This window comes from Crossiella sp. SN42, from assembly GCF_023897065.1.
In the GTDB taxonomy this organism is placed as follows: domain Bacteria; phylum Actinomycetota; class Actinomycetes; order Mycobacteriales; family Pseudonocardiaceae; genus Crossiella.
In genome coordinates, this window is the sequence record NZ_JAMHIV010000001.1 from 1 (window position 1) to 57,671 (window position 57,671).

A 57,671-nucleotide genomic window follows, 5' to 3' on the forward strand; every position below is an offset into this window, starting at 1 on the left:
CTAGGGCGTGGTCCTGCCGGCTGGCAGTCGGGTATACCTGAGCATCTCTCGCCTAATATCACAGAACGGCCGTGACGGCACTGTGAGCGCTCACTAGACTACCGTTCGTGCGCGCGGGGGATGTGGTCGACGGGCGGTACGAACTGCAGGACGCCTGTGGTTCCGGGGCCGGCGGCGTCGTCTGGGCCGCGTTCGACCGGAAGCTGAAACGGCGGGTGGCGCTCAAGCGACCCCACGCGTCGGCGGCCGACACCGATCGGGTGTGGTTCCGCCGCGAGGCCGAGGCCGCCGCACAGGTGCACCACCCGAACGCGATCTCGATCTTCGACACCATCGACGCCGACGACTGCTGGCTCGTGATGGAGTACCTGCCCGCGGAGAGCCTGGACAAGACGCTGGCGGCGAAGGGGCCGCTGCCACCGGAGCGGGTGGCGAAGATCGGTCTGCAGATCGCGGGCGCGCTGGCCGCGGTGCACGCCCGGAACATCGTGCACCGCGACGTGAAGCCGGGCAACATCCTGGTCACCGACGACGATCTGGCGAAGCTGACCGATTTCGGCATCTCCATCTGGCGGGAGGTGACCCGGACCGACGGCAGGTTCGGCGGCACGCCCGCCTACATCGCGCCCGAGGTGGCCAGCGGTTATCCGGCCGGCCGCGCCTCGGACATCTTCTCCCTCGGCGCCACGCTGTTCGCCGCAGTGGAGGGCACACCGCCGTTCGGCAAGGGCGAAGAGCACGAGGTACTGGAGCGCGCCCGGCGTGGTGAGCTCCTGCCGATGCGCCAAGCGGGCCCGCTCGTCCCCTTGCTGACTGAGATGCTGCGGCCACATCCCGGCAAGAGACCGACCGCCGATGAGGTCCGCTCACGCCTCAAGGACATCGTCGGCGATTGGGTGCCGCCAGGGTCCTCGGCCGAACCCCGCGCCCCGTACCACTACCGTCGCCTGCTTCTGCCCGCCGCGGCGGTCGCGCTGCTCGCGGCGATCAGCGCCGCGGTGTACCCCAGGCAGCACGAGGCACCCGCGACCCAACAACCCGTGCCCCTCAGCGGTCTTGTCGGCGACGAGCGCACCGCCGATCCCTGCGCGTTGATCGACCAGGAGGACCTGCGCCGGTTCGGCCCGGTACAACTGGTCACCACCTATGGCAACTTCAACCGTTGTGACGCCCTGGTCCACGTCGGCGCGACAAAACCGGTGGACGTGGAGATCCAGCTGATCACCCGGACGTCCCGTGCCGTGCAGGGACGACCGCTGGAGGTCGTGAAGGAGTCCGCGGACAGCGGTGAGTGTGACTACACAGTGGTGGTGGACTACGGGTACGCCGCCCGGGTGACGGCGAAGCTGGGGAATCCGCCACTGAACCTCTGCACCGTGGCCGAGGCCGCGACGGGCAGTGTGCAGAAGGTGCTCCGCAACGGTCCGATCCCGCGGCGAGCCATCCCGTTCCCCGCCGGCTCGCTCGCCCACGTCGACGCCTGCGCGCTGCTCGATGCCAAGATGCTCGCCACCCTGACCGCGGTCAACCCCGACTCGGCCGTGGACGTGTTCGGGAAGTGGGGGTGCAAATGGTTCAACACGGTCGGCGGGGCTGCCCTCAACCTGCGCTACGACCAGCACGCGGCCCAGGAGATACTCAAGGGCGAACTGGTCGAGCTGGACGGTCATGCGGCCTACGTCCAACTGGACTCGGGCACGGGCTGCACCGTCAGCGTTCCACACCGGCCACCGAACCTGCCGCCGCGGGCGTACATCGACGTACTGGTGCTGACGGTGCAGGGCGATCGACCGGGCATCGAGTACTGCCCCCAGGCGAAGAGCCTGGCCGCGACGGCCGCCGGGAAGCTGCCCTCCTGACGGCGGCACCGCGACGCTAGTGCTGTGACCAGCAAACCTCCCCGGTCACAGCACTAGCCAGCCGCCGACCACACCGACTCCCCTGGAAGCACCGCGCAACGGTGCACGGGTGTATGCCAGCTCGCCAACCGCACACCCGGAACCGGGTCGGCGCTGTGGAGGTCGTCCACGGCGTAGACGCCGCCCCAGATTGAACGGCGTCCTCGTCAGGAAAACTCGGATGCGATCGGTAATGCTGGTCCTGAACAGACGTGGAGTGCGTGCGCCACGGAACTGACGGAGCGCGCACGTCGGTCCGGTGATCAGCTGATCACGTCATGAGGACCCCAGCCCCTGCCTATCAGTTGCGGGGCACCCCAGGTCGTCGTGCCGCTGATGCCACGGCTGTGTGGGTAGGCGCGCAGTTCGCCCGTGCTCTTGACTTTGCCGACGAGGTCGAGCCAGCCGTCGAGGTTGACATCGTTGAGGAAGATGACGTCCATCATGTTCCACCCGGCCCCGACCTTCACCGGTCCGGCGGCGCGCCTCCGCTCCAGCGCCTCGCGGTCGAAACGCGGGCCACCGGCGGCGCGGGTGATCCCGTCGTCGCCCGGGTACGGCGTGAGCGTGCCGTTGTCCACGGCCGGGTCACTGGCGATGATGTCGATGATCCCGTCGCCGGTGAGATCGGCCAGGGTCAGCCAACTCACCCCGCCCCAGCCGTGCCCAGCAGTACGCGGGGCTTGAACGTGTTGAAGCCGTCGAAGCGGCCGGAGTGGTAGTAAACGTACAGGTTCCCGGTGGCAGCCTCGCGGGCGATCTGGTCGTCCCAGCCGTCGTTGTTGAGGTCCTGGAACTGCAGCATGTTGTGGATGTTGGCGCCGAGGCCGACCGAGATCGGGGCCTGGAAGGTGCGGGTGCCGTCGAACTGCCCGGAGTGCGGGTAGACCTTCAGGTTGCCACCGTCGACGGTGTGCCAGCGTCCGATGAGGTCCGGCATGGTCCGGCTGCTGATCCGGGCGAGGCCGAACCAGTTCAAGCCGCTCGCGTTGATGCCGACGATCGTGCCGGGACGAAAGGTTTGCTGGCCGTTGAACTTGCCGCTGTGGGTGTAGACCATGGTGACCTGGTCGCTGGTGCGCCGGGTGAAGATGTCGTTGCGCCCGTCCAGGGTGATGTCCCGGGACACCGCACCGGTGCCCGCGGCTGCCGGTCCCCCGGTGACGAGGACGCCTGCTGCGGCGAGGGCGGCCGTGCACAGCAATGCGGTGAGTCGGCGCATCACGCACCTCCGATGTAGTAGCCGTGGATGTAGCTGCGCAGGTGCGCGATTCCCTTGCTGTGCGACAGGTTCAGCGTTCCCGACGGCGGCAGGCCGGTGAGCACGCCGTTGTTGCGGGCGGGGCGGCCGGAAACACTCATCGGCAGGAGCTGTTCGGTGGCCGCGCTCGCCCAGCCGGTGTTGCCGTGCTCGCGTTGCCACACCTCGACCGTGGTGGCCTCGCTGGCCAGTCGTGCCGACACGGTCAGCATCGCGCCCAGCGCGCCGGCCGGCACCCCGTCGCGTCCGGTCACGGTGATGTCCACCGCCCGGCCCGCGGGCAGTCCGCTGTCGAAAGCGGTGGCGCCGGTTCCGTTGCCGGAGCTGTAGTTGTGGTTGATGTGTCGCAGCGGCACGTAACGGCCACCACCGGAGCGCACGTCGAAGTAGCCGGTGACGTCGACCGCGACGGTTACCTTGCCCCGCGCGTTGTACACCTTCATGCCGTTGTCCGGTCCGATCGGCACGATGAGGCTGCTCGTGGTCACGGTGCCGGGGTAGGGCGTGGCGGTCCACGAGGCGGTTCGCCGCTCGCTGAACACCTCGACCTCGGTGGCTTCACTCGCCGACAGGGTGGTCACGTTGACGGCCACGGCGGTCGCGGTGGCGGAGATGCCCTGCACCCCGCGCAGGGCAAGGGCGAACTGGCCACCGGCCTCCAGCGGGAATCCCTGGTGCAGCCGGGTGGTCTTCGGCATCGGGAAGAACGTGGACACGCCGCCGGAGCTGTAGTAGCCGAGCAGGTCGATGGACAGGTTGACCCGGGCGCTGGAGTTGTGCACGCGGATCACCTTGTCCACCGGGTGCAGCAGGACCGTCACGGTCTCGGATCTGTTCTGTCCTTTTCGGACGTCCACAGTGGATACCGGAGAGACCAGGACAACCACCGCGACGCATACCGGCACGCCCTGTGGAGCGCGCTTCTCACGGAACGCCTGTGCTTTGCCAAGGCCGCTGAGCTGACCACCCGACATGAGGAGTGGCCCGACGGCACCGACCCGTTGAACCAGGTGCGTGAGGCGATGGACATGCACAACAACAAGCTCGACCGGGATATCGCCGAGCAAGCCCCACCGGGCACCTCACTCGGTCACTTGATCGAGCAGGCCGCGCGCGACGGCAAGCTCGTGGTGATCGACGACAACGGCCGCCTGGTGCCCAGCAACTACGACTTTGCGCTCCCGCCCCAGCGTTCCGACGACACCGGGCGGTATGGAGGAGGGGGGTGAGCCCCAGCGGTCGGGTGAACCGATGCGGGTGATCATCGCCAGGTTGGGACGGTCGACCTCGGTGGCAGGGCCGCCATGACACAGTCGGCGCACCGGGTCCCGGGCGAGCACAGCAGCGCGCCCTCGCGGATCTAGGTTGGTAGCGCAGCTGCACGTGAGTGATCAGTACTGGTCAGCGTGATCCGGACGTGCGTCTGCCTCTGCTGGGCGAGTTGTGCCTGAGCGCGTAGCGCTGCGGCGCGAAGGACTGGGTTGCTGGACGTGGCTTCGGCGGCCACGGCGGGATCGCCACCGCCTACTCCCCCGCGCTCCAGGTCGGCGCCGCGGTCGGCAATGCGGCAGCCATCTTCGGAAAGGACCGCCTTGCTCCGGACGACCCGGAACTCGGGATGGAACACGCCACCGTCGCAACCGAGAACGCCGGGATCCGCGTGCTCTTCCGCGACCATGCCGGAAAAGTTCACCGCCAGGATCGCCGCATGACGATGACGGCGAGCGATCTCCTGTTGCGGCGGTTCCGGTGGGTCGGTGGTCATGGCGACATGTGGCCTGTGTTCCGTGATGGCGTCGCCAGTCGTCGAGTCGGAATACACGGCTCCGCACGTGGCCGCACGGTGGTGTCGACGGTCGCGTTGCCGGGCGGTGCCCTGTCACCGCCCGCGGCAGCGGGCCAGACCGCGCAGTCACAGGCGGCGGGTGGTGTCCGCGCGGAGCAGGCGGACGGTGTCGCGGGCAGGTGACGCTGCTGTCGGGAGACAAGGTCACCGTGGTGGAACAGAAGGCCGGTGTGCCGACCGCGCTCGTGCGGCCCGCCAAGGGGCGGGAGCGGATGCGGTTCGACATCCGGCGCACGCGCACGCAGCTGCTCGTGGTCCCGCAGGACGCGGTGGCCGACGTCGGTTCCGGCAAGCTCGATCGTCGCCTGTTCGACGTGCAGCTGTTGCTGGAGCACGGTTATGACGACGCGCGCCGCGGTGACCTGCCGTTGATCGTGCAGGGTGCCGGTGCGCGGGTGGGGGCGCGCGGGCGGGCATGGGCAAGATCTGGTTGGACGGCCTGCGCAAGCCCACCCTCGACGTGAGCGTGCCGCAGATCGGCGCGCCGGCGGCGTGGGAGGCCGGGCACACCGGCAAGGGCGTGCAGGTCGCCGTCGTGGACACCGGCGTGGACACCAAGCACCCCGACCTGGCGGGCAAGGTGGTCGACCAGCGGGACTTCACCGGCGGCGGCGACCCCGGCGACACCATCGGGCACGGCACCCACGTGGCCTCCACCATCGCGGGCACCGGCGCGAAGTCGGGCGGCAAGCACAAGGGTGTCGCCCCGGACGCCTCGCTGCTCAACGCCAAGGTGTGCATGGACCGCGGGTGCCCGGAATCGGCGATCCTGGCTGGGATGCAGTGGGCCACGGAGTCCGGCGCGAAGGTCGTCAACATGAGCCTCGGCGGCCCGGACACGGCGGAGATCAGCCGCTGGAGGAGGCGGTCAACAAGCTCAGCGCACAGCACAACGTGCTGTGCGTGATCTCCGCGGGCAACAGCGGCCCCGGTGACGAGACGGTCGGCTCGCCGGCAAGGGCGGACGCCGCCCTCGCCGTGGGCGCGGTGGACAAGAAGGACCAGATCGCCCCGTTCTCCAGCCGCGGCCCGCGGGTCGGGGACCGGGCGGTCAAGCCGGAGATCACCGCGCCCGGTGTGGCCATCACGGCGGCCAAGGCGGGCGGCGGAGGTGACCCCGCCCCGGGCGGGTACGTGGCGTTCTCGGGCACCTCGATGGCCGCGCCGCACGTTGCGGGCGCGGCGGCGATCCTGGTCGGGCAGCAGCCGGGCCTGTCCGCCGCGCAGTCGAAGGCGGTGTTGATGGGTTCGGCCAAGCCGAACCCGGCGCTGGCCGTGCCGGCCCAGGGCGCGGGACGGGTCGACGTCCAGCGCGCCACCGGCCAGTCGGTGCACTCCGACCCGCCCTCACTGTCACTGGGCACCGCGCTGTGGCCACACGAGGACGACCCGAAGATCACCAAGAAGCTCACCTACCGCAACCGCGGCTCGCAGCCGATGACCTTCACGCTCGCGGTGACCGCGAGCGGGCCGGACGGCAAGGCGGCCCCGGAGCGGATGTTCGGCCTGAGCACCGACCGGGTCACCGTGCCGGCGGGCGCGGAAGCCACCGCCGAGCTGACCGCCGACACCACGCTGAACACCCCCGACGGCAACTACAGCGGCCTTGTCACCGCGACCGCGGAAGGCCAGGCCGTGGTCACACCGTTCGCGGTGCACAAGGAGGTGGAGAGCTACGACCTGTCGTTCACGGCCGTCGGCCGTGACGGCGCACCCTCGCAGTTCCAGGCACTGCTGATCGACGCGGCGACCGGTGAGCCCGTCAACGTCTGGAGCCCCGACGGCAAGGGCACCCGGCGGTTGCCCAAGGGCGACTACCACCTGACGGCTGCCACCTCGAGCGGCTGGCAGGCGGGCGATCCGCTGAGCGTGCACTTCCGGCCCTCGGCGCTGTCGCTGACGAAGAACGAGTCGGTGACGTTGGACGCCCGGCAGGCCAAGCCGATCTCGGTGAAGATCGACAAACCGGGGCTGGTTCAAACCACGGCCCAGGTCACCGGCATGTGGACCACCGACGGCCGAACTGTCGGCGCTCTCCTGGTGGCCCCGGCCTTCGACAACGTGTTCACCGCGCAGTTGGGGCCGGACGTGCCCGTCACCGCGTTCACCGCCGGCATCGCCGCCCAGTACGATGCCGGGGCCGAACCGCACAACGTGGCCTGGGGCCAGTCTGGCCGCATGTTCGACGGCCTGGAAAAGGTGATCTCCGATCGTGGGTTCGCCTCGGTGCGCAACGACTACCACCTCACCAGGGCGGGCAGCACGGGCCTGAAGGTGACGATGCCGTTGCTGCGGCAGGTACCGGTGGCGTCCGGGATGATCAGCGTGATCGACCAGCCGGGCGCGCGCACCGAGCACTACCACAGCGGCGGCGACCTGACATGGTCGAGCGGATACCAGCACACAACGGAGCCGGGAAGTTTCCCGAGTTTCCTTCTGCAGAACGCGGGGGTCCGGTACGAACCGGGCAGGAACTACCACGAGAACTGGAACGCCGCGGTGTTCGGCCCGTCCCTGCCGGGCCCCTGTCGTCGCTGGTTCGCGACCAGGACCGGATCACCAGCACCCTGTCCCTGCTCAGCGACGCACCGGACCGCACGAACTGGGTGGACCACGATTCCGGGCGGACCACGCTGTTCCGCGACGGCGTCAAGGTCGGCGACGGCAACTGGCCGGGCTGGGGCAGCTGGGAGGTGCCCGCGGGTGAGGCGACCTACCGGCTGGAGTCGGAGGTCAAGCAGAGCGTCTCCGACTTCTCCACCCACCTCCAGTTGGCGCAGACCTTCCGCTCCCGGCGCACCGGCACCGCGACCGACCTGCCGGTCTCGGTGATCCGCTTCACCCCGCCCGTGGACGTGGACAACCGCGTCAAGGCGGGGCAACAGATCCGGTTGCCGATCCAGGTGCAGACCCAAGGTGCTTCCCCGGCCTGGACGCTCCGCCTGGAGTTGTCGGTCTCCTACGACGACGGCAAGACCTGGCAGAAGGCCACCGCCGTCCCCGCCGGGCCTCGAAGTGGAGCGCCTACCTACGGCACCCCGCCGGTTCGGGCTTCGTGTCCCTCAAGGCCAAGGCGACCGACCACCGCGGCGGCACCACCGAACAAACCATCATCAGGGCCTACGGCCTGAAGTAGTCCTCGACCCAATCAGACACGGTGGCCACCGTCGCACGGCGGAGGCCACCGTGTCGCTGCGTGGCGGGCGGGGTTCCGTGACCTGGTCGGGCGCAACGGGCGCGAAAGTGCCATGCTTGCTGTCATGCCACGACGTACCGGATGGATCTGGGCCGGTCGGGCAGTCTCGGCCGTGATCATCGTCAGCCTGGCGGTCTATCTCGGCCTGGCCGGGCTGGAGCGGGCGGACAAGCTCGCCAGTGTGATCGGCGCGCTGGCCGCGCTGACCGCGTTGGTAGCGCCTTACCTCCTCCGCGCCCGGCCGCCCGCGCAGGCGGACTCGGCTGCGGCGCAAGGGGTGCAGATCAACCACGGCGGCGCCAACAGCCAGGTCAACCACTTCCGCGAGAAGCCATGACCGAACAGATCCGCGGCGTCCAGGTCAACCAGGGCGGGGAGAACACCCAGGTCAACCACTACCACGAGCCGCCGCGGCCGGATGTCTGGCCGAAGCGGATCGGCGCGGTGCCGGTGCTGGCCTCGGCGTTCCAGGACCGCGCTGCGGTGCGGGCCCGGATCGCGGGCCCGGCGGTGGTGCTGAGCGGCGGCGGCGGAGTCGGCAAGTCCCAGCTGGCCGCCAGCTACGCGATCCAGGCGATCCGCGACGGAGTCGAGCTCGTGGTCTGGGTGCCCGCAGCCCGGGCGGAGTCGGTGATCGCGAGCTATTCCGGTGCCGCGAACCAGGTGCGCGCCGCCGGTGCGGACGGCGCCGACGCCGAGCGGGACGCCCGGGCGTTCCTGGACTGGCTCAGCACCACCGAACGGAGCTGGCTGGTGGTGCTGGACGACCTGCACCCCGATCACCTCGGCGACTGGTGGCCCGTCAGCCACACCGGGACCGGGCGAGTACTGGCCACTACCCGCCGGCGGGACGCGCCGCTCTCCGGCGGCGGGCGGGCCGTGGTCGACATGGACGTGTACACGCCGGAGGAGTCGGCCACGTACCTGACCGAGCGACTGGGCACATTCGACGGCACCGGGGCGGAACTGGCGGAAGCATTGGGGCACCTGCCGTTGGCGCTCTCGCACGCCGGTGCGTACCTGATCAACGAAGAGGTCAGCTGCGCGACGTATCTGAGGCTGTTCCGGGACCGGCGATCGCGGCTGGGCGATCTGATGTCCTCGGGGACCGACACCGACCAATACGGCACGCAGGTCGCGGTGACCCTGTTGCTGGCGGTGGACGCGGCGCAGGCCGTGACGCCGATGGCATTGCCCGCCTTGCGGTTCGCCGCGGTGCTGGACCCGGCGGGGCATCCGGAGTCGTTGTGGTCCTCGGCCGCGGTCAGCCAGTACCTGGGCGGGGACGGCCGGTCAGCAATGCGGTTGCTGCACCGGTACAGCCTGCTCACCCACACCCGGGAAACGGTGCGGATGCACGCGCTCACCGGCCGCGCGGCGCGGGAGGCGACCCCGGATCTGGACCCGGCCGTAGGCGCGGCGGTGGAGTCGCTGTTGGCGGAGTGGCCGGAGGTCGACACGGACCAGCCAGAGCTGGCGCGGGTGCTGCGGGCCAACGTCGACGCCCTGGAAACGCAGGTCGGCGACCTGTTGTGGCGGGACAACCGGGATCGAGTGCTGCACATCGCGGCGGAGAGCCTGGGCAACGTCGGTCTCTACGCGGCGGCGCTGACCACCTCGCGGCGGTTGGCCGACGCCAGCACCAGCCACCTCGGGGCCGACCACGAGCGCAGTCTCAGCGCCCGCGGTTCGCTCGCTGTCGCCTGCCACGCAGCTGGACTGAGCACGGAGGCGGTGCGGCGCGGCGAGCAGGCCGTAGCCGACTGTGCGAGGGTGCTGGGCGACCGGCACCGGGACACCCTGAGCGCACGGGTGAACCTGGGCTTTCTGTGCCGGGCGGTGGGCCGCTCCGCTGAGGGCACCGCGCTGCTTGAGCAGGCGGTCGCCGACTGCGCGGAACTACTGGACCCGGACGACCCGATCGGGGTGGCCGCCCGGATGAACCTGGCCTACCTGTACTGGGAATCAGGCCAGGTTGGAAAGTCGATCGCGCTGGAGGAACAGCGGGTCGCCGACCAGGAGCGGCTGGCCGGCTCGCGGCATCCGAACACCTTCGCGGCCTGGACCAACCTGGCCTCCTCCTACCGACAGGTGGGACGGCTGGACGAAGCGCTGGAACTGGGCGAGAAGGCGGTCAGAACGGCCCTGGCGGTGCTGCGCGAGGACCACCCGGAAACGCTGAACTGCCGCAGCGGCCTCGCCGTGACGTACTTCGAGCTGCGCCGGTTCGCCGAGGCGATCGCCATCGAGGAGGACGTCGCCGCCCGCCGCAGGCTTGTGCTGGGACCCGCGCACCCCGATACGCTGCAGGCGGAGAAGAACCTCGGCATGTCCTACCACGGCGTGGGAGAGACGGAGCGGGCGATCGAGGTGCTGGAACGGGTGGTCGCCACGGCCGGCGAGGTGCTCGGTCCGGACAACGTGGAGGCCCTGCAAGCCCGTGCCGTTCTGGGCGACGCCTATCTGCTCGCCAGGCGGCCAGAGTCGGCACTGCCCGTTCTGGAGCGGGTGCTCGCTGATTGCACCAGCACCAAGGGCGCGGGCCACCTGGACACGGTGCAGGCCCAGGTCAGCCTCGCGCTGTGCCTGCACCGGCTGGGGCGGTCCGGCGAGGCCGTCCTGCTGGCGACTAAGGTGCTGACGACCGCGCGGCAGGTACTCGGCGACGAACACCCAGCCACCGAGTTCGCCCGGCAGGTACTGGCACTGTGCCAGCCATCGCCGTGACGTGCCCTGGCACCTCCCCACGCCGCTCGCCCGAGTTCACCGGCACCGTCGGCTTCGAACACCACAACGGCCTTTCGCTCCCCCTGCAACGAGATCCCGCCTTCGTCATCCGCACCGTCATCGAGCGGCTCGCGGCGGTGTGATCCGAGATCCGTTGGTTCACAACAGCATCCCGGAGTTGCCGGGGGCCAGGCCGACTGATCTCTGGCCGCGGTGTCGTGCACGGCCTTTCGGCAACGGCCGGTCTCTGACGTCTTCTCAGGCCGCCAAGCGCGGAAGTCGTCCCTGCGGGAGCGGGGGTGGTCCGGCGTGCCGGATCGCCGCCAATTTCGCTGGCCTGATGCGGAACAATGACCACCGATGTCCGTTCAGCTCGCATTCGGCCTGACCGCCGGAGCTGGGTCGCGCTGCTGGCTGCCCACCTCCGGCGGCCGGAGCACGCCCAGGCCCGTCGAGGACCGGGCGGGCGCGCACCCGCCCGGCGCTGCCGTCGCCGTCGGACCGGCCGAGGCAAGTCCCGAGGCGGTCCGGGAAGCGTGCGCGCGGCTAGTCCTGTTGGCGGGCAAGGAGATCGCGGCGGCCGCGGCGGGCGTTGACCTCGGTGGCGGCTTCGTCTCGGCGCGACTGGCCGGGGCGCACGGTGACCGGCGGGACGCGGTGCTGGCCGCCCTGCGGGTCCTCGGCGCCGACGGCGCGTACCGGCTGGGCGACCGGGCTGCCGTCCTGGTGGCGCTGTTCGGGCCGTCGGCGACCAAGCGGGTCGGCGCGGCCGCGCACACCGCGGTCGCCGAGGAGCGCTGGGCGGCGCTGGGACTGGCTTCCGCGGCCTCGGACCTGCTCGGGCCGGAGCAGCTGGAGCAGCTCCTCCAACTGCGCGCGCCGGAGGGGATCGACCCGTTCCCGCGCGGCGCGGCCTCCACCCTGGCCGGGCACCTGGCCAGGGTGCTGGCGGGCTATCCCCGGCCGCGGCGGCTGGCGCTGATCCTCAGCCTGTGGCAGGAGGTGTGCGCGCGGCTGGTCCAGCGGCAGCGCCTGGCCCGCCTGCCCGCGACGCAGACCAAGGCCGATCGGATCGACAAGCTCCGCGAACGCCACCGCGACCACCACGACGAGGCGGTCCTGTGGCACCTCAAACGGGACCTGTGGGCCGGCGAGGTGACGCTGGCCGCGGCGGCTCGCTGGCAGCCACCCCGGTGGTGGGCCACCTGGGAACTGAGCCGGTTGGCGCGCGATGCCATCGCGGCCACCGCGCTGCTGCGGTTCGCCAGGACCGTCTCCGACGAAGGTCTCGCGCTCGCCGCCGAGAAGCACCGCGACGAGCTGCTCGCGGCCGACGCCTGCCTCACCGAGGAGGCGCGCTCCTCGGCCGCCCGCCGCCGGCAGGGCGCCTACAGTCACCCGGCCCGCCCGGGGTGCTACCTGCACTACGTGGTCCAGGCGCTGGAGCCGGGGCGCGCGATCTCCGACCGGACCGAGAACGCGGTGCGGACCCGGATCGCCATGGCCCGCAACTACGGCGTGGTCGTCTTCGACGCGGTGGCCCGGCAGCTCAGCGTGTTCGAGACGGAGTACCTGCGCCACTGCTGGGACACCTGCAGGCAGTGGCAGGTCAAGGATCTGAGGCGGTGGCGCGCCGCGGCGGGGTTCTTCAGGTCGCCCGACAGCTGGCAGCAGCCGCCAGTGGAGGACGTGCACGCCAAGGAGCTGACCCAGCCGCTGGCGCAGCGGCTGGCCGCCGCTCCCGGCGCGGATCCGGCCGCGGTGGAGGAGCCGCACGACCTGCTGTGGTTCGCCGACCTCGCCGACGCGCTGGCGCCCTTCCACGGCAACGCCTCCGCCGACGCGCTGCCCGGTGAGCTGATGCCCGAGCTGAACTACACCGCGCCCCCGCCCGATCAGGAGTGGCCGCGCGCCGACTCCGTGCCGCTGGCCGCCGCCGAGGTCGCCCAGCTGGTCGCCTTCGGCGCCTCGCCGCCGCCCCGCTGCCGGAGCTGGGCGGAGCTGGCCGAGGGGGTCAGCGCGGACGCGGTGGTCGCCGAGGCCAGTGTGGGCGCCTTCCCCGTCCCCGCCGAAGTGTCCACTGTGGACAAACAAAGCATCCCGGGCGCCGGGCTGGTGGTGGAGCTGGGGCGCGAGCCGAGACAGCTGGCCGACTGGTCCGCTTACATGGGCAACTGCCTCGGCGAGTCCTGGTACGCCGAGCAGGCCCGCCGCGGCCAGTGCGTGCTGATGGCGTTGCGGGACCCGGCCGATGACCACATCGTGGCCAACCTGGACATCCGGCGGCACACGGGCAGCTGGCACGTCCACGAGCTGCGCGCGCGGTTCAACGACGACCTCGACCCGGCACTGGAGGAGCAGGTCAAACGCTGGGTGGCCGGCCTTCGCGTGCCCGCGCCGCCCGCGGCCGAGCCCCTGGTGCCGGTGCCGCCGGTGCGGGCACGGGGCGGCGGCGCCCGGCGTTCCGCGGCGGCCCGCCTGCCCGCCGAGCTCTTCCGCGCGTTGACCGCCGAGGTGGAGCGGGAACTGGCCACCGCGCCGGTCGCCTCGGCCCGGCTGGTTTATGCCGCGCTGGCGCGGGGAATCGGCAGACCCGGGCAACCGGCCGACTTCGAACCGGCGGCGGCGGTGATCGCGCTGAAACGCCTCGGCCCGGCCGAGCACGTCGATCTGCTGCGCGCCGCGCTGGAGGCCGGACTCGGCGCGGCCGCGCTGTGGCAGGCCACCCGGGTCCGGCCGCTGGCCGCCGCGGTGAACCGGCTTGACCCGGCGCTGCGCGAGTACGACCGCGTCGCCACGCTCACCGGCGCGGAGCCGCTGCCGCGCTCGCTGCGCGCGATGGTGCGCCGCGTGGGGATCACCCCGGCGCACGCCATGGACGTGGTGGCGCGGGCGGTCCGCGCGGCGGTGGGTGAACTGGCCTGCGACCCGGTGCTGGGCCGGTCGGTGGCGCGCAGGCCCGCGCCGGAGCTGGTGTGCGCGCTGGCGATCGCGGCCACCTGCGCAACACGGTCCACAATGGACGGTGTGGTACGGGTGAGCGAGCCGCGGGAGGTGACGGTGCCGGGCTTTCCGGTCAGCGACCTGTTCGACGGGGGCGGGCCGTGGCAGCGGGCGCTGGCCGCGGCGGCCGAGCTCGGCGCGCCGGTGGAGGTCTTCGCCGAGCGGATCGCCGAGCACGGGTTGCTGGTCCCTGCGGTGTTGCTGGACAAGGGCGGCTGGCCTGCCCTGTGGCGGCGCGCGCACCGCTGACCGACCGGGACACCGCGCGAAACCGGCCAACTTCCGCACCGAGGACAGCTTCCGCCTGGCCTGCGTGTTCGCCTCACTCCCCGTCGTACTCCGGCGGGAGTGTTCCCACCGCTGGTGCTGGCAACCGGGTTCATCACCTGGTTCCTGTTCACCGGCGTCCAATGGTGACCGGCATGTCCGAGGCACACATGAACATCGCCGCGGTCCGCACTGATGGCCGGACTGGACGCGCTGGCCCAGCAGACCGGTCAGCGGTGGCAGCAGCAGCGGTCGGTTCGCTGGAGGCATTGCCGCTGGACGACGGTTGCCTGGCGCGAGTGCCGGCTCCGGGCGGACGCCTCATGGCCGACGACGAACTCCAAGCCGAACGCGACGTCAGGATGCCAGCCAAGGCTTATATAAGTGGGGACTGGTACGATCCGTGTCGTGCACGCGTTCGACATCCTTGGCGACCCGGTACGCCGGCGCATTCTGGAGCTGCTTGCTGACGGTGAGCAGACCTCTGGCGCGATCACGGATGTGATCCGGGCCGAGTTCGGACTCTCCCAGCCGGCCGTCTCCCAGCATCTGCGCGTGCTGCGGGACAGCGGGTTCGCGTCGGTGCGGCCTGAGGGCGCTCGCCGGTTCTACGCCGTCGAGCCCGCGCCGCTGAGCGAGGTTGACGCGTGGTTGGACCGGTTTCGCCGGTTGTGGGAACAACGCCTCGACGCGCTGGGAACCGAACTGGCCCGGGGCAGGCGCGCGGCTCGGACTCCGGCTGGTGGGAAGTCCACCCCGGCCGGGTCCGGCACCGATGCGGGCAAGACCGATCCATCAACGAAGGGAACATGACATGAAAGACGTACTGGACGAACTGGCCGCCGCGCGCCGAGTGATGGGCAAGGGCAGCCTGCCCGCCGGCGAGGCTTACACCATCGAGGTGCGGCGTCGGTACGACGCGCAGATCGAGGACGTCTGGGACGCCATCACCAGCCCCGAGCGGCTGCGTCGCTGGTTGAAACCGGTCACCGGGGATTTGCGACTTGGCGGGAAGTTCGAGTTGGACGGTGGTGAGCACGGCGAGATCCTCCGGTGCGAGCCGCCGCGTCTGCTCAAGGTGTCCTGGCTCTACGGGCCGGACGCCGACGCTTGGCCAGGCACGAGCGAGGTGGAAGTGCGCCTGGTCCCGGGCCCGGCCGGCGACACCGAATTCGAGCTGATCCACGCAGCGGTCGTCGAGGAGCCCCTCTTCCCGATCTACGGCCCCGGTGCCGGCGGCGTTGGCTGGGACCTGTATCTCCTCGCCCTGGCCCGGTTGTTGGCCGGTGGCGAGACCGCCGACCACGAGGGGGTCCAGAAGTCGCCCGAAGGGCGCGAGTTCATCCGGCGCAGCGCCGCGGCCTGGGGCGAGGCTCACCTGGCCGCCGGTGGCGAACCGGGCCACGTCGCGGCCGCGGTCGAGGCCACCACCAAGTTCTACGCACCCGACCCGACCTGACATCACCGCGCCGCGTCCCGGCGCCAGGCGCGCGACTGTCCATTGAGGACTTGGGCCTCGGGTCAGCCGCCTTCGGCGACCTCGGCTTGCACCGGGGCGGACGCGGCTGGGTAGCGAGTCACCGCGAACAGCAGGTTGTCCACCTCCTCGGCGGTGGCCGCCAGGGCCGCTTCGAGGTCTTCCGCGCGCGCGAGCAGCATCCCCGCCTCGCACAGCGCGCTGAACAGCAGCCGGTAGCGGATGCCGAGCTCGTCGGCCGGAATCCAGCCGTCAGCGACTGCCGCCTGCAGGCGTTCCCTGAGCAGTTTCAGGGTGTGCTGGTCCTCGATCTCCCGGACGGTGTCCCAGCCGAGCACGGAGGGACCGTCGAGCAGGAGGATCTGCCGGACGTTCTGGTCCAGGCAGTTCTCCAGGAACGCGCGGCAGCCACCCCGCAGGGCCGACCAGCTGTCGTTCGCACTCGCCCGGGCGCGGACCAGGGCCGCCGCGAGTTCGATCTCCTGGTGCACGAACACCGCGCGGAACAAGCCGATCTTGCCACCGAAGTGGTGGTACGCGGCGCCCTTGGTCACGTTGGCCGCGGCGGCGACGGCCTCGATCGAGGTGGCCGCGTAGCCGTCGCGCCCGAACAACCGCTGCCCGGCCTCGATCAACGCGGACATCGTCTCGTTCGAGCGTTCGACCTGGGTTCGCCTGGCCACGTGCACCCCCTTGGTTGACAAACATACCAGAGGTACGTAACTTCCGTACCCGAAGTACGTAAGTTGCGGAATCACCGCGTCTACCAGCGAAGAGACACCCAGGGGGGTTGTTCGTTGAGCGAGCAAACAGAGCGTGGCGTGAGCCCTGGCAAGCTGATGACCGTCGCGGTCGTCAGCGCGTTCCTGATCGGCTTCGACGCCATGGTGGTGGTGCCGCTGATTCCGGAAATCGCCCAGTCCACCGGGACCGAGGCCCGGCTCGGTGGCCTCCTCGTGACGATGTACGCCCTGCTGTTCGCCCTGGGGGCGCCCTTCTTCGGGGCGATGTCCGACCGGATCGGCCGGCGGGCGGTCCTCGTGATCGGCCTCGCCGTGTTCGCCGTGGGCAACGCTCTCACCGGTGCCGGGACCAGCTTCACGTTCCTGCTGGTCGTCCGCGCCGTCTCTGGGCTCGGCGCGGCGATGATCATGCCGAGCGTGTACGCGATGATCTCCGACACCTACCCGTTCGAGAAGCGCGGCAAGGCCATCGGGGTGGTGGTCGCGGGCCTGCTCAGTGCCTCGGTGCTGGGCGCTCCCCTCGGCTCGTACCTGGCGCACCTCACCGACTGGCGGTCCACCTTCTACCTGATCGCCGGCGTGTCAGCGGTGGCGCTGGTGACCGCGCTGGTGCTGCTGCCGGCGATGACCTCGCCCCACCAGGAGCAGCGGATCAAGACCGGTGTCCTCGGCGCGTACCTCGGCTTGGTCAAGACGGCGATGAAGACGCCCGCGCTGCGCTTCCTGCTGGTCGCCTCGCTGCTGTGGAGCGCCGCGCTCTACGGCATGTTCTCCAACATCGGCGTGTTCTACTCCGAGACCTTCGGCTTCAACGAGGCGCAGACCGGTCTGACGATCATGGGCTCCGGCGCGGGCAGCATGGCGGGCGCCCTGCTCGGCGGCCGGATCGCGGACCGCTTCGGCAAGGGCAAGGTGATGGTGATCGCCGCGCTCGTCGCCGCCGCGGGTGTCATCTCGGTGCCGCTGATCGGCGACCACGTGGTGCCGGTGATCATCGCGTTCGTCATCTGGGGCACCGCGGTCGGCGTCGGCCAGCCCTGCCTGACGGCGCTGGTCAGCGAACTTCGACCGGAGGCTCGTGGTACCGCGCTCGCCTTGAACAGCTCGGCGCAGTACGGCGGCATGATGATCGCCACCGCGCTGGCCGCGGTGCTGCTCGAACAGGGCGTCGACTGGCCGGTGATCGGCCTGATCTGCGGCAGCTGCGCGCTGCTGGTGCTGCCGATGCTCAGGGGCGTGTCCGTCCTATCGGCACGATCCTGACTCCCGTTCCCGATCGGCACGCGGCGGCGGGCAGGCGCACGGCTCGGTGCGCCTGCCCGCCGCGTGCTGTTCAGGCCGCTACTTCCGCACGCCGGTCGCGCTGAACTCCTGCACGCCGACACTCCCGTCTTGGTTGCTGTTGCGCACGTAGAGCCGGATGTTGGCGGTGGCGACGTCGGCAGGCGGCCGGTAGACGACCGGCGCCGTCGTGCTGATCGCCTGGTAGGGCATGATGTCGAGCCAGGCGTTCTGGCCGGCACTCCACCGCTGCACCTTCCAGTCGGTGGCCATCCAGGTGCAGCAGTTGTCCTGCTGGATGGTGAAGGACAACCGCTCGTAGTCGGCGCCGAGGTCGAACTGCACCCAGGACTCGTTCGCCGTGGAGGCGGCCTCGCCGGTCTCGGTGACGCCGTCCCACAGCTTGCCGAGGCCGCTGTCCCAGTCACTGCGCTGCGACAGGGTGGAGTGGTCGGCCAGGTTCTCCCTGGGCACCTTCCACCGCAGTGGGGCGTACTTCGGTTCCAGGCCCGCCTGGTTCATGATGGTCCGCGCCTCGGCAGGCCACGCGCCACCGGTCACCACGTGCGGTCGCCCGTCGCCGTCGTAGATGGCCCCGCTGAGCCAGTTGTCGGCGAAGTCGGTGTAGTTGTGCGAGGCGTACACCGACAGGGGCTTGCGGTAACGCGGGGAGAAGTCGAACCGCCCGCCCTGCCCGACGTTGTAGTCCCAGCGGGTCTGGTGACTCTGGTTGTCGCTGTAGTAGTTCGCGGTCGACGTCCCGTGGTGCACGTAGTTGTGGCTGATCACGCTGCCCGGCCACGATCCGAACGAGTAGACGGCGCCCGAGTCGCGCACCCCCCAGGACGCCTTGGACGTGGCGTTGTAGACCTCGTTGTGGCTGAACGTCGTCTTGCCGATCCCGTCCACCCCGTCGAGGAGGCTCAGCTCCTCCGCCTTGCGCTGGTGGAAGCCCATGAACGCGGTGTCGTAGACGAGGTTGTGGGTGACCGCCACGTTGTAGGTGTTCATCAGGCTGATCCCGGTCGCCGGGAAGAAGTCGTCACCGATGTCGGTCACGACGTTGTTGCTGATCTTCACGTTCCTGGTGCGCCGGGCGCCGTCGACGTGCACGTCCATCCACCGGCCTGCGATGACCCCGGCGGCGGTCAGGTTATGGAAGGTGTTGCCGGTGACGGTGACGTCCTCGGCTCCGGTCAGCAGCTGCAGTCCGCCGTTGCCCATCTTGCGCACGGTGTTGTTGCTGAAGGTGATGCCCCGGGTGTTGGTCAGCTTGATCTGACCGGGCACCTCGCCGCCGTAGCCGTCGTGGTTCGGATCCTTGAAGGGATCGTCCGCGTACTGCGCCTCCGCTTGCGTGCCGCCGATGAACCGGTCGCGGGGCAGCAGCCAGTTTCCGTGCTCGAAGGTGATGCCGTCGAAGGCGATCGCACTCGCCTTCGCGGACGGGCTGGACCCGGCCACGTTCACCAGCGTCTCCACCACCGGCACGTACGCCCCGGCGCGGTTGACGTCCTCTCCGGCCCGCGGGTAGTAGTACACCTTGTTCGTCGCCCGGTTCAGGTACCACTCGCCGGGCGAGTCCAGCTCCTCGAACGCGTTGAGCACGTAGAAGGTGTCGTCGTAGTCCAGCGAGAAGCCGTCGTCGCGGTTCAGCCGCGCCTGGAAGTGCGGCTGCGCCAGGCGCACCCGCTTGTTGGCGCCGCTCGTGCTGATGTCCACGACCGGGAAGTAGTCGATCTTGAAGCCGATCGCGATGTGCAGCAGCCGGATGTCGCGGACGTTGGTGTACGCCGGAACGCTGGCCGCCGGGAACTGCACGCCGTCGTAGGAGCGGGTCGGCCGCTCCGGGTTGGCCGGCGGGTTGGGGATCGATGCCTCATCGAAGAAGCCGTTACCCACGATGCCCTTGCCCATCGCCAGCTGAGCCCGCTGGCCGCCGACGTAGAGCTGCCGGAAGTAGTCGGCGTAGCCTGCCGGCTCCGGCACATCGGCCACGAAGTAGGGCCGGTCGGCCACCCGGTTCCAGCCCGTGACGGCCTTACCACCGTCGATGATGGGCGTCTCCCCCGGAGCCGCCCGGTAGACGACCTTGAACCCGTTGGAACCCGAGTCCGCCTCGGCCAGGTTGAAGGTGGCCGTCCGGGTATGCCTGCCGCCGCGCAGACAGACGCCGAGGTCGGCCCGCATGTTCTTGTTGAGCCCGCGCTGCCGGATGTGGTCCCGCGCCCGTTCCAAGCTCGCCCAGGGGCGATCCGGTGAGGTTCCGGCGTTACCGTCACTGCCCGACGCGGAGACGTAGAAGGTGCAGGCCGGCGCCGCCTGCGCGGGCCCGGTGGACACCAGGCCGGTGGCCAGTACCACTCCGGCGACGGTCGCCACGGCCGCTCGCCTACTTGTGTTCATACCGTTCCACTCCTTGCTCGGTGGTTGCGGAAGGGTGGTGATGTGGACAGCCGGTCATGGGGCGCACACGTACTCCCCCAGCGCGGCGGGATAGGCCGGCCCGGGTGCGAGGCCGATCCCGTGGTCGCGGGGTGCCAAGACCGAGCCGTCCGGTTCGATGCCCGGTTCCTTGCGTACGGGGTTGGCGGTCACCAGGGACTCGTAGTAAGTGGTGTTGGCGATCGCCATGCACAGGTGCCGGGCCGACAGGGTGTTGCCGTGCACCTCGGCGCGCAGCCGGTAGGCGTCCGCCAGATGCGCGATCCGCATCGCACCGGTCATTCCCCCGCGCAGGGCCGCACTCGTCCGGACGTAGGTCGCGCAACCGGAAGCAAGGAAATCGGCCGCGCTCAGATGCGCGCCGGGGATCGTCTCGGCCACGTTGAGCGGCACGCCGACCCGCTCGGCGAGCCACCGGTATGCGGTGATGCTGTACTCCCGGATCGGTTCCTCGTACCAGAGGTAGCCGCACTCGGTCAGGGCGTGGCCGACGTGCACGGCGTCCGCGAGGTCGAACCCCGCGGAGCCGTCGTACATCAACGGGACGTCCGGACCGACGTGCGCCCGCAGCGCCTGGATCAGCCGGGTATCGCGATCGCGGTCGCCCCAGGCGTGCAGCTTGATGGCCGGATAGCCGAGCGCCAGACACTGGTCCGCGACGTCGAGGTACTCCTCGATCGAATCGAAGGTCACGGTCGAGGCGTACGCGGGGATGCTCGTGCGGTAGCCGCCGAGCAGTTGCCAGCACGGGGCGCCGTGCACCCGCCCGGCCAGGTCCCACAGCGCCGTGTCGACGACGCCGAGCAGGTGGATGGGCAGGTACTCGTTGCGGTCGACGTTCCAGAGGCGCTCCCACAGCCACTCGCGCTGCAACGGGTCGGCGCCGACCAGTTCCGGGCGCAGCACGCGGTCGACGAGGTCCCGCAGAACGACGGCGGAGCCCGGCTTGTGCGCGGTCGCCACACCGGTGGCACCCGTGTCGGTGCCGATGCGGATGATGCCGACCTGTCCCCCGGACCCGCCGCGCAACCCGTCACGCCATCGGAAGGGCGGATCCGGAGCGGCGACGTCGGCAGAGAAGGCTTCTACGTGGGTGATGCGCACGGTGACTCCGTCCGGGCGGGGCGGGGCGGCATCTGCGATGAATGAAGCTGGTACATCTTGCGTCCGGCGCACAACCTACCAGGCATTTATCACAATGAATAGGATCTATTTTGGACGCGATCACGGCAATGGGAGCACCAGGAAGACGCATATCAAGCCTTTCGGCCCTTGTGGAACCGAGGTGGGGCCATCACGTCGGCAAGCGCTGGACCACAGCGAGTTATTAACCAGCTTCATTTGACGCAGCTGGAGCACATCCAGGGAGAGGCGGGAACGGTCAGGAGGACCGGAAGACTCGCCGCCTGATCTCCGCCTGGTAGCTCAGGCGGGTGCGCTCGACGTGCGCCAGGGCCGCAGCGCCTGCCTGTTCGGCGTCTCCGCGCCGGACGGCCTCGAGGATCTGACGGTGTTCCGCCAAAGCGGTGGCCACTGGACCCCCGCTGAATCCGCCGAACACCTCCGCCACCACCCGCCGTTGCAGACTCTGAACGGTCGCGATCGAGTCGAGCAAGAACACGTTGTGGGCAGCCCTGGCGACGGCACAGTGGAAGGACTCGTCCGCGGCCGCCATCACCCTCGGATCCGCGGCTTCCAGCGACCGGGCATACGCCTCGAGGGCGTCGTCCATGGCAACCAGCTCGCCCGGCGTAGCCCGCTTCGCGGCCAGGCCGGCCGCAGCCTGTTCCTGCACCCCACGAAACTCGAACATGCCCATGATGTGGGCGATGTCAGTCGGCACGAACCCGGCCACCGGCGACACCGGCGCGTCCGCCGGATCGGCGACAAAGATGCCCCGCCCGCGCTGCGTGCTGATCCGGCCGGTGGCCGCGAGGGTCTTCAGCGCGTCCCGGGTGATCGTGCGGCTGACCCCGAGGATCTCGGCGAACCCCGCCTCGGTGGGCAACCGGTCACCCGGCACGAAGCCCTGCTCGGTGATGAACTGCAGGATCCGCTCCGCCGCCCGGGAGTAACCCGGCCGGTAGGCGGCATCCCCGTCCCCCTCCGGCACGAACGTCTCGACCTTGCCGTGACCCGTTGCACCCACCGGATGAGTATGGCTCATCACCCGGCCCGCCCTCCATCGCGCCACATCGTCGGCCTCGTGCGGCACTCCGCAGCATCCGGTGGCGGACAAGGCGTACTCGCATCCGTCGACCTGGAAGGCGACACGGGCTCGCCGGGTCGTGTTCAGCGTCGAGGTCTTGTCGAGGGTGCGCGTGCAGGCAGACAGCCAGGTTTTCCTTGGTGGCATCCAGGGCGGTGATGTTGACCGCGACCCCGGTAGCCGCGGCCGGAATCCCGTGCACGCCGCGCACGCGCAGGTCGGGCACCGGAATCACCAGGACCTCCTTGGGGTTGAAGGGCCGGGGCAGGCCGAGGATGCGTTTCGGGTCCGCGAGCGAGATGCTGACCCGTGAGTATCCGGCCAGGTCGGGGCTTGAGCCTGCCATCCACGGTGGGGCCTTGGCTGGAGCAGCGCTCCACCGACCCCGGGCTCCTCGCCTGTCTTCAGGCCCCGCGAGCTGATCTGCGCGGATCCCGGGACCACCGGCACCGCTGTCGCCGGTACTGCGATGGCACCCGCCCCTACCGCCATCCCCACGGCCGTCACGACCGCACGTCGCAACAATCTCGTCTAAACCCCTACCCACTCGAAGACGGCCAACCGGCCAATCATCTGGATTGTGACGGCAGCGAAATCCACCCGACCCCATGTCGGTCGATCAGAGCCGGACAGCTGTCGTCACAAACCTAACCGCGAGCATCGCCCGCAATATTGTGCGCCGACATCATCCCTATCCCCCCTCCGGGGCGGACAGCATGGAGATTTCTCCGGACTCGCGGCGAAGGTAGCCCAGCAGCACCTCGGACATGGATCGCGAGAATACCTTCATTGAACCGAACTCGAACGGAACCGCGATCACCGGCCATCGATCCGGGTCGTCACCCACCGGAGCCCAAGCAAGGATCCACTCGCCACCATCGCCCGCGAAGGAACCCCAGGTTAGCAGCCCTCGAGCGTCCGGAAAGACAGGCAGTCTGAACAGACGAGACTCGGCACGTGCCCGGACCACGGAGTCGTGGACCCGAGAGATATTGTCATACAGGTTGAACACACGATTCGAAGTCGTTGGCGAAAAAATTCTGATTCCCGACAACTCACCGGCGCCAACAGACTCGACGAACCGCTTGTAGTCCGTTGGCAACACTACCGAAAGGCGATCTTCGACTTCTGTCCAGTCAATCTGCCGAGCGTTCCCCGCGCCCTGCAGATAGGAAACGATATCGACAGACCGAACATGGTCTTCCCACGGCAGTTCCCGCACCAGTGAGGAACGATCCCAGTAATCCGGATCTGGAGAGGTGGCGAGCTCCCGCCGCGGTACGTCTGCGGAAAACTCAACGCCGGTAGCCTCAAACAATGGACCAGCGACACCGTCAGAAAACCGGATCAGGTCAGTGTGAAAGTCACCCGAAACAAGGCCGAGAACGAACTCGGACATAGTTCCGTGGTACTCGCCCCACCGCTCGAAGTCCGCAGTGGAGAACACCACACTCCACTCATCCGGATTTTCGGACCGGGGAAGCCAAAAGAATTCATGATTAGCATTCGTGTCACCCCACGGGATCACTCCACCCGACTCAGGGAAGATCGGGTACGGCACCCTTTCAGGTTCGTGGTCTCGCCATCCTCTGACTCGATCCAAGGTATCAAAGAACTCCCAATGAAAGCTAACCCATGCCGGCTCACTCTCGATCGGATTGTTGATACCGATCAACCCACGAAACGTACCCGAGGGGAAATTCGCCATGAACCTCTTGTAGTCGTCAGGAAGCCTGACAGCCAGCGCCTGCTCCACAGCTTGCCAGCTCTGGAAGGTCCCGAAAGTCCGCTGCCACGACACCAGCCTGGCCAGTTCACAGCTAGCATCCGCCACGTTGACCCGCAACCCTTCCATAATTCGCAAGCACAATGAACCAGTTTACACCACTCTTCGCGCCAGCCTCGATTTCAACCTACTCCGGGATATAGTGGTCAATACCCTAGATCGGTTTGACCCTGCGGTGGACCGGCCCATCTTTCAGCATCTTCTTGACCTTGTTTTCGACCTCGTCCAGCATCAGCGGGCTGTTGACCTTGCCATACAGCGGAACGATATCGAGGCACCACGGCCAACGATCAACTACCCCCGGGGGAAGCGCCGTCAACAGCGGTCAACTACCGCGGAAGCCGTGGGAAGAAGCCGTCAAGGCGGAGGCGGCTTCGCGGGCGGCTGACGCCGGCCCAGAAGACAAGACTGTTTCTTCCCGTTTTCTCGCCCTAGTTTTCCCACCGCTACTCCACCGATTCCAAGCAGGGGAGAAATACGGTGACGCAACTGTGGGCGATGAGTGCCCGCGAGCTGGCCCGGCTGGTCCAGGCCCGAGAGGCATCTGCGCATGAGGTCATCCGCGCGCATCTTGAGCGGATTGACCAGGTCAACCCGGTGCTCAACGCGGTCACCCTGGTACTGACCGAGCAGGCGCTGCGGGCCGCGGACGCGGCTGACGCCGCGGTGCGACGGGGTGAGCCGGCGGGGCCGTTGTGCGGTGTCCCGATGACGGTCAAGGAGAACATCGATGTGGCCGGCTCTGCGACGACCCTGGGCATCGCCGGACTGCGGGACGCGGTGGCTCATGGTGACGCGACACCTGTCGGGGAGCTCCGCGCCGCGGGCGCGATTCCGGTCGGCCGGACGAACATGCCCGAGTTCGGAATGCGCTGGCACACCGCCAACACCCTCTGGGGGGCCACCCGCAACCCGTGGTCGGCCCAGCACACTCCCGGCGGTTCCAGCGGCGGCGACGCCGCCGCGGTCGCCTCCGGCATGACACCGCTGGGCCTGGGCAACGACGGCGCCGGGTCACTGCGCTGGCCCGCGGCCTGCTGTGGAGTGGCAGCGCTGAAACCATCCCTGGGCCGGGTGTCGCACAGCGGCGGCCATGGCCAACCACAGCCGGCTCCGTTCGCATTCCAACTGCTGGCCGTGCACGGACCGCTCGCCCGGCACGTGGCGGACCTGAGGCTGGCCTTCGCCCACATGTGCGGCCGATCAGGCGGCGACCCGTGGCACGCACCGGTGCCACTGGCAGGGCCTCCTGCCCCGGCACCGGTGCGGGTCTCGGTCGTCACCGATCCCGGAGGCCGGGTTGACCCCGTGGTGGCCGCCGCGCTGCGCCAGGCGGCGGGCGTGCTCGCCGGCGCCGGCTACCTCGTCGAGGAGCGCCAGCCCCCCATGCTGGAGCGAGCCGGCGAGATCTACCACCAGATCATGTCCGCCTGGGGCCGGGTGCACGAGCACCAACCTCCCGTAGCCACAGTCGCTCCGGGTGAGTTCGCCCGCTTCTGGGAGACATTCGAACCCGCCTGGACCGCGGCCGCGGGCACTCCGGCCTTCGACCCGATGATGGAACGGGCAACCATCGCACGGGCCTGGCACACCTGGATGCGGCAGGCTCCGCTAATCCTCGCCCCGGTCTGCACCCGGCCGGCATTCGAGACCGGAGCCGACCTCGACCCGCGCTGGCAGGCGGGCTGGCCGGACTGCATCCGCATCAGTGTGACCGTCAACCTTCTGGGGCTGCCCGCCGTCACCGTTCCTGTCGGCGTCGAGGGTGGACTGCCGCAGGCAGTGCAGATCATCGGACCGCGCTTCCGCGAAGACCTCTGCCTGGACGCCGCGGCAGCGATCGAGGCCGGCACCGGACCGCTCACCCCCGTCGATCCGCGCCCGCAACCGCGAGCCTGACCAGACCACCATCTCCCGGTCGAAGGCGGCGAAGAAGGCTGCCGTCGACGGTCACCTCGTGCCGGACCAGCAGATCCGGCAGGTCGGCCGCGCCGGCCACGTACTCCGCGAGTGCGGCCGAGCCGAGCACCACGGTGGCCGGGAAAGAGCCGTGCGGTCTTCGGGTCGCCGTGCTCGAGGGCGAGGTGGATGTCCGCGGAGCCGCCAAGGGATGTACGGATCTCCACAGGTAGCCGGACCGGCCGGCCGCGCGGTTTGTCCGCTTTGCCAACCAGGTCGCTTGGCTGGCGCACACTTGTATCCCGTTGTCCAGAGGTGAAGTCACGTTGCCCGCACCTCAAGTCCAAAGGGGACTCCCAGGCTGAATACCGTTGACGCACAAGGAGAACAGCGTGACGCCAGGACGATCCTTCTACCCGATCGCGATCCGATTTACTCCACCGGAGGTCCGCGTACCGCTGATCGGCGATCTGCCGGGTTATCCAGTCGGGACAGTGGCGATCGTCGGTGCGGCCTGCCGGCTCCCGGGCGGAATCTGGGCCCTGGAAGGGCTCAAGGAGGTTGACAGCGACCCGGTGACCGGGCGGGTGATGTGTCTGAACCCGATGGCGATGCCGGCGGGGCAGAAAGCGGCGATCCACGGATCGCGCCCGGCGCGGACTGGGCGGGTCATCGGCCCGAGGCGGGGGTCACCGGTCGTAGAGCGCGCGCTGGGCCTTGGGCAGGTTGTTGACGAAGATGTCGCCGTACTTCTGCGCGCCGGTGCCCTGCCAGTACGGGCCGCCGTTGTACCGGGCGGCGATCTCCCGGTAGTTGTCCGGGGTCAGGTGTTCCCCGAAGCCGGCTTCCCGCCGCAGGTCGGCCAGGTGGGAGGCGGCGATGAAGATGTTCTGCTTGGTGTCCTTGAGGGAGGAGACGATCTGGTCCTCCTGTGCGTTGGTCAGGGTCGCCAGGTCGTAGCCCAGGGTTTCCGCGGCTCGGCGGATCTGGATGGACATCGGGCCGAAGGAAGTCGCGTTCGATCCGCGATCGCCGTTCTGGTCGATGGGCGGTTGCCCGAAGACCGGTGTGCTCTGGCTGCGTGCCTCGTGGTTGCGGCGGAAGTTCAGCGCGAGGTCGTCGACCCAGCCGGGTTTGCCCGCCACTTCCTGCCAGGCGATGCCGGCCACCAGGTCCGGCGGCAGGCCGTACTTGCTGGCGGCGGCGAGGATGACGTTGCGGTTGTCCCGGATCCAGGCCTCCCGGTAGGAGTCCTCCGTGGTGCCGAACAGGGGGATGGTGACGTTGCCACCGGGCAGGTGGCCGGCCAGGTTCCGGATGTCCTGGAGTTCCGGGGAGATCGGTGCGGTGCCGTCCATTCGCTGGGCGGCCAGCAGCGCGGCGTTGCGGTCCAGCATGCCGTTCATGTTGTTGGCGATCATCCCGGCGAACAGCAGCTGCATGCCTGCCGCGGCGGCGCCGGGGAAGGCGGACATCAAGCCGTAGTACGGGGCGTAGGTCTCGATCATGTCGACCATGGACTGCTTGCTGGTCCTGACCACCTCGCCGAAGTGCTCGGCGTGACCGGCCATGCGGGCCATGCCGGAGCCGAGGCCCTCGATCTTCTGGGTGCCGGTCAGCTTCGCGGCGTACTTCTGCCCACCGTCGTCGCGCCACGCCGCCAGCGATCGGGCGCCCGCGGTCCGGATTTCGGTGACGGTGGTGTCCAGCGCCGTCTGCGCGCCCTTCCAGCCCTCGGCCAGTTCGCCGACGGTGTCCTCGTTGGTGTCCGGCCACTCGGTGAACGGCTTGACCCGCCGCCACAGGCCGAACTCGTCCGCTGGTTCCAGGACCGCCATGGCTGCTCCCCCTTCACCTGATGTCGAACCGGCGGGCGGCCTGCTGGTCCGCGCCGGTGTAGTCCTCGGCGGAGAGGTCGCCGATGTCGGCGCAGCGCTGGCAGATACCCGGCACCGCGTCGGCGGAGCGTTTGAGCGGCGCTTCCGCCGGCCGGTAGTTGCCGAGGAAGGCCTGGGCCAGCCGGCCCGAGCCGATGCCCGCCTCGCCGGCGGCGATGGCGTTGCGGTGCCGGCTCCAGGTGGCCTCGAAGGTCTGGCCGGTGGCGGTCAGCATGGCCATCGCCGTGCGATCGGAAACCGTGAAATCCGCGCCCTCACCCATGCGGCCAGTATCGGGTCGCCGGCTGGGGCCGCGGCGCGGGCGGCAGCTTCCGGTCAGCCGCGCGTCCTGGCCTCAGCGCTCCTTCGGGTTGTCCGGGTTCACCGCTTCCTCGTCTGCGCGGGTGCCGTGTGCGGCCAGCTCCGACGGCGCGGTCGGCGCGTCCGGCTGCCGGTGCCTGCCGCCCACGTGCGCCTCGGCGCGCAGCCGTTCGACCATGTGCGGGTAGTGCAGCTCGAAGGCCGGGCGTTCGGAGCGGATGCGGGGCAGCTCGGTGAAGTTGTGCCGGGGCGGTGGGCAGGAGGTCGCCCACTCCAGGGAGTTGCCGTGGCCCCAGGGGTCGTCGACGGTGACCACCTCGCCGTAGCGGTGGCTGCGCATGGCGTTCCACAGGAAGGGCAGCACCGAGGCGCCCAGCAGGAAGGCGCCGATGGTGGAGATCGCGTGCATCCAGGTGAAATCGTCCGCCGGCAGGTAGTCGGCGTAGCGGCGGGGCATGCCTGCCGAGCCGAGCCAGTGCTGGATCAGGAAGGTCAGGTGGAAGCCGAGGAAGGTGGTCCAGAAGTGCAGTTTGCCCAGGCGTTCCTCGAGCAGCCTGCCGGTCATCTTGGGGAACCAGAAGTAGATCCCGGCGAAGGTGGCGAAGACGATCGTGCCGAAGAGGACGTAGTGGAAGTGCGCGACCACGAAGTACGTGTCGTGCACGTGGAAGTCGATGGCCGGGGCGGCCAGCAGGATGCCGGTGAGGCCGCCCAGCAGGAAGGTCACCAGGAACCCGATGGAGAACAGCATCGGGGTCTCGAAGCTGAGCTGGCCGCGCCACATGGTGCCGATCCAGTTGAAGAACTTGATGCCGGTGGGAATGGCGATGAGGAAGGTGGTGATGGCGAAGAACGGCAGCAGCACCGCGCCGGTGGCGTACATGTGGTGCGCCCAGACCACCACCGACAGCCCGGTGATGCCGACGGTGGCCCACACCAGCGCCTTGTAGCCGAAGAGCGGTTTGCGGGAGAAGACCGGGATGACCTCGCTGACGATGCCGAAGAACGGCAGCGCCACGATGTAGACCTCGGGGTGGCCGAAGAACCAGAACAGGTGCTGCCAGAGGATCGAGCCGCCGTTGGCGGGGTCGAAGACGTGGGAGCCGAGCAGCCGGTCGGACAGCAGGCCGAACAGGGCGGCGGTGAAGATCGGGAAGGCCATCAGCACCAGGATGCTGGTGAACAGGATGTTCCAGGTGAAGATCGGCATCCGCCACATGGTCATCCCGGGCGCGCGCAGGCACAGCACGGTGGTGATCATGTTGACCGCGCCCAGGATGGTGCCCAGGCCACTGATGATCAGGCCCACCGCCCACAGGTTGCCGCCGACCCCGGGTGAGTAGGTGGCCAGCGACAGTGGGGTGTAGGCGAACCAGCCGAAGTCGGCCGCCCCGCCGGGGGTGAGGAACCCGCCGATGGTGATCAGCCCGCCGGTGAGGAACAGCCAGAAGGACAGGGCGTTCAGCCTCGGGAAGGCCACATCCGGCGAGCCGATCTGCAGCGGCAGCACGTAGTTGGCGAAGCCGAACACCGTCGGAGTGGCGTAGAGCAGCATCATCACCGTGCCGTGCATGGTGAACAGCTGGTTGTACTGCTCGCTGGAGAGGAACTGCATGCCGGGCAGGCCCAGCTCGGCGCGCATGAGCAGCGCCATCACCCCGCCGATGAGGAAGAACCCGAACGAGGCGACCAGGTAGAGGATGCCGATCTGCTTGTGGTCGGTGGTGCGCAGCAGGCTCAACAGCGCCGAACCCGGGGGCCGGCGGTGCACGGGCCGGACCGGCACGGGAGCAGGCGCGGCGGGCGGGCGGTCGGTCGCCGTCATGGCACAGCCCTTCCACAGACGGGGTTTCTGGACGAGACCTACCCACCCGCCGCCTCTTGAACCTCGAAGTCCGATCGCCGCCGCCGGGCCCGCGCCGGCTACTGCTGCGGCAGCTGCAACGGCCTGCCCGCAGCGAGTCCGCCGTCGACCGGCACGGACGCGCCGGTCAGGTAACCGAGCTCGTCACCGGCCATCGCGAGCACGGCCTGCGCGATCATGTCGGGTGTGGCGACCTTCTTCAGGCCGTCCACGTTCAGCTGGCCCAGGATCGTCAGCATCCGTTGCCAGGTCTCGTCGTCGTAGCCGGGGGGACGGATCATCGGGGTGTCGGTGATGCCCGGCAGGATCGCGTTGACCCGGATCCCGTGCGTGCCGTACTCCAGCGCCGCCGACTTCACCAGTGCCTGCACCGCCTGCTTGGTGGCCTGGTAGGTCGACAGGTTGGGGCGGCCGACGATCGCGCCCACGGAGGAGTTGACGATGATATGCCCGCTCTTCTGGTTGAGCATGTGCGGGAGCTGGTACTTCATCGCGAGGAAGACGCCCCGCGCGTTGGTGTCGAACACCTCGTCCCACTGCTCGAGCGTGACCTGGTGCAGCGGTGAGCTGATCTGCACGCCCGCGTTGTTGAACGCGATGTCCACCCGTCCGTACTTCCGCACGGCGGCGTCCACGAACTGACGCACCGACTCGGCCACCCGCACGTCCGCCGCGGTGTAGGTGGCCTCTCCCCCGGCCGCGCGGATGCCGCGCTCCACCTGCCTGCCCAGGTTCGCGCGCCGGCCGCAGAAGGCGACCTTCGCCCCGGCGGCGGCGAAGGCGTGCGCCGTCGCGGCACCGATCCCCGAGGTCGCGCCGGTGATCAGCACGACCTTCCCGCTGAACTTCCCGTTGCCCTTCCCTCGTCCATCCGCCGCGGCCGGACCGGCCAGGGCACTGAGCCCGGCCGCGGCCGCGACGCCACCCAGCACGGTCCGGCGAGAAACTGCGCTCATCCACACTCCCTAAAAGCAACTATTGGTTGCGTTTAGAGTGCCGGGGATCACGGGTTAAGGTCAACCGGTGCCTGAGAGTTCTGTCAGCTCCCGACGCACCCGGCCGGGCGGCCGCAGCGCCCAGGTCCGGGCCTCGGTGCTCAACGCCGGACTCGCCGAGCTGGCCGAGGTCGGCTTCCACGGGCTGAGCCTGGAGGGCATCGCCAGACGGGCCGGGGTGAACAAGACGACGCTGTACCGGCGCTGGGGCAGCAAGGAAGCGCTCATGCTGGAGGCGATCCGCGAGCGCGCCTCGGCCAACGTGCCCATCCCCGAGACGGGTTCGCTGCGAGAGGACCTGCTGACCCTGGTGACCGCCGCGATCCGCAACCTGTCCACCGCGGAGGTCCAGGCGATGGTCCGGGTCGGCATCACGCTGAGCCCGTACGAGCCCTCCCTGGCCGAGATGGCCCGGGCGTTCTGGACCGAGCGGCTGGCCGTGGACGGCGTGATCGTCGAACGGGCCGTCCAGCGCGGCGACATCGCCCCGGTCGACCCGGGGTTCGTGATCGAGGCCGTGCTCGGCCCGCCGTACTTCCGGTTCCTGGTCACCGGCCGGCCCGTGACCGACGAGTTCCTCGCCGCGACCGTGGACCTCGTGGTCAGCGGACTGCCGAAAGCGGTCTGAGACGCTCACTGGTCGACCGAGTCCTGGAACACCCAGGTCATCCCGGTGAGCGCCAGCGCCCGCTCCAGCGCAGGGCTCGGCGTGCTGAGCCGCACCCGGGACTCCGCCTCCGCGGCCTTGGCCCTGGCGCGCAGCAGGGCGCTGATGCCGCTGGAGTCGCAGAAGGTCACCCCGGCCAGGTTGAGCACCAGGTGCCGGCAGCCGCCGTCGATCAGCCGCCGGACCCGCTCCAGCAGGCGGGCCGAGCCGTCGGGGTCGAGCACGCCGGAGAGGGTGAGCACGGTCGGTCCCTCGGTGGCGGATCGAGTCATGGTGATCGACAGCATCGGCCTCGCCTCCGCGACCGTGGTACGGGACTGGAGGATTGCCCGGCTGGCCGGGAACTACCGTCCGCGCGGCACTGAACCGTGCCAGCCGGTCCGGGACCGGTCCCCGCCCGGACCCGTGACCCTTACCGCGATGAACCGACCATCGGTGGCGCGTGACGGGAGCGAGGTTTGATGAGACGGGTTGTGCTGGGGTTGCCGGCCGCGGTGCTGGTGGCGGGGCTGGCCAGTCCGGTGGCGGCGGCCGAGGGGGCGCCGTTGCCGGTCGCGGGGGTGGTGGCGAGCGCCGATGACGGCAACGTCGCGGCCAACACCCTGGACAAGGACCTGAACACCCGGTGGTCGGCCGAGGGCGACGGGGTGTGGATCCGCTACGACCTGGGCTCGGCGCGGACGGTGGGCTCGGTGTCGCTGGCCTGGCACAAGGGCGACACCAGGAAGGACACCTTCGAGGTCCAGCTCTCCGACGACGGCTCGGCCTGGACCACGGTGCTCCCCCGCCGCACCACCAGCGGCAGCACCCTCCAGCCGCAGAACCACGACTTCCCGGACCGGTCCGCGCGGTACGTCCGCGTGGTCGGCCACGGCAACACCGTCAACGACTGGACCAGCATCACCGAGGCCACCGTCAACGGGCCCGACGGCGGCGGTGGTGAGTGCCGCCACCCGGCCGACGTGCTGGACCTGCGGAACTGGCAGCTCGGGCTGCCGATCGGGGAACCCGGGAAGCCGCTCGACGTCGAGCAGCCCGCGCTGGCCACCTACTCGGCCGACCCGTGGTTCCGCGCCACCGAGGACTGCCAGGCGGTGCAGTTCCGGGCCGCGGTCAACGGGGTCACCACCAGCGGCTCGAACCACCCGCGCGCCGAGCTGCGCGAGACGACCGGCCCTGGCACCAAGGCCAGCTGGTCCTCGACCTCGGGCACGCACACGATGGTGCTCGACCAGGCCATCACCGCGCTGCCCAAGGACATTCCCCACCTGGTCGCCGGGCAGATCCACGACGCCAACGACGCGGTCTCGGCCTTCCGGTTGGAGGGCAGCAAGCTCTACCTCACCGACGGCAACAACAAGCACACGCTGATCACCGACAACTACCAGCTGGGCACCAGGTTCCAGGCCAAGTTCGTGGTCGGCGGCGACCAGATCAAGGCCTACTACAACGGCGAGCTGAAGGCCACGCTGGCCAAGGCGTTCACCGGCGGCCACTTCAAGGCAGGCGCGTCCACCCAGGCCAACTGCGAGAACTCCGCGCCCTGCGAGGACGGCAACTTCGGCGAGGTGAAGGTCTACGGCCTGACCGTCGCCCACGACGGGACCGGGGATCCCGGACCCGTCCGGACCGTGCCGGTGGCCAACTCGGCCCAGTTGCAGAGCGCTTTCGGCGCGGCGCGGGCCGGGGACCGGATCGTGCTCGCGGACGGCCAGTACAGCATCGGCAAGCTGTCCGGCAAGCACGGCACCGCGGCCCAGCCGATCACCGTGGTGGCGGCCAACCGCGGCAAGGCGGTGATCAACGCCGGTCAGCTGGAGGTGGCGAACTCCTCCTACGTGACGGTGGAAGGCCTGCGCTGGACCAACAGCGCCACGCTGAAGCTCACCGGCTCCAACAACGTGCGGCTGACCCGCAACCACTTCCGGCTCACCGAGAGCTCCTCGCTGAAGTGGGTGCTCATCCAGGGAGTGGACAGCCACCACAACCGGATCGACCACAACCTGTTCGAGGAGAAGCACCAGCAGGGCAACTTCATCACCATCGACGGCACGGAAACCCAGCAGTCGCAACACGATCGGATCGACCACAACCACTTCCGCAACATCGGCCCGCGCGCCGAGAACGAGATGGAGGCGATCCGGGTCGGCTGGAGCAAGATCTCCCAGTCCAGCGGCTTCACCGTGGTCGAGTCGAACCTGTTCGAGAACTGCGACGGCGACCCGGAGATCATCTCGGTCAAGAGCAACGACAACATCGTGCGCCACAACACCTTCCGCACCTCGCAGGGCACGTTGTCGCACCGGCACGGCAACCGCGGCGCCTTCTACGGCAACTTCTTCTTCGGCGGCGGGAAGGCGGGCACCGGCGGCATCCGGATCTACGGCCAGGACCACAAGATCTACAACAACTACTTCGAGGGCCTGACCGGCACCGGCTACGACGCCGCGCTGCAACTCGACGGCGGTGACGTGGACACCTCCGGCGCGCTGAACGCGCACTGGCGGGTCTACCGGGCGACGGTGGCGCACAACACCTTCGTCGGCAACGTATCCAACATCGAGGTCGGCGCCAACTACAAGCTCGCCCCGGTGGACTCGGTGATCACCGGCAACGTGGTCACCGGCAGCCAGGGCAAGCTGATCAACGAGGTCAAGGCGCCGGTGAACCTGACCTACACCGGCAACATCGCCTGGCCGACCGGCTCGGCGACCGTCGGTGTCAGCAAGCCCGCGGGCGCGGTCCGCTCGGTCGATCCGCTGCTGGTCCGGGAAGGGCCGGTGTTCCGGATCGGTGACGGGAGCCCGGCGATCGACTCCGGCGCAGGCGGTCACCCGTTCCTGACCGAGGACATGGACGGCCAGGCCCGCACCGGGGTCGCGGACGTGGGAGCAGACGAGCGGTCCACGGCCGCCGTCACCCGGACCCCACTGACCGCGGCCCAGGTCGGCCCCGAGGCCCCGTAACTCGGGGCACCGCGGCCGGTTTTCTACTGGCAGGGCTGGGTTTCCGGGGTGCAGGACCGGACCTCGGGGAACTGCGCGGACGGCCGCTCCAGCAGGGGTTGCGGGGTGCCGCGCAGGTGCAGGTCGAAGAATGCCTCGACGTAGGCGCGGGTGATCACCACGGAACGGGTGCCAGGAAGCTTGCTGCCGAGGTCGACGCCGATCTGGTTGGTCAGCGTGTCGTAGTCGGTGAACGAGGTGTGCACCGAACCCCGCACCGAGAACCAGCGCTTCCACCCGGTCAGGCGTGGGTAGTCCCGCACCCACGAGGGTTCGGCCGCGGGCGCGCCGAAGAACATGAACGGCCGCGACAGCCCGCTTGCGGGCAGTGGCTTGAAGTTCGTGCCGTCCAGGTTGACGCCTGCCCGCACCCGGAGGTCGGTCAGCATGGTCTCGCCGACACTGGCGCCGCCGAGGGACATGCCCGCCATCGCGATCCGGGACGCGTCGACCAGGGGTGAGCGGGTCAGCTCGTCGAGCACGAAGGAGACGTCGCGGGCCCTGCTTTCCACCGCGCGCCGGGGAAAGTCCTCGATCCCCAGTTCACACGTGGCGCAGGTGGTGACCCGCCCGTCCGGGAAGGTGGTGGCGTGGGTCTCGTAGGTGTGGTCGATCGCGGCGACCAGGTAGCCGCTGCTGGCCAGTTCCTCGGCCAGGGAGGTGAGCGAGGTGCGCAACCAGCCCGCGCCGGGCGAGAGCACGACGAGTGGTCGCTTGCCGCCCAACGGTTTCACGTCGGTGTAGGCGTGGACCCTGGTCCTGCTCAACACATCGGGGGGCACGCTGGTGATGCCCGCGCTTTTCAGCAGCAGCTCCGACTCCTTCGGCGTGAGGTACCGCGCCCGCTGCTCGCCACGCGACTTCGCCGGGTACCACAGGGAAACCATGAGCTCTCGCGCCCCGGCCGCGGGGACCCACGGGTCCGGACGCGCCTTGTCGGTCAGGTGCAGGGACGTGGTGCCGACCGGATGGGCACCGGTTGGCGCGGGCAGGTAGGGCGTGCCGGCCGCCGGGTCACCAGGGTCGGCCGCGGCTGCGTGCACCGAGGAGGCGACGGCCGCGACGGCGAGCAGGCCGGCCAGCGCGATCAGGCGGCGCGGGCGTTTGTCATTGGGCATGGCCACATCCTGCGAGCCGCCGCAGTGACGAACATCAGGTGAAAGCGGGGTTCGCGCCTGCCTCAACCGTACTTTTGACCGATTCGGCACGGGAACGCGCGTTCCTAGCCTGCACGCATGCACGGGAACGACACGACCAGCGCGCAGCGGCTGGCCGGCCTCATGGCCGACGCCGCGCTCGGCCTCGCACTCGCGGCGGCGCTGGCCATCACCGCGTTCGCGATCGCGGACAGCTGGGGCGGCGGCTACTGGGTGTTCGGCTGCGCCACCGGGCTGGTGCTGGGCGTGCTCGCCCTGCTGCGCCGGCGCCACCTGGCCAGGGCCGCGGTCGCCGGTCTGACGGTCGCGGCGATCGCGGTCCTGGTCGCCCGGCTCGCCCACCTGCCGGCCGAACCCGCGCCTGCCACCACTCTTGGCCTGTCCGTGCTCATCGGCTCCGCGATCAGAACGCTGTCGATCCCCTGGGCGAGCGCCATCGCGGCCGGCGGGCTCGCCCTGTTCGCCGGCTCTGCCCTCGCCCCATCGGAGTCGACGGTGACGATGCTGGGCGTCGCCGGCTGGCTCGCCGCGCTGGCAACCGGGCTGGGTCTGCGGCTGCTCGACACCCACCGGCAGGCCGCCGCCGAGCAGGTGCGCCGGGACGAACGCCTCGAACTGGCCAGGGAACTGCACGACATCGTCGCGCACCACATCACCGGCGTGGTGCTGCACGCCCAGGCCGCCAGGATCGTCCGGCGCAAGCACCCGGAGCGACTGGACGACTCCCTGGCCGGCATCGAGGCCGCGGGCTCCGACGCGCTGGCCGCGATGCGCCGGGTCGTGGGCCTGCTGCGCGACACCAACGACGCGGCCCCCGCCACCCCCGGCCCCGAACAGCTCAGCGAGCTCGTCGCTCGCTTCACCGGCCCCACCGTGCGCCTCCGGCTGCCCGAGGAGGAACCCGCCTGGCCGCCGGAGGTCACCAGCACGGTGTACCGGGTCGTCCAGGAGTCCCTGACCAACATCACCAAGCACGCCCCGCACGCCCGCGCGGTCACCGTGGACGTCATCCAGGACCGGCCGGAAATCACCGTCGAGGTCGTCGACGACGCCCCGCCCGCCCCGGCCCGCTACCCGCGCCGCGGCGGGTACGGACTGGTCGGTATGCGCGAACGCGTCGAGGCGCTCGGTGGCACACTGTCCGCCGGTCCCTGTCCGGACGCCGGCTGGTCGGTGCGCGCCGTCCTGCCCCTCCCGGTCCAGGAGCGCCGATGACCACCCGCTCGACCATCAGCGTGCTGCTGGCCGACGACCAGGCCATGATCCGCAGCGGCCTGCGGCTGCTGTTGGAGGACGAGCCCGACATCACCGTGGTCGCGGAAGCCGCCGACGGCGTCGAGGCGGTCAGCACGGCCCGCAGGCTGCGTCCCGACGTGTGCCTGGTGGACATCCGGATGCCCCGCCTCGACGGCATCGAGGTCACCCGCGCCCTGGCCGGTCCCGGCGTCCCCGACCCGCTGCGGGTGGTCGTGGTCACCACCTTCGACACCGACGAGTACATCCACGGCGCGCTCCGCGGCGGCGCGGCCGGCTTCATCCTCAAAGACGCGGGCGCCAACCTGCTCGCCGAGGCCGTCCGCGCCGCGAACGCCGGTGACGCGCTGGTCTCCCCGTCGGTCACCCTGCGACTGCTCCGCCACCTCGCCGACGTGCACACCACCTCGACGGCAGGCGGGTCGGGCCGGCCGCTGTCCGATCGGGAGACCGAGGTCGTGCGGGCCATCGCCAAGGGCCGCACCAACCAGGAGATCGCCGCCGAGCTGTTCATCTCGCTGAGCACGGTCAAGACGCACGTCTCCGGCATTCAGACCAAGCTCGGGGTGCGCAACCGGGTCCAGATCGCCGCCTGGGCCTGGGAGAACCGCGTCGTGACGGGCGCGGGGTGGTAGGAACCGACGGAGGGGGGAGGGCGGCATGGAGCTGAGCTTGCTGGGGCAGGCCGCGGGCATGTTCGCGGTGACCAACATCGACGACATGGTCGTGCTGGCGGTGTTCTTCGGCCAGGCCAACGGCGACCGGGCCGCGGCCGCGCGTGTCGTGCTGGGCCAGTACCTCGGCTTCGGCGCGATCCTGGTGGCCTCCGTGCTCGGCGCGCTCGGCGCCGGTCTGCTGCCCGCCCCGGTGATCCCCTACCTCGGACTGCTGCCCTTGCTGCTGGGCCTGCGCGCGGCCTGGCAGCTCTGGCGGGAGCATCCCGGCGAAGGCGGGACCGAGCCCAAGATGACGGCCGGCGCACTGGCGGTCGCCGCGGTGACCTTCGCCAACGGCGGCGACAACATCGGCGTCTACGTGCCGGTGTTCACCGTCGCCGGGGCCGGCGGCATGCTCGGCTACGTCCTGGTGTTCCTGCTCGGCGTCGCCCTGTGGTGCGCGCTGGGCTGGTACCTGGCCTCTCGCCCGGTGGTGGCCGCAGCGCTGGCGCGGTGGGGGCACCTGGTCCTGCCGGTCGTGCTGATCGTGATCGGCCTGGTCATCCTGATCGAAGGCGGGGTGTTCGGCCGCACGCCATGATGGGGCGGTGACCGATCCCACCGAGGCCTCCTCGGCCGTCCCGCGCCCCGCCGACCGGTCGAAGCAGGTCGTGACCCCGTTGTCGGGCAAGGCGGTGTTCGCCGCGGCGGCAGGCACGGTCCTCGTGGTGGCCGCGGCGGTGACCGCCCTGTGGCTGACCCTCACCCCGGACGGCGCCGACCCGGCCCGGGTGGCCGCGCGCCTGGACGTGTTGCGGATCGGCCTGAGCCTCGGCCTGGGCGGCGGCGGGCTGTTCGCGCTCTACCTGGCGTGGCGGCGGCAGCGGTCCACCGAGATCGCGTTGCTGCAGAAGGAACGCGACCAGGCCGACGTCGCCCGCGCCTACGCCCTCCAGGAGCGCATCGCCGCGGAGAACCGCGCGCACCAGGAACGGGTCGCCGCCGCCGCCGAGGCCGACGCGGCGGCCCGCCGCATCACCGAGCTGTTCACCAACGCCGTCGAGCACCTCGGGTCCGGGGTGGCCCCGGTTCGCCTCGGCGGGCTCTACGCGCTGGAACGGCTCGCTCAGGACAACCCCGGGCAGCGGCAGACCATCGTCAACGTGGTGTGCGCCTACCTGCGGATGCCGATCGACCTGCCGAGGGAGCCGCCTGGCGACCTCGAGGCGCACTGGCAACGGCTGCGCGAGCGCGAGATCCGTCTCACCGCGCAACGCGTCCTGACCAGTCACCTGCGCCCCGGCCCCGATGGTGCCGACGCGCGGTTCTGGTCCGGCCTGGAGCTCGACCTGACCGGCGCGGTGCTGTTCGACGCCGACTTCAGCGGTTGCCAGGTGCGTGCCCTGCGGCTGACCGAGACCATGTTCCACGGCGAGGCCCGCTTCACCGGGGCCACCTTCACCGAGGACGCCACCTTCGAGCAGACCGCCTTCACCGGGGACGTCCGGTTCGACCAGGCCACCTTCTCCGGTCGGGCGCTGTTCCGCGGCCTGACCTTCACCGGAGACGCCGACTTCGCCGGGACCAGGTTCGTGCGGGGCGCACGGTTCGAGGGCGCGTCGTTCACCGCCGCCGCCCGGTTTGACGGGGCGAGGTTCGGCGGCACCGCCTGGTTCAGCAAGACCGTCTTCGCCCGCGACGCCGAGTTCGGCGCGGCCCGTTTCGCCAGCGACTCCGAGTTCCGGGGCGCGGTCTTCGCCGGCAACGCCAGGTTCGTCGGCGCCACCTTCGCCGGCAACGCCAACTTCCACGGCGTCGCCTTCCGCCACGACGTCAGCTTCCGCGAGGCCGTCTTCGCCGGCGGCGCGCGCTTCCCCGGGGCGGCCTTCGACGGCAACGCCGGGCTGCGCGGGGCGAGGTTCCGCAAGGACGTCGAGTTCCGCGGCGCCGGGTTCGCCAAGGCCGTCCGGTGCACCGCCGACCAGTTCCCTGGTGGCGTGCCGCCGGAGCTGTCCCGGTTCACCGCGCCGGAGTGAGCTGCTTCGCCGGGGTGCGCAGGAGGATGACGACCACCAGCGACAGCACCAGGCAGACGCCGGTGAGCACCATCAGGATGGTGTGGAAGGCCCCGTCGTAGCTGCTGACCAGGAAGCCGGTCAGCTCGGCGCCGCCGCCCTGCGCGGCCGCGGTCAGGTTGCCCGTCGCGAGGTCACCGGCGACCCGCGCGGGATCGGCGGCGGTGTGCGCGGCCAGCCCGTCGGCCAGCGCACCCCGCAGCAGCCCGGCGAGCAGGGCGCCGTACACCGCGACGGCGATCGCCTCGCTGCCCAGGCGCACCGTGTTCAGCAGACCTGCCGCCATGCCCGCCTTCTCGGCCGGAACGGCATCGAGGGCCTGCCCGTCGACGAGCCCGGCCGACAGGCCCATGCCCGCGCCGATCAGCAGCAGCGGCACCGCGACCACGGCGACGGAGAACGACGGGCCGAAGACCAGCGCGGTCGCGTCGCCGACCACGAGGCAGGCCAGGCTCACGTAGATCACCGTCCGCGGCGGGACGCCCTTGGCCACCAGCTTGCCGGCCAGCAGCGGACACACCAGCACGCCCAGCGTCAGCAGCACCATCAGCACCCCGGCGGTCGCGGTCGACCGGCCGCCCACGGTGGTGAGGTAGCTCGGCAGGTAGGTCAGCATCGTGACGAACCCGAACGAGGCCACCACGGTGACCAGGCACAGGCCGACGAACCTGCGGTCGCGCAGCACGGAGAGGTCCAGCATCGGCTGCGCGACCCGCTGCTGCACCACCACAAAAGCGCCGAGCAGCACGAGGAACCCGGTGAAGAACCCGAGCACCGCCGGGCTGGCGAAGCCCCACTCGCCGCCCTGCACGATGCCGGTCATCAACGACAGCATCGCCAGGATGAACAGCGCCGTGCCGACCGTGTCCACGCGCCCCGCCCGCCGTTGGTCGCCGACCGCGCGGAACACCGCGGGCGAGCCGAGGAGCGCGAGGGTCAGCGCGAGGACGTGCACGCCGAAGATCCACCGCCAGCCCAGCGTGTCCACGATCGCGCCGGACAGCGACGGGCCGAGGGCAACCCCGACCCCCGCGACCGTGCCGAAGAGCCCGAACGCGCGGGCCCGCGCCGCCCCGGTGAAGACGGTGGAGATGATCGCGCCGCCCGAGGCGAAGATCGCCGCGCCGCCGATGCCGGCGAGCGCGCGGGCCGCGTCGATCAGGTAGATGTTCGTGCCGACCGCACTGGCCACCGACGCGAGCAGGTACAGGCCGGCGCCGATGGCGAAGGCCTTGCCGCGGCCGATGAGGTCGGCGATCGAGCCCCAGGCCAGCGTGCAGCAGGCGAAGGCCAGGTTGAAGGCGTTCACCACCCATTGCAGGCCCGCGGCGCCGGAGTCCAGCTCCGCGCCCATCGCGGGCAGCGCCACGGCCGTGCCGGAGATCGAGCTCGGCACCACGAACACGGCCAGCAACACCACCGCCAGGGTCAGCCCCGCTCCCTTGGCCGCGGGTGGGGCGGCCGCGCGGTCGGCGATGGCCAGGTCCTCGGTAGCACTCATCGAACGATCTCCACTGAGGTTCTAATCGGGTCGTAGGTACGACTGGATACGTACCTGAAGCCTGACACGGCCCGCCGCCCACGGGCAAGCCTTAGGTACGATGAAATTGAAACCCGACCGTGCGAGGAGGCAAGGTGCCGGACGCTGAAGGGCATCCCGAGGTCGCGGAGATGGAGCTGCGATCCGTGCTGAGCGCGCTCGCCGACGACCACCGCAGGCTGGTGATCGTCACACTGCTCGGCGAGCCGGAGGACACCGAGCGCACCTGCCTGTCGTTCGGGCTGCCGGTCAGCAAGTCCACGCTGACCCATCACTTCCGCGTGCTGCGCGAGGCGGGTCTGGTCAGGCAGGTCGACCGCGGCAACAGCCGCAAGGTCCGGTTGCGCCGCAACGACATCGAGGAACGCTTCCCCGGCTTGCTCGCCTTGCTGGCCCAGGAGAAGGCATAGCCGCTACAGGTCAGTAGACGCTTTCGGGGGGCCGATCGCCCACCCCCAATAGTCATCCCGGCCGGGAACGCTGCCCGCGGTGGACCTCAAGGCAGGCGGCCCGTCGGCCAACCGGGCCGCAATGTGCCGGTTGCCTTCGTCGGGGTCGGTGCGGGCAACCTGCTCGACCGCGGCGGCGGCACCGGGCGGCCAGGTGCGCTTCGGCCACTCCAAGAGCACGGCCAGCGCCATGGACCGGTCGCGAGTCAGCGGGCTGAGCAGGCTGGCCAGCACCAGGTCGCCGCCGACGCCGGGGTGAGCTTGCAGCGCCTGCACGGTCCAGGCCAGCGCCCGGTGCGCCTGCCAATGCGGGCCATGCGACTTCTCGTCGGCCGGGCCGGTGGCGATCTGGTCAATCGGCAGCAGGGTTCTGGCCAGTTCTGTCAACTGCCCGGCTCGCCCGGTGGGTAGCCGATCTCGGGATCGCCGGCGACAGCGGCGTAGAGGGCGCGGAGGTTCGCCTCCGACGGATGCCGGCACGCCAGCGACAGCAACCCGGCGACCTGACGAGGCCGGTCGGCGTCGCTCGCTTCACCACGGAGGCGAAACGAACTGTCCCGCGCGCCAGGTGCCCACCCGCGCGTCGTCGACGTGCCGGCGGAGGTGGTCGAGGATCGCCACGCCGGGCAGCTCGAACATGAAAACAGTCTCCCACAACGGTTCCCGGGATTGTCGAATGCGCAGTCGAATTTCGACGAAGCTGTGCACGTTCACAGATATCTGGCGAACTGCTCTTGAAACGAGCGCATACATGCTGTTCCATCAAAGCGAATCGCCCCCCGGAAAGGCTGTGCACGTTCACAGTGCTGGCCGCGCGGCAAAACCACAGCCAGGGAAGGAATTCGGCCATGACCGACACCACCGGTGGCCTCTCCCGCCGCAGCCTGCTGATCGGTGCGGCCGTCGGCGCCGGGACGCTCGCGCTGGGCACCGGACTGGCGCCTTCGGCCTCGGCGGCGACGTTCGTCAAGGGCGCGGACATCAGCTGGATGCCGCAGATGGAAGCCAACGGCTACTACTGGCTCAACAAGAACGGGCAGCGGCAGGACCTGTTCACCATCCTCAAGAGCTACGGGATCACCGCGATCAGCTTGCGCACCTGGGTGAATCCCTCCAGCAGCCCGGCCAACGGGCATTGCAGCATCCAGGAGACCGTCGCGATGGCGCAGCGTTGCCGGGATGCGGGCATGCAGGTGCTGCTCGGCTTCCACTTCGGCGACACCTGGAACTCCGTCGGCGTGCAGAAGCCACCCAAGGCCTGGGCGAACCTGAGCTACCCGCAACTGCGCGACGCCCTGCGCAGGTACGTCGAGGACTCGTTGAAGCTGCTCAAGGCCGGCGGTGTGACGCCAGGCTGGGTGAAGATCGGCAACGAGCAGAACAGCGGGATCTGCTCCCCCGTCGGCAGTGTCAGCAAACCGGCCCAGATGACCGGCCTGCTCAACGGCGCCTACGAAGTGTCCAAACAGGTCTTCCCGGCCACGCCGGTCATGGTGCACCTGGCCCAGCCGCAGAAGATGGACAGCATCCAGCGGTTCTTCAACGCCTACCGCGGCAACGGCGGCAGGTGGGACATCACCGCGCTGTCCTCCTACGCCCAGGCAGGCAACGTCTCGCCGATCCTGGGCAGCATGCGGACGATCCAGTCCACCTACGGCAAACCGGTCATGCACGTGGAGTACGGCGGGCCGGTCGGCAAGGCGAACCAGGTCCGCGACTCGCTGCGGCAGTTCATCAGCGGCAGCAAGGGTTTCGGCGGACTGGGCACCTTCTTCTGGGAACCGGCGGGCTACTCGCCGTTCACCGGCTACGACATGACCGCCTGGACCAGCAACCGCCGGCCCACCGCCGCCATGGATGGCTTCCTCAACGTCTGACAGGAGAACCCGTGTCCCTCAAGCGTTTCGCGCTCCTCACCGCCGCGGTGAACGTGGCCGTGCTCGCTCCCCTTCCCGCCACGGCCGCGTCGATGGCGTTGCCACCACAGTGCTCGGGCACCGCGCCGATCAAGTGCAGTTTCAACCTCGCTCCAGGCAACTACGACGTCACCGTGGAGCTCGGCAGCGCCACCAAGGCGGCCAACACCTCGATGTCGGTGGAGGCGCGCAGGCAGGTCCTCAACGCCGTCTCCACCACCGCCGGTCAGCTCGTGCGCACCACGGCCACGGTCAACGTGCGCAACCCCGAGGGCCAGCCCACCGGACAGGGCGGCAACGGCACCGCTGGCCTGCAGATCACCTTCAGCGGCAGCGCTCCCGCGATCGGCGCGCTCACCGTCACCCCGGCCAGGGCCCCGCTGGCGGTCTACCTCGCCGGCGACTCGACCACCTGCGACCAGTCCACCGCGCCCTACGCCGGCTGGGGCCAGTTCCTGCCTGCGCGGGTCCGCGAAGGCGCCGTGATCGCCAACTACGGCGACTCCGGGGAGAGCTCCGGCAGCTTCCTGTCCAACCGCGCGCTGTTCCCGGCGATGAAGCCGCTGATCAAGAGCAAGGACCTGGTGCTCATCCAGTTCGGGCACAACGACAAGCAGACCACCGCGAACGCCTTCCGCGACAACCTCACCCGGTTGGTCAACGGTGTGCGTGAGCGCGGCGGGGTGCCGGTGCTGGTGACGCCTCCGGTGCGCAGGCAGTTCAGCGGCAGCAAGCTCACCGGGACCGCGGTGCACATCAACGGCAAGGGCGTGGACCTGCCCGCGGTGATGCGGGCACTCGGCCGCAGCGCGAACGTTCCGGTGATCGACCTGACCGCCAAGAGCAAGGCGCTGGTGGAGTCGTTGGGTCCGTCGGCCTCCCAGGCGCTGTTCCTCACCAGGGAAACCGGCGACAACACCCACTTCTCCGCACACGGCGGCGCCGAGATGGCCGGCCTCGTCGTGCAGGGCGTCCGTGAGCTGAACCTGCCGCTGACCGGCTACCTGCGCTGAACCAGGAACTCGACTTCTCGCCGCACCTGTTGGAGGTCAACCATGCTCTCAGACCGGCGGTTCGCCGCACCGCTCGCCGCCGCCGCCGTCGTCGCGTTGACCTTGGCCGGCAACGGTCTTGTCGTCTCCGCGGCGTCGGCGGAGACCACCGCGGTGGGCAGGCAGCTGGAAGACCTCAACCGCGGTCTGGTCAGCGTGCGCTCCGGAACCGGCAACCTGGTGTCCTGGCGGCTGTTCGGCACCGAGCCGGCCTCGACCGGGTTCAACGTCTACCGCGGCACCACGAAGCTGACCGCCTCGCCGATCACCAGCTCCACGAACTTCCTGGACGCCGGGGCGCCCGCGGACGCCTCGTACACCGTCCGCGCGGTGGTGGGCGGGGTGGAACAGGCGCCGTCCGAGCCGTCGCTGCGCTTCACCGGGGGCAACCACCTGGACGTGCCGATCTCCCGGCCAGGCAACAACTACACCGCCGGTGACGCGAGTGTCGGCGACGCGGACGGCGACGGCCAGCACGAGATCTTCCTCAAGTGGGATCCCAGCGACCAGAAGGACAACGCGCAGTCCGGCCGCACCAGCAACGTCTACCTCGACGCGTACCGGCTCAACGGAGCACGGCTGTGGCGGATCAACCTCGGCCGCAACATCCGCGCCGGCGCGCACTACACCCAGTTCCAGGTCTACGACTACGACGGCGACGGCCGGGCCGAGCTGGCGGTCAAGACCGGCGACGGCACGGTCTCCGGCACCGGGGAGGTGATCGGCAACGCCAGCGCCGACCACCGCAACTCCGACGGCTACATCATCACCGGGCCCGAGTACCTGACCGTGTTCAACGGGCTCACCGGCGCCGTCCGGTCCACGGTGAACTTCGAGCCCGCCCGCGGCAACATCTGCGACTGGGGCGACTGCAAGGGCAACCGCGGCGACCGGTTCCTGGCCGGCACCGCCTACCTCGACGGGCAGCGGCCCAGCATCATCATGGGCCGCGGCTACTACGCGAAGAGCACGATCGCGGCCTGGGACTTCCGCGACGGCAAGCTCACCCGGCGCTGGAAGTTCGACTCCGGCAGCGCGGGCAGGCAGTGGACCGGCCGAGGCACGCACTCCCTGTCCATCGCCGACGTCGACCGCAACGGCACCGACGAGGTCATCTACGGCGGCATGACCATCAACGCCGACGGCACCGGCCGGTACACCACCGACTTCTACGCCCACGGCGACGCGCTGCACGTGAGCGACTTCGTGCCCGGCCGGCCCGGCCAGGAGATCTGGCAGATCCACGAGCAGAGCTCCGGCGCCGCCGCCACCCTGCGGGACGCCGCCACCGGCGCCGTCATCATGCGCAAGAACAACACCTGCAACTGCGAGGGCCCGGCGCGCGGCGTGGCGGGCGATGTCTACGCGGGCAGCCCCGGCGCCGAGTTCTGGGGCAAGGGCACCGGCCTGACCAGCGCGTTCAACTCCGCCGGCGGCAGCGTCGGACGAGCACCCGCCAGCGCGAACTTCCTTGCCTGGTGGGACGCCGACCCGGTGCGGGAGCTCCTGGACGGCAACCACGTGGACAAGTACGGCACCCGCGGTGACACCCGCCTGCTCACCGGTTCCGGCGCGCACTCGGTCAACGGCACCAAGTCCACCCCCTCGCTCTCCGGCGACCTGTTCGGCGACTGGCGCGAGGAGGTCATCCTCCCCCGCGACGACAACGCCGCACTGCGCATCTACGCCACACCGGTCCCGACCGACCGGCGGATCCACACCCTGCTGCACGACGCCCAGTACCGGGTGGCCCTCGCCTGGCAGAACACCGCCTACAACCAGCCGCCCCACCCGAGCTTCTTCCTCGGCGACGGCATGAGCACACCGCCGCGGCCGAACATCCACCTCCGCTGACCCCCGCCGCCACCCGCTCCACACCTCCGCCCCCTGCGAGGAGTCACCGTGTCAATGCAACGACGTGCTTTCCTGAGGCTCAGCACCGCCGCGGCCGCGACCGTGGGCAGTGCCGCCCTGCTCGGCACCGGCCTGGCCGGCGCCGCCCCCCTCTCGCCGCTGGGGACCGCGCCCACCACGCCGTTCGCCGTGGGTGTGCGCCAGTACAGCTGGACGCGCGGCAGCCGCCGGATCAACACCTACGTCTACTACCCCGCCGCCGGCGCCGCGGGCGGCAACCCGGTGACCAACGCCCCGGTCGCCAACGGTGTCTTCCCCGTCTACAACTTCACCCACGGCTTCGGCAGCAGCCCGCAGAACTCCCTGTTCATCATCCGGGCGCTGGCCTCGGCGGGCTTCGTGGTCCCCGCCCCGCACTTCAACCACAACTTCACCGACGTCAACAACGGCAACACCTCCAAGGACGTCTCGCAGGTCCTCACCAACACCCTCGCCCTCAACGCCAGCGGTCCGCTGGCCGGGCACATCAACACCAGCGTCGGCGTCGGCGTCTCGGGCCACTCCCTGGGCGGCATGGTCACCCACGGCCTGCTGACCCGCTGGCCCGACAGCCGGATCATCTCCGCCACCCCGCAGTCCTGTGTGGACATGGGCAACCCGTCGAGCTCGGTCACCGCCAAGGTCCTGTTCGTCCACGGCGACCGGGACTCCACCACCTCGTACTCCTCGGCCCGGCAGGCCTACACCGAGATGCAGTGGCCCAAGGCCTTCCTCACCTTCCTCGGCGGCAGCCACACCAGCTTCTGGAGCGACCAGCGCTTCCCCAGGACCGCCGTCGACTGGGCCCGCTGGACCATGTACGGCGACACCGCCGCACGGGACCGCCTCCCCGCTGACGCGGCCGGCCCCAGGACCAAGTGGGAAGCCCGGCTGGGCTGACACCTCCGCTGTGCTGGGCGACCCGCGCCGGTCGCCCAGCACAGCGGCAAGGCCTTCGCGACCAGACTGGACGGGTTCGATGACACAGTCTTTCCACGGCAGCACCACACCGCGCCGCCGCCGCAACGCATTCGTCCTCGCCTGCGCGCTGATTCTCAACGGCGTCGCTGGACCGTCGGCGGACGCGGCGCAGGCGCCGAAGTACGCCGGCTACCTGTTCTCCTACTTCACCGGCGAGAACTCCGCCAGCGGTGAGCAGGTCTACTTCGCACTCAGCCAGGGCAACGACCCGACGCGATGGCGGCAGCTCAACGGCGGACGGCCGGTGCTGACCTCCGGCGTCGGCACCCGCGGCGTGCGCGACCCGTTCATCATCCGCTCACCGCGGGGCGACAAGTTCTACCAGATCGCCACCGACCTGCGGATGTACGGCAACGGCAACTGGGACCAGGTCCAGCGGACCGGCAGCAAGTCCATCGTGGTCTGGGAGTCGGCCGACCTGGTGAACTGGAGTGCCCCCCGCCTGGCGCGGGTCTCACCGGACACCGCGGGGAACACGTGGGCGCCGGAGGCCTACTACGACGAAGGTCTCGGTCAGTTCGTCGTGTTCTGGGCGTCAAAGCTGTACTCCGCCAACGATCCGAACCACACCGCCAAGACCTACAACCGGATGATGTACGCCACGACGTCGGACTTCCGCACCTTCAGCGCGCCACAGGTCTGGGTCGACAAGGGCTACTCGACGATCGACTCCACGCTCACCAAGCACAACGGCGTCTACTACCGCTTCACCAAGGACGAGCGGAGCTCCGCGCAGTCCGCCTGCGGCAAGTTCGTCCTCGCGGAGAAGTCGGCGACGATCCTCAACCGCGGCTACTCCTTCGTCGCCGAGTGCCTCGGGAACAACGCGATCCGTCAGGGCGAGGGGCCGCTGGTCTTCAAGTCCAACACCGAAGAGCGCTGGTACATGTTCATCGACGAGTACGGCGGCCGGGGCTACGTCCCGTTCACCACCACCGACCTGAACACCCGCCGGTGGACGCCCGTCGCCGGCTACACCATGCCCGGCCGCCCGCGCCACGGCACCGTCCTGCCACTCACCCAGGCCGAGTACGACCGCCTGCTGCACCGCTGAACCCACCGGTTCGAAGGAGAGCACATGACCCGCTGGCTGGCGGTCATCCTCGCGTTGTGCACCGTCCTGGCACTGACACCGGCCGCCTCGGCCGCGCCCGGCAGGCCGTTCACCAACCCGGTCAAGCCGGTCAAGGGCGCCGATCCGTGGATCGCCTTCCACGAGGGCAGCTACTACCTGATCTCCACGACCTTCACCAACACCCTGACGATGCGCAAGTCGCCGACGCTCGCGGGGTTGCCGACCGCGCCGAGCGTGCAGGTGTGGCAGGACACCACCGCATCGCGCGGGACGAACTTCTGGGCACCGGAGATCCACTTCCTGAACAACCGGTGGTATCTGTACTACTCCGCCGCGCGGGTTGGCGCGGCGTGCTGCGACACGCAGCGGACGCACGTGCTGGAAAGCGCGGGCACCGACCCGCTCGGGCCGTACACATACAAGAACATGCTGACCGGCGCGAGCCTGACGCCGGGCGGGTGGCTGATCGACGCCAGCCCGATGCGGCTCAACGGCTCGCTCTACCTGATGGGCAGCGGCTTCATCAACGGCAGCCCGCAGAGCCTGGTGATCGCACCGATGAGCAACCCGTACACGCTCAGCGGCGACTTCAGCGTCATCTCGCAGCCGACGTACCCCTGGGAGCGGTCCGGGAAGCCGGTCAACGAAGGTCCGGTCGCCCTGCAGCGCGACGGTCGCACGCACGTCGTCTTCTCGGCGAGCGCCTGTGGCACTCCCGACTACCAGCTCGGTCTGCTGACCTACACCAGCGGTGACCCGCGCGCCGCGTCCTCGTGGGCCAAGGCGGCGAACCCGATCTTCCAGCGCAACGACGCGAACCGGGTCTACGGCCCTGGGCACAACGGCTTCTTCACCTCGCCGGACGGCACCGAGAGCTGGATCGTCTACCACGCCAACAACTCCGCCGATGGCGGCTGTGGCAACGCCCGCACCACCAGGGCGCAGAAGTTCACCTGGAACGCCGACGGCACGCCGAACCTCGGCACGCCGGTCAGGACGGGCGCGACGCTCAACGGACCGGCCGGTGAGACCGCCGCGACCCCCACCGCGTACCGGATCGTCAACCGCAACAGCGGCAAGTGCCTCAACGTCAAGGACTCCTCGACCGCCGACGGCGGCGACGTGGTCCAGCACTTCTGCGACGGCGGCCTGAACCAGCGGTGGCGCATCGAGGACCTGGGCAACGACACGAGCCGCGTGGTCAACGTCCGCAGCGGCAAGGCGCTGGACGTCAACGCCTGCGGCACCGGCGACGGCGCCAACATCCAGCAGTGGGCGTGGCGGAACAACACCTGCCAGCAGTGGCGCCTGATCGTCAGCGCCCAGGACGGCTGGGTGCGGCTGCACAACGTCAACAGCGGCAAGGTCGCCGACGTGGCGAACTGCGGCACCGGCGACGGCGCCGACGTCCGCCAGTGGAGCTGGCTGGACAACAACTGCCAGCAGTGGCAGTTGGTGCCGGCCTGACACCTGGGGTGGCTCACCGGACTGACCCTGGCCTGCGGGTTGCGCGCCGCCGGAGTGCCGGCGCGGGTGCTGGACGCCGCCGCCAGCCCGGCCACGACCTCGCGCGCGCTGGGCCTGCAACCACGCGGGGTGGAGGTGCTCGACCGGCTCGGCGCGCTCGCCGACCTCCCCGCGCGGGCGCTCCCCGTGCTCAACGTCGACATCGCGGTCTCCGGCCGGACGCTCGCCCAGCTCCGGGTCGGCCGACAGACCCGGTTGGGCGGGCAGCCCGGCCTGTTGATGTCCCAGGCCACGATCAAGCAGGTGTTGCGCGCGCGGCTCGGTCAACTCGGCGGCGGCGTCGCGGTGCGCGTGGGCGCCGGGGTGGTCCGGGCTGGGTGGCGGGCCGCGCCGTCGCCCCGGCGGCGCGGCCGGCCCACGGTCCGGTCAGCGGCCCGGTCGCCGGGACCTCGCGCGCACCGCCATGTCGTCGATGTCCTTCGACGCCTTGGCCAGCAGGTCGAGCATGGCCAGTTCGGCGCGCGGCGCGTCCCCCTCGCGCACGGCCTCGAGCACGGCGCGGTGGCTGGGCACCGGGTCGTCGGCGCCGGCGTGGGCGTGCACCAGACGGTCGCGGGCGCGCAGGCCGGGTTCCAGCAGCAGGTCCATGCGCGCGAACAGCTCGTTGCCGGTGGCGGTGAGCAGGGCGCGGTGGAAGGCCGCGTCGGCTTCCGCGGCTGCCGCGGCGTCGTCACCGGTGGAGGCCATGGCCTCCAGCGCGGCGTCGAGGGCCGCCAGGTCCGCCTCGGTGCGCCGCAGGGCCGCGCGGCGGGCGACCGCGGGCTCGATGACCGACCGCAGGTCCGCCAGGTCGTGCAGGACCCGCTCGGCGTCGCCGCCGTCGATGCGCCAGTCGATCACGTCGGCGTCGAGCAGGTTCCACGCCGAGCGGGGGCGCACGAACGTGCCGCGCTTCTGCCGGGCGTCCACCAGACCCTTGCCGGTCAACACCTTCAGCGCCTCCCGCAGCGCCGTGAGGCTGACGTCCAGCTCCTCCCGCAGCGCCGGCAGGCTCAGCACGTCGCCGGGCGCGTACTGCCCGCCCACGATCCGTGAGCCGATGTCCTGCACCACTTGGTAGTGCACGCCGCGGCCGGTGTAGCGCGCCATGTTGCCTCCCACGGTGATGGCAACCAGCCTAGCTGACACCATTAATTACGAATAATTCTTGACAGCGGAGTGGCCACTGCCCACGATGAACCGGCCGCTGACCACAGGAGTTCAGGAGCGCCCATGCTCTCGCTGCACGCTCATGATCCCGTCCCACCGCTGATGCGACACCTGCCGATGGGCACCGCCCCCGGCGACGCCAGGCCGGTCCAGGTGGACAGCCGAGCGCTGAGCCGCGATGGCCGCCCTTGGCTGCCCGTGATGGGCGAGTTCCACTTCAGCCGCTTCCCCGAACCGCTGTGGCGGCGCGAGCTGCTGTTGATGAGGGCAGGCGGGATCGGCCTGGTCGCCACCTACCTGTTCTGGAACCACCACGAGGAGTCCCGCGGGCACTACCGCTTCGACGGCAACCGCGACATCCGGCGGTTCGTCGAGCTGTGCGCCGAGCTCGGCCTCGCCGTGTCGGTGCGCATCGGCCCGTGGGCGCACGGCGAGTGCCGCAACGGCGGCTTCCCGGACTGGCTGTCCACTGTGGACTGCACACCGCGCACCGACGACCCCGCCTACCTCGCGCTGGTGCGGCCCTACTACGCGGCGATCGCCGAGCAGCTGGCCGGGCTGTGCTGGGGTGACGGCGGCCCGGTCCTCGTGGCGCAGGTGGACAACGAGCTGTACGACCAGCCCGGCCACCTGGCCACGCTGCGCGCGATCGCCGAGGAGGCGGGCATCGGCGCGCCCCTGTGGACGGCGACCGGCTGGGGCGCCGCGCAGCTCCCGCCCGACGTGGTGCTCCCCCTCTACGGCGGCTACCCCGAGGCGTTCTGGGTGGAGGCCACCGACGGGTGGGCGCGCGAGATGCGCAGGCACTACTTCCCCACCCCGATCCGGGACGACCACGCCATCGGCGCCGACCTGCGCACCACCGCACCGGAGGGCAGCGGCCCGGACGACAGCCGCTATCCCTACGCGACCTGCGAACTGGGCGGCGGCATGGCCATCGCCTACCACCGCCGACCGCTCATCCCGGCCGCCGACGTCTCGGCCCTGGCGCTGGCCAAGCTCGCGAGCGGGTCGGCGTGGCAGGGCTACTACCTCTACCACGGCTGTTCCCAGCGGCTGGACCTCGCGACCACCAACCAGGAGTCGCACGCCACCGGCTACCCCAACGACCTGCCGGTGGTGAACTACGACTTCCAGGCGCCGCTGGGCGAGTACGGGCAGGTGCGGCCGTCGTTCGCGGCGCTGCGACTTCAGCACCTGTTCCTGCGCGACTGCGGCGCCGACCTCGCCCCCGCCGAGCTGCACCTGCCCGCCGCGCAGCCGTCGAGCCTGGACGACCGGCGCACCCCGCGCTGGTCGGTGCGGTGGAGCGGCGGCCCGGCGTTCCTGTTCGTCAACAACCACCAGCCGCACGAGCAGCTGCCCGACCACCACGACGTGCGCTTCGAGATCACGCTCGGCGGCGAGACCGTGCGGCTGCCCGCCGACGGCGTGACGATCCCGTCCGGGGCCCACTTCGCCTGGCCGATCGGTCACCGCGTCGGCCGGGTCGAGCTGGCCTGGGCCAGCGCGATGCCAGTGGCCCGGTTCACCTGGGACGGCGTGCCCACGGCCGTGTTCGTCGCCACCGCGGGCATCACCCCGCAGTTCGCCCTGCCCGAGGGGACGCGGGTGACCGGCGCCCCGGTCGACGACCGGGGCGTGGTCACGGTCGCCCGGCCCGGACCGGGCGCCGTGGTCACCGCCACCACGCCCGAAGGCGCGGTGGCGCGGTTGCTGGTGCTGGACGAGGAGAACGGCCTGCGGTTGCAACGCGTTGCGCTGGCCGGGGTGGACACGCTGGTGCTCTGCGACGAACCCCTGGTGGTCGACGGGGACGCGGCCTGGGTGGAGACGACCGCGGAGCGCCTCGACGTGTCCTTCCTGCCCGCGCCCGAGCAGGTCACCGGGGCGACGCACGGCGCGTTCACCCAGATCCGCCGCACCGTGCCGGGGACCTCGCACGAACCGGTGTGCACACCGGTGCGCGCCGGGGCGCAGCCACCGCCTGCCAGGGTGGGCGGCGGCCAGCACCGGGCCTCGGCGCCGCTGGACGCGGACTTCGAGCACGCCGCCGTCTTCCACCTCGACGTGCCGGCCGCGGCGCTGCACGGCGAGGACGAGGTCCTGCTGGTGCTCGGCTACACCGGGGACGTGGCCCGCGCGTACGTCGGCGGACGGCTCGTGGCCGACCACTTCTGGCACGGCCCCGAGTGGGAGATCGGCCTGCGCCGCTTCGCCGGCCAGGTGGTGGCGCACGGCGTCGAGATCAGGGTCCTGCCCCGCCCGTCGGACAGCGCCGTGTACGTGGACCACTCGGTGCGCGCCCAGCACAAAGCCGCGCTGGACACCGCCCGCCTCGACTCGGTCCGGCTGGTGCGCCGCGCGCGGGTCGAGCTGTGGTGAGCGCGCCGGGGAACCCGTTCACCAGGCGGGTGCTGCTGCGCGGCACGCTGGGCGCCGCGGCCGTGGGCGCGCTGGGCGGGTGCGGGTCCCGCTCGAGGACGCCGATCCCCTCCGGTGGCGTGGACCTGCGGATCTGGACGCACGACCCCGGCTACGTGACCACGTTCACCCAGGCCGCCGCCGACCCCAGCATCACCGGCGGTTCGGCGTTCACCTTCCGGCCCCGCACGACCTCCGTCGCACCGGGCGACCTCGTCACCCGCGTGATCACCCAGGCCGTGGCCGACGGGAACACCCCGGACCTGGCGGGCCTGGTCATCGACCAGTTCCCCAGGGTCATGGGCTCGGCGATCGCGGAGAACCTGTTCGTCGACCTGACCGACACGGTCGCGCCCTTCGGCGACGACCTGCTCAAGCTCGCCCCGTACGCGGTGGAGGGCAGGCCCTACGGCCTGGACTCCGACAACTCGATCACCGTCCTGTACTACCGGCAGGACGTCTTCGCCGAGCACGGCGTCCCCGAGGACGTCTCGACGTGGGAGGAGCTGGCCGTCCACGGCGAGCGGCTGGCCCGGGACAAGCAGGTGAGCCTGGGCATGGTGTCCGTCGGCGACAACCTCGCGATCGTCAACGGCTTCACCCAGATGCTGCTGCAACGCGGCGGCCGGGTGTTCGACGAGTCCGGCGCGCTCGTGCTCGACTCGCCCGAGGCGGTCGAAGTGCTGGAGTTCCTGGCCCGCGGCGTGCGGACCGGGTTCCTGCTCGCGCTGCCCGATCCGTACGGCAGTGCCTGCGCCGCCGCCCTGAAGTCCGGGCGGCTCGCCGCGACCGCCATGCCGAACTGGTACAACGCCTATGGCCTGCAAGCCAACGTGCCCGACCAGAAGGGCCGGTGGCGCATGCGCACGCTGCCCAGGTTCGCCGGCGGCGGGCACCTGGCCACCACGCTCGGCGGCACCGCGTTCACCGTGGTCAAGGACAAGCCCGCCACCCAGGCGGCGCTGGAGTTCCTGCGCCGGGTCTACCTGACGCGCGAGGGCCAGGTGCTGCGCTACCGCGCGGGCGGCTACCTGCCGACGCTGCGGCCCCTGTACCGGGACCCCGAGCTGCTGGCGGTGCAGGACGAGTACCTCGGTGGCCAGCGCGTGTTCGACGTCTACTCGGTGGCGGCCGAGGACCTGCCGCTGTTCCACCAGGCCGCGGGCATGCAGGTGCTCACCGCGGTGCTGGGCGGCCCGATGCTGGACGCGCTGCGGGGCCGCACGTCCGCCCGCGCCGCGATCCAGACGGGTATCGCGGCCTACCGGCAGCAGGTGAAGCGATGAGCACCCCGCAGGCCGCGCGCGGCACGTGGTGGTCGCGCCACCAGCGCGAAGCGGCGCCGTATGCCTTCGTCTCGCCGTTCTTCGTCCTGTTCGGACTGTTCATGGCCGTGCCGATCCTCATCGGCCTGTACCTGAGCTGCACCGAGTGGGCCGGGCTGGGCACGCCGAAGTGGGTCGGCCTGCGCAACTACACCGACCTGCTGACCGACGCCAGCTTCTGGACCTCCACCGGCAACACCGCGCTGTACGTGGTGTTCACGCTGCTGGTCGTGGTGCCCGCGGCACTGCTGATCGCCCAGGCCCTCAACACCCGCGGCCTGCGCGGCCGGGATGTGTTCCGGCTGACCTTCTTCATGCCGGTGGTCATCTCCCCCATCGTGATCACCCTGGTGTTCGGTCTGTTCTTCGACACCGAGTTCGGCATCGTCAACGGCGCGCTCAAGGCGGTGTTCGGCTTCGGCGGCATCGACTGGACCGGCGATCCGATGTGGGCCAAGGTCACCGTGGTCATCCTGGTGCTGTGGCGCTGGACCGGCTACCTCACCGTGTTCTTCCTGGCCGGGCTGCAGAACGTGCCGCGCGAGCTGCACGAGGCCGCCGCCATCGACGGCGCCGGACCCCTCCGCCGGTTCACCAGCGTCACCCTGCCCGCGCTCAAGCCGGTGACCGCGTTCGTCGCGGTGACGGTGCTGGTGAGCACCGCTCAGATCTTCGACGAACCGTTCCTGCTCACCCAGGGCGGGCCGGGCGAGTCGACGCTGTCGGTGGCGATGTTCGTCTACCGCGCCGGGTTCCAGCGCCAGCAGCTCGGCTACGCCGCCGCGGCGGGCGTGGTGCTGTTCATCGTCGTGGTGGCCCTGGGCCTGCTGGCCAACCGCCTGCTCGGAGTGGGGAGGGAGAGCCGATGAGCGACCCGATCGCACGCCGCCGGCCCGGCGTCCTGCTCTACGCGTTCCTGCTCACCCTGCTGATGGTCTTCGCCCTGCCGCTGCTGTGGGCGCTGTCGGCCTCGTTCAAGAGCCGCGCCGACATCTTCTCCTACCCACCGGCCCTGCTGCCGGACCCGGCCGTGCTGGACAACTACCGGGGCCTGCTGGCGGCGCAGCCGTTCTGGAGCTGGTTCACCACCAGCACGGTTGTCGCCGTGCTCGCCACCGCGGTCTCGGTGCTGCTGTGCTCGCTGGCCGGGTTCGCCTTCGCCAAGTACCGCTTCCGCGGCCGCAACGCGTTGTTCACCATCATGTTCAGCTCGCTGGCCGTGCCGTTCGCGGTGATCGTGGTGCCGTTGTTCATCATGGTCGCCAAGGCGCGGCTCACCGAGCCGTACTTCGCCCTCGTCATTCCCTGGGTGGCCCCGGCATTCGGGATCTTCATGATGCGCCAGTACACCGAACAGGCCGTGCCCGACGAGCTCCTCGACGCCGCCCGCATCGACGGCTGCACCGAGTTCGGCCTGTTCCGCCGCGTGGTGCTGCCGCTGCTGCGGCCCGCACTAGGCGCGCTGGGCGTGTGGTCGTTCCTCAACAGCTACAACAGCCTGTTGTGGCCGCTGATCGTGATCAGCGAACCGGAGGACTACACGCTGCCGATCGGCATCCAGGCGCTCTTCGGCGCCACCGGACGGCAGTACGACCTGGTGCTCGCCGGGTCCGTGCTGGCCGCCGTGCCGAGCCTGCTGGTGTTCTTCCTGCTGCGCAAGCAGTTGCTGGAAGGGCTGACCGCCGGGGCGGTGAAGGGATGACCCCGGACCGGCTGACCATCACGCTGTGGGACTTCACCTGGTACACCCGCACCGGGCCGGGCGAGCCGTTCGAGGACCTGGACACCGCGTTCGCCGAGGCGGTGCGGCGCGGCTACAACACCGTGCGGATCTGCGCGATGCCACTGCTGTTGTTCGGCACCGGCGTGGACAGCTCCGCACTCCGCCTCGGTCCGCTGGGCGGCGGCTACGGCAGCCGCGTGCGCTGGTACGACGTGGGCGCGCCCACCACCATCGACGCCCGCGCCCACCTGCTGGCGCTGTTCCGGGCGGCGCGGCGGCACGGCTGCCACATCATCCTCTCCAGCTGGGAGTACCAGCAGAGCCCGTCGTTCGCGCTGGAGCGGGCCTGGTTCGACGCGGTCAGGTCGATCGCCGCGGAGGACCGCGCCGTGGCGCTGGCCGACGCCCTGGCGGACCTGGTCGACTTCCTGGCCGGGCACGGCCTGGCCGACCGGGTGGTGTTCACCGAACTGCACAACGAGGTCCAGGCCGGGCACCTCGCCGACGGGCTCGACGGCGACATCGTGGTGGCGTTGCGCCCCCGGCTGGAGCGCGGGATCGCCCGGTTCAAGCAACGCCACCCCCACCGTCCCGTCACCGTCAACTACGCGGGTGTTCCCGTGGGGTCGATGCGCGGTATCCCGCGCACGGTCGACGTGGCGGTGTTCCACCCCTACGTCTACGGCGTGCTGGCGGAACTGCTCGAGG

The 57,671-nt window shown here is 70.2% G+C and carries 48 protein-coding genes and 2 pseudogenes (1 of these 50 running past the window's edge); 31 read left to right on the forward strand and 19 right to left on the reverse strand.

Annotated elements, in window-relative coordinates:
• The first annotated feature begins 107 nt into the window (after window positions 1-107).
• Window positions 108-1,859 (forward strand): serine/threonine-protein kinase, encoded by a 1,752-nt coding sequence (locus M8C13_RS00005; protein WP_252478296.1) that lies wholly within the window; start codon window positions 108-110, stop codon window positions 1,857-1,859.
• 302 nt (window positions 1,860-2,161) lie between these two features.
• On the opposite strand, the gene M8C13_RS00010 is transcribed toward M8C13_RS00005, so the two are convergent.
• Genes M8C13_RS00010 through M8C13_RS00020 form a run of 3 tightly spaced genes read right to left on the reverse strand, consistent with a single transcriptional unit; the run spans window position 2,162 to window position 3,980 of the window.
• Window positions 2,162-2,548, reverse strand: coding sequence for a hypothetical protein (locus tag M8C13_RS00010; RefSeq protein ID WP_252478297.1), 387 nt, complete (start codon window positions 2,546-2,548; stop codon window positions 2,162-2,164).
• A complete protein-coding gene (locus M8C13_RS00015) occupies window positions 2,545-3,120 on the reverse strand; it encodes a hypothetical protein (RefSeq protein WP_252478298.1) in 576 nt (191 codons plus the stop codon). The genes M8C13_RS00010 and M8C13_RS00015 overlap by 4 nt, the downstream gene beginning before the upstream one ends.
• The gene (locus M8C13_RS00020) at window positions 3,120-3,980 is read right to left on the reverse strand and encodes a hypothetical protein (RefSeq protein ID WP_252478299.1); all 861 of its coding nucleotides are present in this window, start codon (window positions 3,978-3,980) and stop codon (window positions 3,120-3,122) included. The genes M8C13_RS00015 and M8C13_RS00020 overlap by 1 nt, the downstream gene beginning before the upstream one ends.
• Here M8C13_RS00020 and M8C13_RS00025 point away from each other — a divergent pair.
• Window positions 3,963-4,388: a hypothetical protein gene (locus tag M8C13_RS00025; protein WP_252478300.1), complete on the forward strand. Its 426-nt coding sequence runs from the start codon at window positions 3,963-3,965 to the stop codon at window positions 4,386-4,388. The genes M8C13_RS00020 and M8C13_RS00025 overlap by 18 nt on opposite strands.
• A 131-nt stretch (window positions 4,389-4,519) precedes the next feature.
• Here M8C13_RS00025 and M8C13_RS00030 read toward each other — a convergent pair whose 3' ends face one another.
• Window positions 4,520-4,924 (reverse strand): hypothetical protein, encoded by a 405-nt coding sequence (locus tag M8C13_RS00030; protein ID WP_252478301.1) that lies wholly within the window; start codon window positions 4,922-4,924, stop codon window positions 4,520-4,522.
• A gap of 200 nt (window positions 4,925-5,124) precedes the next feature.
• On the opposite strand from M8C13_RS00030, the gene M8C13_RS00035 reads away from it, so the two are divergent.
• The 8 genes and pseudogenes from M8C13_RS00035 (at window position 5,125) to M8C13_RS00070 (ending at window position 15,657) form a co-directional block, all read left to right on the forward strand.
• Window positions 5,125-5,469 carry a hypothetical protein gene (locus M8C13_RS00035; RefSeq protein WP_252478302.1) on the forward strand — a complete coding sequence of 115 codons (345 nt, stop codon included), beginning with the start codon at window positions 5,125-5,127 and terminating at the stop codon, window positions 5,467-5,469.
• Window positions 5,421-7,837, forward strand: a pseudogene (locus M8C13_RS00040) (S8 family serine peptidase). The gene M8C13_RS00035 and the pseudogene M8C13_RS00040 overlap by 49 nt, the downstream one beginning before the upstream one ends.
• A gap of 476 nt (window positions 7,838-8,313) precedes the next feature.
• Complete coding sequence (locus tag M8C13_RS00045; protein WP_252478303.1) at window positions 8,314-8,538, forward strand: hypothetical protein; 225 nt, start codon at window positions 8,314-8,316, stop codon at window positions 8,536-8,538.
• Window positions 8,535-10,928, forward strand: coding sequence for a tetratricopeptide repeat protein (locus M8C13_RS00050; protein WP_252478304.1), 2,394 nt, complete (start codon window positions 8,535-8,537; stop codon window positions 10,926-10,928). Before M8C13_RS00045 ends, M8C13_RS00050 begins: the two co-directional genes overlap by 4 nt.
• Window positions 10,910-11,071 (forward strand): hypothetical protein, encoded by a 162-nt coding sequence (locus tag M8C13_RS00055; protein ID WP_252478305.1) that lies wholly within the window; start codon window positions 10,910-10,912, stop codon window positions 11,069-11,071. Before M8C13_RS00050 ends, M8C13_RS00055 begins: the two co-directional genes overlap by 19 nt.
• Window positions 11,072-11,288: 217 nt before the next feature.
• Window positions 11,289-14,180, forward strand: coding sequence for a hypothetical protein (locus M8C13_RS00060; protein ID WP_252478306.1), 2,892 nt, complete (start codon window positions 11,289-11,291; stop codon window positions 14,178-14,180).
• A 426-nt stretch (window positions 14,181-14,606) separates the two neighbouring features.
• Window positions 14,607-15,011, forward strand: coding sequence for a helix-turn-helix transcriptional regulator (locus M8C13_RS00065; protein ID WP_252478307.1), 405 nt, complete (start codon window positions 14,607-14,609; stop codon window positions 15,009-15,011).
• 1 nt (window position 15,012) lies between these two features.
• On the forward strand, window positions 15,013-15,657 hold the full coding sequence (locus M8C13_RS00070; protein WP_252478308.1) for an SRPBCC domain-containing protein: 645 nt from the start codon (window positions 15,013-15,015) through the stop codon (window positions 15,655-15,657).
• Between the two features lie 62 nt (window positions 15,658-15,719).
• Here M8C13_RS00070 and M8C13_RS00075 read toward each other — a convergent pair whose 3' ends face one another.
• The gene (locus tag M8C13_RS00075; protein WP_252478309.1) at window positions 15,720-16,358 is read right to left on the reverse strand and encodes a TetR/AcrR family transcriptional regulator; all 639 of its coding nucleotides are present in this window, start codon (window positions 16,356-16,358) and stop codon (window positions 15,720-15,722) included.
• Window positions 16,359-16,496: 138 nt separating this feature from the next.
• Between M8C13_RS00075 and M8C13_RS00080 the strand changes: the two genes are divergently transcribed.
• Window positions 16,497-17,681, forward strand: coding sequence for an MFS transporter (locus M8C13_RS00080; protein ID WP_252478310.1), 1,185 nt, complete (start codon window positions 16,497-16,499; stop codon window positions 17,679-17,681).
• A gap of 78 nt (window positions 17,682-17,759) precedes the next feature.
• Here the strand turns inward: M8C13_RS00080 and M8C13_RS00085 are convergent, their stop codons facing one another.
• The 5 genes from M8C13_RS00085 to M8C13_RS00105 all read right to left on the reverse strand — a co-directional run bounded on the left by M8C13_RS00085 (window position 17,760) and on the right by M8C13_RS00105 (window position 24,458).
• Window positions 17,760-20,081, reverse strand: a complete 2,322-nt coding sequence (locus tag M8C13_RS00085) for a right-handed parallel beta-helix repeat-containing protein (protein WP_252478311.1) — start codon at window positions 20,079-20,081, stop codon at window positions 17,760-17,762.
• A gap of 78 nt (window positions 20,082-20,159) precedes the next feature.
• Window positions 20,160-21,248: an enolase C-terminal domain-like protein gene (locus M8C13_RS00090; protein ID WP_252478312.1), complete on the reverse strand. Its 1,089-nt coding sequence runs from the start codon at window positions 21,246-21,248 to the stop codon at window positions 20,160-20,162.
• A 277-nt stretch (window positions 21,249-21,525) separates the two neighbouring features.
• Window positions 21,526-22,500 (reverse strand): FadR/GntR family transcriptional regulator, encoded by a 975-nt coding sequence (locus tag M8C13_RS00095; RefSeq protein WP_252478313.1) that lies wholly within the window; start codon window positions 22,498-22,500, stop codon window positions 21,526-21,528.
• Between the two features lie 544 nt (window positions 22,501-23,044).
• Window positions 23,045-24,199 carry an SMI1/KNR4 family protein gene (locus M8C13_RS00100; RefSeq protein ID WP_252478314.1) on the reverse strand — a complete coding sequence of 385 codons (1,155 nt, stop codon included), beginning with the start codon at window positions 24,197-24,199 and terminating at the stop codon, window positions 23,045-23,047.
• 94 nt (window positions 24,200-24,293) lie between these two features.
• Window positions 24,294-24,458: a hypothetical protein gene (locus M8C13_RS00105; RefSeq protein ID WP_252478315.1), complete on the reverse strand. Its 165-nt coding sequence runs from the start codon at window positions 24,456-24,458 to the stop codon at window positions 24,294-24,296.
• Between the two features lie 179 nt (window positions 24,459-24,637).
• Between M8C13_RS00105 and M8C13_RS00110 the strand changes: the two genes are divergently transcribed.
• Window positions 24,638-26,038 carry an amidase gene (locus tag M8C13_RS00110; protein ID WP_252478878.1) on the forward strand — a complete coding sequence of 467 codons (1,401 nt, stop codon included), beginning with the start codon at window positions 24,638-24,640 and terminating at the stop codon, window positions 26,036-26,038.
• Window positions 26,039-26,727: 689 nt separating this feature from the next.
• Here the strand turns inward: M8C13_RS00110 and M8C13_RS00115 are convergent.
• The 4 genes from M8C13_RS00115 to M8C13_RS00130 form a co-directional block, all read right to left on the reverse strand.
• Window positions 26,728-27,876: a lytic transglycosylase domain-containing protein gene (locus M8C13_RS00115; RefSeq protein ID WP_252478316.1), complete on the reverse strand. Its 1,149-nt coding sequence runs from the start codon at window positions 27,874-27,876 to the stop codon at window positions 26,728-26,730.
• A 13-nt stretch (window positions 27,877-27,889) separates the two neighbouring features.
• A complete protein-coding gene (locus M8C13_RS00120; RefSeq protein WP_252478317.1) occupies window positions 27,890-28,198 on the reverse strand; it encodes a hypothetical protein in 309 nt (102 codons plus the stop codon).
• A gap of 72 nt (window positions 28,199-28,270) precedes the next feature.
• Complete coding sequence (ctaD, locus tag M8C13_RS00125) at window positions 28,271-30,061, reverse strand: cytochrome c oxidase subunit I (protein ID WP_252478318.1); 1,791 nt, start codon at window positions 30,059-30,061, stop codon at window positions 28,271-28,273.
• A 98-nt stretch (window positions 30,062-30,159) separates the two neighbouring features.
• Window positions 30,160-31,056, reverse strand: coding sequence for an SDR family NAD(P)-dependent oxidoreductase (locus tag M8C13_RS00130; protein WP_252478319.1), 897 nt, complete (start codon window positions 31,054-31,056; stop codon window positions 30,160-30,162).
• Between the two features lie 67 nt (window positions 31,057-31,123).
• Between M8C13_RS00130 and M8C13_RS00135 the strand changes: the two genes are divergently transcribed.
• Window positions 31,124-31,723, forward strand: coding sequence for a TetR/AcrR family transcriptional regulator (locus M8C13_RS00135; protein ID WP_252478320.1), 600 nt, complete (start codon window positions 31,124-31,126; stop codon window positions 31,721-31,723).
• 5 nt (window positions 31,724-31,728) lie between these two features.
• Here the strand turns inward: M8C13_RS00135 and M8C13_RS00140 are convergent, their stop codons facing one another.
• On the reverse strand, window positions 31,729-32,034 hold the full coding sequence (locus M8C13_RS00140) for an STAS domain-containing protein (protein WP_252478321.1): 306 nt from the start codon (window positions 32,032-32,034) through the stop codon (window positions 31,729-31,731).
• Window positions 32,035-32,223: 189 nt separating this feature from the next.
• Between M8C13_RS00140 and M8C13_RS00145 the strand changes: the two genes are divergently transcribed.
• Window positions 32,224-34,728, forward strand: coding sequence for a chondroitinase-B domain-containing protein (locus M8C13_RS00145; RefSeq protein ID WP_252478322.1), 2,505 nt, complete (start codon window positions 32,224-32,226; stop codon window positions 34,726-34,728).
• A gap of 23 nt (window positions 34,729-34,751) precedes the next feature.
• Here the strand turns inward: M8C13_RS00145 and M8C13_RS00150 are convergent, their stop codons facing one another.
• Window positions 34,752-35,885 (reverse strand): alpha/beta hydrolase, encoded by a 1,134-nt coding sequence (locus tag M8C13_RS00150; protein ID WP_252478323.1) that lies wholly within the window; start codon window positions 35,883-35,885, stop codon window positions 34,752-34,754.
• A 117-nt stretch (window positions 35,886-36,002) separates the two neighbouring features.
• Here M8C13_RS00150 and M8C13_RS00155 point away from each other — a divergent pair, with 117 nt between their 5' ends.
• The 4 genes from M8C13_RS00155 to M8C13_RS45235 are packed head-to-tail and all read left to right on the forward strand — an operon-like array spanning window position 36,003 to window position 39,870.
• Window positions 36,003-37,139 (forward strand): sensor histidine kinase, encoded by a 1,137-nt coding sequence (locus tag M8C13_RS00155; RefSeq protein ID WP_252478324.1) that lies wholly within the window; start codon window positions 36,003-36,005, stop codon window positions 37,137-37,139.
• Window positions 37,136-37,813 carry a response regulator transcription factor gene (locus M8C13_RS00160; RefSeq protein WP_252478325.1) on the forward strand — a complete coding sequence of 226 codons (678 nt, stop codon included), beginning with the start codon at window positions 37,136-37,138 and terminating at the stop codon, window positions 37,811-37,813. The genes M8C13_RS00155 and M8C13_RS00160 overlap by 4 nt, the downstream gene beginning before the upstream one ends.
• Window positions 37,814-37,838: 25 nt before the next feature.
• Window positions 37,839-38,435: a cadmium resistance transporter gene (locus M8C13_RS00165; protein WP_252478326.1), complete on the forward strand. Its 597-nt coding sequence runs from the start codon at window positions 37,839-37,841 to the stop codon at window positions 38,433-38,435.
• Between the two features lie 7 nt (window positions 38,436-38,442).
• Complete coding sequence (locus M8C13_RS45235) at window positions 38,443-39,870, forward strand: pentapeptide repeat-containing protein (protein ID WP_252478327.1); 1,428 nt, start codon at window positions 38,443-38,445, stop codon at window positions 39,868-39,870.
• Here M8C13_RS45235 and M8C13_RS00175 read toward each other — a convergent pair.
• Complete coding sequence (locus M8C13_RS00175; protein ID WP_252478328.1) at window positions 39,854-41,410, reverse strand: MFS transporter; 1,557 nt, start codon at window positions 41,408-41,410, stop codon at window positions 39,854-39,856. The genes M8C13_RS45235 and M8C13_RS00175 overlap by 17 nt on opposite strands.
• 134 nt (window positions 41,411-41,544) lie before the next feature.
• On the opposite strand from M8C13_RS00175, the gene M8C13_RS00180 reads away from it, so the two are divergent.
• Window positions 41,545-41,859 carry an ArsR/SmtB family transcription factor gene (locus M8C13_RS00180; RefSeq protein ID WP_374213007.1) on the forward strand — a complete coding sequence of 105 codons (315 nt, stop codon included), beginning with the start codon at window positions 41,545-41,547 and terminating at the stop codon, window positions 41,857-41,859.
• A gap of 3 nt (window positions 41,860-41,862) precedes the next feature.
• On the opposite strand, the gene M8C13_RS00185 is transcribed toward M8C13_RS00180, so the two are convergent.
• Window positions 41,863-42,285, reverse strand: a complete 423-nt coding sequence (locus M8C13_RS00185) for a hypothetical protein (RefSeq protein ID WP_252478329.1) — start codon at window positions 42,283-42,285, stop codon at window positions 41,863-41,865.
• Window positions 42,286-42,746: 461 nt separating this feature from the next.
• Between M8C13_RS00185 and M8C13_RS00190 the strand changes: the two genes are divergently transcribed.
• From M8C13_RS00190 to M8C13_RS00220, 7 genes and pseudogenes are all read left to right on the forward strand, one after another.
• A complete protein-coding gene (locus M8C13_RS00190; protein WP_252478330.1) occupies window positions 42,747-43,775 on the forward strand; it encodes a glycosyl hydrolase 53 family protein in 1,029 nt (342 codons plus the stop codon).
• A gap of 11 nt (window positions 43,776-43,786) precedes the next feature.
• On the forward strand, window positions 43,787-44,827 hold the full coding sequence (locus M8C13_RS00195) for a rhamnogalacturonan acetylesterase (protein ID WP_252478331.1): 1,041 nt from the start codon (window positions 43,787-43,789) through the stop codon (window positions 44,825-44,827).
• A gap of 42 nt (window positions 44,828-44,869) precedes the next feature.
• A complete protein-coding gene (locus M8C13_RS00200; RefSeq protein ID WP_252478332.1) occupies window positions 44,870-46,720 on the forward strand; it encodes a rhamnogalacturonan lyase in 1,851 nt (616 codons plus the stop codon).
• Between the two features lie 54 nt (window positions 46,721-46,774).
• Window positions 46,775-47,659 carry an alpha/beta hydrolase gene (locus M8C13_RS00205; protein WP_252478333.1) on the forward strand — a complete coding sequence of 295 codons (885 nt, stop codon included), beginning with the start codon at window positions 46,775-46,777 and terminating at the stop codon, window positions 47,657-47,659.
• A gap of 79 nt (window positions 47,660-47,738) precedes the next feature.
• Window positions 47,739-48,794 (forward strand): glycoside hydrolase family 43 protein, encoded by a 1,056-nt coding sequence (locus M8C13_RS00210; RefSeq protein WP_252478334.1) that lies wholly within the window; start codon window positions 47,739-47,741, stop codon window positions 48,792-48,794.
• Between the two features lie 24 nt (window positions 48,795-48,818).
• On the forward strand, window positions 48,819-50,282 hold the full coding sequence (locus tag M8C13_RS00215) for a family 43 glycosylhydrolase (RefSeq protein WP_252478335.1): 1,464 nt from the start codon (window positions 48,819-48,821) through the stop codon (window positions 50,280-50,282).
• Window positions 50,283-50,348: 66 nt separating this feature from the next.
• Window positions 50,349-50,564, forward strand: a pseudogene (locus M8C13_RS00220) (FAD-binding monooxygenase); the annotation flags it as partial.
• A 144-nt stretch (window positions 50,565-50,708) separates the two neighbouring features.
• On the opposite strand, the gene M8C13_RS00225 reads toward M8C13_RS00220, so the two are convergent.
• Window positions 50,709-51,431: a FadR/GntR family transcriptional regulator gene (locus M8C13_RS00225; RefSeq protein ID WP_252478336.1), complete on the reverse strand. Its 723-nt coding sequence runs from the start codon at window positions 51,429-51,431 to the stop codon at window positions 50,709-50,711.
• Between the two features lie 123 nt (window positions 51,432-51,554).
• Here M8C13_RS00225 and M8C13_RS00230 point away from each other — a divergent pair, with 123 nt between their 5' ends.
• The 5 genes in view from M8C13_RS00230 to M8C13_RS00250 are tightly spaced (each overlapping or abutting the next) and all read left to right on the forward strand, a layout consistent with a single transcriptional unit that may run on beyond the window.
• On the forward strand, window positions 51,555-53,876 hold the full coding sequence (locus tag M8C13_RS00230) for a beta-galactosidase (protein ID WP_252478337.1): 2,322 nt from the start codon (window positions 51,555-51,557) through the stop codon (window positions 53,874-53,876).
• Window positions 53,873-55,201, forward strand: coding sequence for an ABC transporter substrate-binding protein (locus M8C13_RS00235; protein WP_252478338.1), 1,329 nt, complete (start codon window positions 53,873-53,875; stop codon window positions 55,199-55,201). The genes M8C13_RS00230 and M8C13_RS00235 overlap by 4 nt, the downstream gene beginning before the upstream one ends.
• Complete coding sequence (locus M8C13_RS00240; RefSeq protein ID WP_252478339.1) at window positions 55,198-56,109, forward strand: carbohydrate ABC transporter permease; 912 nt, start codon at window positions 55,198-55,200, stop codon at window positions 56,107-56,109. Before M8C13_RS00235 ends, M8C13_RS00240 begins: the two co-directional genes overlap by 4 nt.
• The gene (locus tag M8C13_RS00245) at window positions 56,106-56,942 is read left to right on the forward strand and encodes a carbohydrate ABC transporter permease (protein WP_252478340.1); all 837 of its coding nucleotides are present in this window, start codon (window positions 56,106-56,108) and stop codon (window positions 56,940-56,942) included. The genes M8C13_RS00240 and M8C13_RS00245 overlap by 4 nt, the downstream gene beginning before the upstream one ends.
• Window positions 56,939-57,671, forward strand: partial view of a cellulase-like family protein gene (locus M8C13_RS00250; protein WP_252478341.1) — the 5' portion only. The gene runs 506 nt beyond the window's last position; 733 of the gene's 1,239 nt are visible here — the first part of the coding sequence; it begins with the start codon at window positions 56,939-56,941; its stop codon lies off the right edge, out of view. Before M8C13_RS00245 ends, M8C13_RS00250 begins: the two co-directional genes overlap by 4 nt.

What these genes read in the sequence shown, in the direction of transcription:
- M8C13_RS00230 (WP_252478337.1), top strand. Translation starts at nt 51,555, where the DNA reads ATGCTCTCGCTGCACGCTCATGATCCCGTCCCACCGCTGATGCGACAC.
- M8C13_RS00200 (WP_252478332.1), top strand. Translation starts at nt 44,870, where the DNA reads ATGCTCTCAGACCGGCGGTTCGCCGCACCGCTCGCCGCCGCCGCCGTC.
- M8C13_RS00095 (WP_252478313.1), bottom strand. Translation starts at nt 22,500, where the DNA reads ATGCCACCAAGGAAAACCTGGCTGTCTGCCTGCACGCGCACCCTCGAC.
- M8C13_RS00110 (WP_252478878.1), top strand. Translation starts at nt 24,638, where the DNA reads ATGAGTGCCCGCGAGCTGGCCCGGCTGGTCCAGGCCCGAGAGGCATCT.
- M8C13_RS00155 (WP_252478324.1), top strand. Translation starts at nt 36,003, where the DNA reads ATGCACGGGAACGACACGACCAGCGCGCAGCGGCTGGCCGGCCTCATG.
- M8C13_RS00150 (WP_252478323.1), bottom strand. Translation starts at nt 35,885, where the DNA reads ATGCCCAATGACAAACGCCCGCGCCGCCTGATCGCGCTGGCCGGCCTG.
- M8C13_RS00130 (WP_252478319.1), bottom strand. Translation starts at nt 31,056, where the DNA reads ATGAGCGCAGTTTCTCGCCGGACCGTGCTGGGTGGCGTCGCGGCCGCG.
- M8C13_RS00015 (WP_252478298.1), bottom strand. Translation starts at nt 3,120, where the DNA reads ATGCGCCGACTCACCGCATTGCTGTGCACGGCCGCCCTCGCCGCAGCA.
- M8C13_RS00190 (WP_252478330.1), top strand. Translation starts at nt 42,747, where the DNA reads ATGACCGACACCACCGGTGGCCTCTCCCGCCGCAGCCTGCTGATCGGT.
- M8C13_RS00145 (WP_252478322.1), top strand. Translation starts at nt 32,224, where the DNA reads ATGAGACGGGTTGTGCTGGGGTTGCCGGCCGCGGTGCTGGTGGCGGGG.
- M8C13_RS00245 (WP_252478340.1), top strand. Translation starts at nt 56,106, where the DNA reads ATGAGCGACCCGATCGCACGCCGCCGGCCCGGCGTCCTGCTCTACGCG.
- M8C13_RS00175 (WP_252478328.1), bottom strand. Translation starts at nt 41,410, where the DNA reads ATGAGTGCTACCGAGGACCTGGCCATCGCCGACCGCGCGGCCGCCCCA.
- M8C13_RS00060 (WP_252478306.1), top strand. Translation starts at nt 11,289, where the DNA reads ATGTCCGTTCAGCTCGCATTCGGCCTGACCGCCGGAGCTGGGTCGCGC.
- M8C13_RS00030 (WP_252478301.1), bottom strand. Translation starts at nt 4,924, where the DNA reads ATGACCACCGACCCACCGGAACCGCCGCAACAGGAGATCGCTCGCCGT.
- M8C13_RS00210 (WP_252478334.1), top strand. Translation starts at nt 47,739, where the DNA reads ATGACACAGTCTTTCCACGGCAGCACCACACCGCGCCGCCGCCGCAAC.
- M8C13_RS00205 (WP_252478333.1), top strand. Translation starts at nt 46,775, where the DNA reads ATGCAACGACGTGCTTTCCTGAGGCTCAGCACCGCCGCGGCCGCGACC.
- M8C13_RS00215 (WP_252478335.1), top strand. Translation starts at nt 48,819, where the DNA reads ATGACCCGCTGGCTGGCGGTCATCCTCGCGTTGTGCACCGTCCTGGCA.
- M8C13_RS00160 (WP_252478325.1), top strand. Translation starts at nt 37,136, where the DNA reads ATGACCACCCGCTCGACCATCAGCGTGCTGCTGGCCGACGACCAGGCC.
- M8C13_RS00050 (WP_252478304.1), top strand. Translation starts at nt 8,535, where the DNA reads ATGACCGAACAGATCCGCGGCGTCCAGGTCAACCAGGGCGGGGAGAAC.
- M8C13_RS00115 (WP_252478316.1), bottom strand. Translation starts at nt 27,876, where the DNA reads ATGGCGGTCCTGGAACCAGCGGACGAGTTCGGCCTGTGGCGGCGGGTC.
- M8C13_RS00240 (WP_252478339.1), top strand. Translation starts at nt 55,198, where the DNA reads ATGAGCACCCCGCAGGCCGCGCGCGGCACGTGGTGGTCGCGCCACCAG.
- M8C13_RS00140 (WP_252478321.1), bottom strand. Translation starts at nt 32,034, where the DNA reads ATGACTCGATCCGCCACCGAGGGACCGACCGTGCTCACCCTCTCCGGC.
- ctaD (WP_252478318.1), bottom strand. Translation starts at nt 30,061, where the DNA reads ATGACGGCGACCGACCGCCCGCCCGCCGCGCCTGCTCCCGTGCCGGTC.
- M8C13_RS00120 (WP_252478317.1), bottom strand. Translation starts at nt 28,198, where the DNA reads ATGGGTGAGGGCGCGGATTTCACGGTTTCCGATCGCACGGCGATGGCC.
- M8C13_RS00070 (WP_252478308.1), top strand. Translation starts at nt 15,013, where the DNA reads ATGAAAGACGTACTGGACGAACTGGCCGCCGCGCGCCGAGTGATGGGC.
- M8C13_RS00165 (WP_252478326.1), top strand. Translation starts at nt 37,839, where the DNA reads ATGGAGCTGAGCTTGCTGGGGCAGGCCGCGGGCATGTTCGCGGTGACC.
- M8C13_RS00225 (WP_252478336.1), bottom strand. Translation starts at nt 51,431, where the DNA reads ATGGCGCGCTACACCGGCCGCGGCGTGCACTACCAAGTGGTGCAGGAC.